The following is a 54,084-nucleotide window of genomic DNA, read 5'->3' on the forward strand; positions in this document are numbered from 1 at the left end:
ACGTGCGATCCCAACTCCTTGGCTCACAGAACGACATGGCTACGATCCGACTTGGACCGTCCACCCGTTCTCCGGCGAGGTCCGCGACGGCGTGGTGTGGGGGCGCGGCGCCGTCGACATGAAGTACATGGACGCGATGGTCCTCTCCGTCGTACGGGCCTGGGCACGCGCGGGCGTCCGGCCGCGCCGCGACATCGTCGTCGCCTTCACCGCCGACGAGGAGGCCAGCGCGGAGGACGGCTCCGGCTTCCTCGCCGACCGGCACGCCGACCTGTTCGAGGGGTGCACCGAGGGCATCAGCGAGTCCGGCGCGTACACCTACCACGCGGGCGGCATGGAGCTGTACCCGATCGCCGCGGGGGAGCGGGGCACCGCCTGGCTGCGGCTGACCGCGAAGGGCCGCGCGGGCCACGGCTCCAAGGTCAACCGGGAGAACGCGGTCAGCCGCCTCGCCGCCGCCGTCGCCCGCATCGGCGACCACCGGTGGCCGCTGCGCATCACCCCGACCGTACGCGCCGCCATCGAGGAACTCGCCGCGCTCCAGGGCGTCGAGACCGGCTTCGACACCCCCGGCTTCGACATCGACGCCCTGCTCGACCGGCTCGGCGACACCCGCTCCCTGGTCGAGGCGACCGTCCGCAACAGCGCCAACCCGACCATGCTGGACGCCGGCTACAAGGTCAACGTGATCCCGGGCCACGCCACCGCCCGGGTCGACGGCCGCGTCGTGCCCGGTGGCGACGAGGAGTTCGCCGCCACCATGGACCGGCTCACCGGTCCCGACGTGGACTGGGACTTCGAGCACCGCGAGGTCGCCCTGCAGGCGCCCGTCGACTCGCCGACCTTCGCGAAGCTGCGCGCCGCCGTCGAGCGGTTCGCGCCCGAGGGCCGCACCGTGCCCTTCTGCATGACCGGTGGCACCGACGCGAAGCAGTTCTCCCGCCTCGGCATCACCGGCTACGGCTACGCGCCCCTCAAGCTGCCCAGGGGCTTCGACTACCAGGCGCTGTTCCACGGCGTGGACGAGCGGGTGCCGGTCTCCGCCCTGCACTTCGGCGTCCGCGTCCTCGACCACTACCTCAAGACCGCGTGAAGGAGCCGACCATGGCCACCGCCCTGCCGTACGGCACCTGGCACTCCCCGATCGACGCCGGGCTCGCCGCCTCCCACGACGGAAGGCCCGAGTACCCGGGCACCGTCGGCGACGAGGTCTGGTGGACCGCGCCGAGGCCCGCAGAGGGCGGCAGGCGCGCCCTGGTGCGGCGCCGCGCCGACGGCACCGAGGAGTCGGTGCTGCCCGCCCCGTGGAACGTGCGCAGCCGCGTCATCGAGTACGGCGGCCTGCCCTGGGCCGGCATGCCCCGCGCCGCCGAAGGGCCGCTCGTGGTCTTCGTCCACTTCGACGACCAGCGCCTCTACGCCTGCGAGCCGGACGCGGGCGGCGCGCCCCGGCCGCTCACACCCGTCTCGCGGACCGGCGGCGGGCTGCGCTTCGCCGACCCGCGCCTCCTGCCGGAGCGCGGCGAGGTGTGGTGCGTCATGGAGGAGTTCACCGGCGAGGCTCCCACCGATGTGCGCCGCGTCCTCGTCGCCGTGCCGCTCGACGGCTCGGCCGCCGACGACAGGGCGGCGCTGACGGAGCTCTCGGACGGCCGCCACCGCTTCGTCACCGGGCCGCAGCTCTCCCCCGACGGGCGGCGGGCCGCGTGGATCGCCTGGGACCACCCCCGGATGCCCTGGGACGGCACCGAGGTGATCCTCGCCGACGTGCCCGGGGACGGCGGCCCCTTCACCGGGGCGGCCGCCGTGCTCGGCGGCCCCGACGAGGCGGTCTCCCAGGTCGCCTGGTCCCCGGACGGCTCCCTGCTGTACGCCTCCGACCCCGGCGGCTGGTGGGAGCTGCGGCGGGTCGCCGCGGCCGACCTCGGCGACGCGCGCGCCCGCTCCACCGCGCTGCTGCCCGCCCGACAGGAGGAGTTCGCCGGGCCGCTGTGGCGCGTCGGCATGCAGTGGTTCCTGCCGCTCGCCGACGGGCGGATCGCCGCCGTCCACGGCACCGGCACCAACACGCTCGGCCTCCTCGACCCGGCGGCGGGCACCCTCACCGACATCGAAGGCCCCTGGACCGAGTGGGCGGCCACGTTGACCGCGCACGGAACGGCCGTCGTCGGGCTCGCCGCGGGCCCGCGCACCTCCTACGAGATCGTGGAGGTCGACACCGCCACCCGGGCGGCCCGCGTCATCGGCTCGGCCCACCGCGACGCCGTCGACCCGGCATATGTCTCCGCGGGCACAGAACGCGTCTTCACAGGACCCGGCGGCCGGGAGATCCACGCCCACGTCCACCCGCCGCACCACCCGGAGTCCACCGGACCGGAGGGCGAGCTGCCGCCGTACGTGATCTGGGTGCACGGCGGGCCCACCAGCCGCACCCCGCTCGTGCTCGACCTGGAGATCGCCTACTTCACCTCGCGCGGCATCGGCGTCGCCGAGGTCAACTACGGCGGCTCCACCGGCTACGGACGCGCCTACCGCAACCGGCTGCGCGAGCAGTGGGGCGTCGTCGACGTGGAGGACTGCGCGGCCGTCGCCCTCGCCCTCGCCGCCGAGGGCAGCGCGGACCGTGCGCGGCTCGCCGTGCGCGGCGGCAGCGCCGGCGGCTGGACGACCGCCGCGTCCCTCACCTCGCCCACCGCGCGCGACGTGTGGGCCTGCGGCGCCATCAGCTACCCGATCCTGGACCTCGCGGGGTGGGCCGCCGACGAGACCCACGACTTCGAGTCCCGCTACCTGGAGTCCCTGATCGGCCCGCACGCCGAGGTGCCCGACCGGTACGCCGAGCGGTCTCCGGTCAACCTGGTGGGGAACATCAGGGCGCCGTTCCTGCTGCTCCAGGGCCTCGACGACGTGATCTGCCCGCCCGCGCAGTGCGACAGGTTCCTCGCCGCGGTCGCGGGCCGCGGCGTGCCGCACGCCTACCTCTCCTTCGAGGGCGAGGGCCACGGCTTCCGCAAGAAGGAGACCCTGGTGCGCTGCCTGGAGTCCGAACTCTCGCTCTACGCGCAGACCTTCGGTTTCGAGCGCACCGACGTCCCGCGGCTGGAGCTCGCGCCGTGACCGGGGGCGCCGTGCCGCTGACCCGGCCCCGGCGGCTGGCACCTGGCGACCGTGTCGCCGTCGTCGCGCCCAGCGGACCGGTGCCGGAGGAGCGGCTGCTCGCCGGGCTCGACGTGCTGCGCGGCTGGGGGCTCGAACCGGTCGCCGCCCCGCACGCGCTGGACCGGCACCCCCGCTTCGGCTACCTCGCGGGCGGGGACGCCGACCGGGCCGCCGACCTGACGGCGGCCTGGTGCGACCCGGACATCGCGGCCGTGTTCTGCGCGCGCGGCGGCTACGGCGCGCAGCGGATGGCCGACCTCCTCGACTGGGACGCCATGCGGACCGCCGAGCCCAAGGCCTTCGTGGGCTTCAGCGACATCACCGCGCTGCACGAGGCGTTCGCCACCCGGCTCGGCGTCGCCACCCTCCACGGGCCGATGACCGCCGCGGGCGTCTTCCTCGACGACAAGGACAGCCAGGAGCACCTGCGGGCCACCCTGTTCGAGCCCGAGACGGTACGGGCGGTCGGCCTGCCCACGGCCCGCGCCCTGGTGCCGGGCCGGGCCGCGGGCACCACCCTCGGCGGCTGCGTCAGCCTCCTCGCTGCGGAACTCGGCACGCCGCACGCCCGCCGCTCGGCGGCGGGCGGGCTGCTGATGATCGAGGACACCGGCGAGGAGCCGTACCGCCTCGACCGCATCCTCACCCAACTGCTGCGCTCCGGCTGGCTCGACGGCGTCGCGGGCGTCGGCCTCGGCTCCTGGCGGGACTGCGGTCCCTACGAGGAGGTGCGCGCCGTGCTCCTCGACCGGTTCGGACCGCTCGGGGTGCCGGTCGTGGAGGAGCTGGGATTCGGGCACGGGCACACCTCGCTCACCGTGCCGTTCGGCGCGCCCGCCGTGCTGGACGCGGAGCGCGCCGCGCTCGTACTCGACGAGCCCGCGCTGGTGTGAGCCCCGCCCCGGCTGCGCACCGCGCGCAGCCGGGGCGCGGGACGCTGTCCGCGCACGTCACAGGGCGTCTACGATGGCGCGATGCCCGACATGAGCACCACCGTGACCAGCGCGCTCGCCCTGGGGGAGCGGACGTTCCTCAGGCCCTACCGGCACGAGGACGCGGACGAGTTCACCGCGGCGGCCCGCGCCAGCAGGGAACTGCACAGGCCCTGGCTGTTCCCGCCGGAGCAGCCCGCCGCCTACAGCGCCTACGTGGGGCGCCTGCTCGCCGGCGCCGACCGGGCCGGCTTCCTCGTCTGCGCCCGCCACGACGGCCGCATCGCCGGGTTCATCAATATCAACAACATCGTCCAGGGTGCCCTGCGCGGCGGCGCCCTCGGCTACGGAGCGTTCGCGCACGCGGCCGGGCGCGGGCTGATGGGCGAGGGACTGCGGCTGGTGATGGGCCAGGCGTTCGGGCCACTCGGGCTGCACCGCCTGGAGGCCGCGGTGCAGCCCGCCAACGCCGCGTCCCTCGCGCTGCTGCGCCGGGCCGGCTTCCGCCGTGAGGGCTTCTCGCCCGACTACCTGTTCATCGACGGCGCCTGGCGCGACCACGAACGCTGGGCGATCACCGCGGAGATGGTGCCCGACGGCGGCTGAACCGACCACCGGGCGTGTGGGGTGTCTCACATTGAGACACGGCACGGGCCCGCGCGGGCGCACACTCCGCCCATGACGTCGCATCTGCACCGCATCCGCCTGCTCGCGGGCACCGGCATCGGCCTGGCGCTCTCGGGCCCCGTGCTGGCCCTGGCCGGGCACGGCGCGGCGGCCCGCGACATCGCGCTCGCGGGCGCGGGCCTGCTTTTGTGGGAGCGCGCCGCGCTCGCGCTCACCCGCTGGTGGACCGCGCGTCCCATCCCCACCGACCTGCCGGCCCCGCCGCAGGGACCCGCCGCGCGCGGGCGCGGCTGACCCGCCGGGTGTGCGGCAGCCGGCCGGCGGGTCAGCCCGCGGACCCCGGGCCGCCGATGCTGATCTGGTAGCCGGTGATCTTCCGGTACATCGTGGCCCGGGAGATGCCGAGGGCCTTGGCCGCCTTCGACTTGTCGCCGCCGTTGTCGAGCAGGGCCTGCACGATCATGTCGCGCTCCGTCTGCTCCCACGCCGTCAGCGGGTGCTGCGCGTGCGAGAGCAGCGAGGGCGGCAGGTCGGTCTCCTCGATCCACGGACCCGAGTGGTGCGCCAGCGCATAGCGCAGACTGCCCTCCAACTGGCGCACGTTGCCCGGCCAGTTCGCCCGCGCCAGGGTCCGCAGCGCCTGCTCGGAGCACTGCACGTCGCTGCCGCCCGCGTGCCGTGCGAGCAGCACGGGCACCAGCGGCGCCACATCGTCGGGCCGCAGTCGCAGCGGCGGCAGTGTCGCCTCCGAGAGGAAGTTGCGCGCCGGGCGCGGATCGGCGTCCGCCGCCGGATCGCGCGGCGCGGACAGCGCCACCACCCAGCCCGGCCGGTCCGCCGCGGCCCGCAGCAGCCCGTCGAGGGCCGCGACCGCGGTGTCGGGGAGCGCGTCGAGGTGGCGCAGCACCACCGTGTCCGCGCCGTCCGTGTCCAGCGCCCGCGCGACCCCGCGCAGCCACGCCGCCGTGCCCCGGCCCGCCTGCGCGCAGTCGTGGACGGTCAGCCGCCGGCCCGTCAGCTGCTGCCGGTGCACCGCGCGCACCAGCGCGAGCTTGCCCGTGCCCTGCTCACCCCGCAGCAGGGTCCAGCGGCCCGCCGCTGCCAGCGTCGTCAGCCGCTGCACCACGGAGCGCCACGCCGGGCTGCGACCCGCCAGCCCCGGCAGCCTCACCTGCGGCGGCGCGGGCGGCGCCGTGGCCTCGGGGGCACGCGCGGGCAGCACCTGGATCTCCACCACGTACCCCGCGTTGCCCCCCGTCCCCGGCGCCTCCACGGGACGCGCCCGCGCCAGCACGCTGCGCCCGTCCTGGAGCTGGAGGTCCGCGGCGCCGCCCCTGGCGAGGCCGGCGGCGCGCTCCCGCAGCAGCCGGTGGTCCGCGGGACCGAGCAGTTCGGAGGCGGCGGCGTCCGCCATGAAGCAGTCGTCCGCGACCGCGACGAGCAGCCGTCCGGGACCGCGCCGCCCGGTCACGAACGCGTCGAGGAGCGCACGCTCCCGGAGCGTCGCCAGGTCGAGCAGCCTGCCCTCGATGTCCGCGGCCGCCTCCTCCACCAGCGCCACCATCAGCGGCGAAGCCGTCGCCCGCCAGCTCGTCAGGTCGACGAGGCCGATGATGCGCCCGCTCGTCGGGTTACGGATCGGGGCCGCCGCGCACGACACCCGCTGCAACCGCTCGGAGAAGTGCTCGGGGCCGAACACGCAGGCCGTCCTGCCGTCCTCGATCGCGGTGCCGATGCCGTTCGTGCCGACGAACTCCTCCGCGTAACTGAACCCGGGCGCCAGCGAGATCGCGTCCAGGTGCCCCGACAGGTCCCGGTTCCCGACCCGCCGCTCCCTGATCCGCGACTTCGCGTCCGTGAGGATCAGCGACATCGGGCTGTCCGCGAGCGTCGCCGCCAGCCGGTCGAGCACCGGCCCCGCCGCCGCGCTCAGCTTGCTGTGCGGGTCGAGGTCCGGATTGTACGGCGTCTCGATACGGTCCGTGTCCACGCCCCACAGCCGCGAACGCTGCCAGGAGTTGAGAATCGGCGGGCGCACCACCCGCGCAGGCACGGGCTCGCCCTCAAGGAACAGCTCACGCGCCGAGCGCCGGCCGGGTTCGTCCCCGGCTCCGCGCCCACCGTCCGCGACCACGCCGTCACGGCCCATCCGCACACCACCTCACCCGTCGAGCCGCGATGCCTCCCGCTCGATCGGGCCGGCCCGCCCGATCACTCACCGCGACCGCGTTATGACCCGAACGGTAAGGAAGGCCGGGCCCCCGCGCCAGGGTCTCGGCACAGCCAGTGTCTCAACATGAGACGCGCGACCGGCGCGCGGCGGCCCACAGTGGTCCGCGACCCGGTCGCCGGAGGCCGCCGCTGATCGTCGCGGGCAGTGCGCCGCCGCGCCGCTCAGCGGCCCGAGCGCCGGGGACATCGAGCTACTCGGAGGAGAGCACGTGAGCCGACAGAGCCTGAGCAAGGCGCACAAGAAGATCACCGAGCTGTCCTGGGAACCGACCTTCGCCACCCCGGCGGACCGGTTCGCCACCGACTACCGCTTCGACAAGGCGCCCAAGAAGGACCCGCTCAAGCAGGTGCTGCGCTCCTACTTCCCGATGGAGGAGGAGAAGGACAACCGCGTGTACGGCGCCATGGACGGCGCCATCCGCGGCAACATGTTCCGCCAGGTGCAGCAGCGCTGGATGGAATGGCAGAAGCTGTTCCTCTCGATCATCCCCTTCCCGGAGATCTCCGCGGCCCGTGCCATGCCGATGGCGATCGGCGCGGTGCCCAACCCGCAGCTGCACAACGGCCTCGCGGTCCAGATGATCGACGAGGTGCGGCACTCGACGATCCAGATGAACCTCAAGCGCCTGTACATGAACCACTACATCGACCCGGCCGGGTTCGACATCTCGGAGAAGGCGTTCGCGAACTGCTACGCGGGCACCATCGGCCGGCAGTTCGGCGAGGGGTTCATCACCGGCGACGCGATCACCGCGGCCAACGTCTACCTGACGCTGGTGGCCGAGACCGCGTTCACCAACACCCTCTTCGTGGCCATGCCTGCGGAGGCCGCGGCCAACGGCGACTACCTGCTGCCCACCGTGTTCCACTCGGTGCAGTCGGACGAGTCGCGGCACATCTCCAACGGCTACTCCATCCTGCTGATGGCGCTCGCCGACGAGGGCAACAGGCAGTTGCTTGAGCGCGACCTGCGCTACGCCTGGTGGAACAACCACTGCGTGGTGGACGCCGCCATCGGCACGTTCATCGAGTACGGGTCCAAGGACCGCCGCAAGGACCGCGACAGCTACGCGGAGATGTGGCGCCGCTGGATCTACGACGACTACTACCGCTCGTACCTCATCCCGCTGGAGAAGTACGGGCTGAAGATCCCGCACGACCTCGTCGAGGCCGCGTGGGACCGCATCTGGAACAAGGGCTACGTCCACAAGGTCGCCCAGTTCTTCGCCACCGGCTGGCCCGTCAACTTCTGGCGGATCGACGGCATGACGGACGACGACTTCGAGTGGTTCGAGTCCAAGTACCCGGGCTGGTACAACGAGTACGGCCGCTGGTGGGAGGCGTACAACCGGCTGCGCCACCCGAAGGGCAACAAGCCCATCGCCTTCGAGGAGGTCGGGTACCAGTACCCGCACCGCTGCTGGACCTGCATGGTGCCGTGCCTCATCCGTGAGGACATGGTGGTCGACAAGGTCGACGGCCAGTGGCGCACCTACTGCTCGGAGACGTGCGCCTGGACCGACACCACGGCGTTCCGCCCCGAGTACGAGGGCCGCGCGACCCCGTCCATGGGCCGCCTCACCGGCAAGCGCGAGTGGGAGACCGTCTACCACGGCCAGGACCTCGCCGACATCGTCAAGGACCTCGGGTACGTGCGCGACGACGGCAAGACGCTCGTCCCGCAGCCGCACCTGGACCTCGACGACCCGAAGAAGCTGTGGACCCTGGACGACGTCCGCGGCAACACCTTCATCAGCCCGAACGTGTCGCTGAACGAGATGAGCGACGAGGAGCGCGAGGCCCACGTGGCCGACTACCGCTCCCGCTCGAACGTCACTCCGGCCCAGGCCTGACCCGCCCCCCCGGGGCTCCCCGCCGCGCACCCGGCGGGGAGCCCCCCTCCTCCCGCGAAAGGCAGGCTTTCCGTGGGTGACAAGCACCGCATCCGGTTCGAGCCGGTCGGGATCGAGATCGAGGCCGACGAAGAGGAGACCGTGCTCGACGCGGCGTTCCGCCAGGGCGTCATGCTGATGCACGGCTGCAAGGAAGGCCAGTGCTCGTCCTGCAAGTCCTTCCTCCTCGACGGCGACCAGCAGATGGAGCGGTACTCGACCTTCGCACTCGCCGACTACGAGAGCGAGGAGGGGTACGTCCTGCTCTGCCGGACGCACGCCTACGGCGATCTCGACGTCGAACTCATCAACTACGACGAGGAGATGCTCCTCTCGGGCATCCCGCCAAGGGATGCCCGCGCCCGGGTCGCCGCCGTCGAGGCGATGACCCACGACATCGTCCGCCTCGAACTCGAACTCTCCGGCGACGACGAACTCCCGTACCGGCCCGGACAGTACATCGACATCCAGGTGCCCGGCACCGAGCACTGGCGGTCCTTCTCCATGGCCGGGCTCCCGCAGGAGGGGCCGGGCGGCCGCCTGGAGTTCCTGATCAAACGCTACCCGGGCGGACTCTTCTCCGGACTGCTCGACGGCGGCATCGCCACCGGGGACCAGCTCACCGTCAAGGGGCCCTACGGCTCCTGCGTCATGCGCGACGCCCCCGACCGGGGCATCGTGCTGCTTGCGGGCGGCGCGGGCATGGCGCCGATCCTCGCCCAGCTGCGGGCCCTCGCCGCCGCGGGCTCCGCCCGCCCGGTCCGCTTCTACTACGGCGCCCGTACCGCCGGCGACCTCTTCGCCCTCGACGAGATCGCCGAACTCGGAAGCAGGCTAGCGGACTTCGCCTTCATCCCCGCGCTGTCCGAGGAGCGGGCGGCGGGGGCATACGAACACGGGCTGATCACCGACGTGGTGGAGGGCCGGGAGGGCGACCTGGCCGGCTTCGACGCCTACCTGTGCGGGCCGCCCGGGATGTGCGACGCGGCGACCGCCGTACTCACCGCGAAGGGCATACCGGAGGAGCGGATCTTCCAGGACAGGTTCACCACGTCCACCGACACCTGAGGAGCAGAGTCGCATGGCAGAGACAGCAACGCGGAGTTTCCCCAAACCGCAGTTCACGGACGCCGAAGCCGGGGCGCTGGTGTTCCCCAGCTCCACCAGCAGGGCCTTCAGCTACTACAAGCCGCAGAAGATGCGGGCCACCATGTACGAGGACGTCACCTTCGACGTCCAGCCCGACCCCGAGCGCCACCTCCTCCAGGGCTGGATCTACGGCTTCGCCGACGGATCGAAGGGCTACCCGCAGGAGTGGACGCAGCTGCGCTCCGGCGACTGGCACGCCTTCCGCGACCCCAACGAGGAGTGGGAGCAGACGATCTACCGCAACAACGCCAACGTGGTGCGGCAGATCCAGCAGAACCTCGAAGGCGCCCGCAAGGCCGACGCCTACGCGCAGTGGACCCCGGCGTGGAGCCGCTTCGTGGAGCGCAACGTCGGCGCCTGGATGCACGCGGAACAGGGCCTCGGCATGCACGTGTTCGTCGCGGTCCAGCGCTCGGGCCCGACCAACATGATCAACAACGCGATGGCCGTGAACGCGGCGCACAAGCTGCGCTTCGCCCAGGACCTCGCGCTGTACAACCTGGACATCGAGGAGCAGCTCGCGCACTTCGACGGCTCCGCGCACCGCGAGGTGTGGCAGACCGAGCCCTCCTGGCAGGGCGTACGGGAGAACGTCGAGCGCATCACCGCCGTACAGGACTGGGCCGAGGCGCTGTTCGCGGCGAACCTGGTCTTCGAGCCGCTCGTCGGCGAGTTGTTCCGCAGCCACCTGGTGATGCAGATCGCCGCCCGCAACGGCGACTTCACCACGCCCACCGTCATGGGCGCGGGCGAGAACGACTACGACCGCGACCTGCGCTACACCCGGGCGCTGTTCTCGATGCTCGTCGAGGACGAGACGCACGGCGCCGCCAACCGGGCCCTGCTCCAGGAGTGGCTGGAGCGCTGGGTGCCGGTCAGCCTTGAGGCCGCCCGCAGGCTCCAGCCGCTGTGGTCCCAGCCCGAGGAGAAGGTCCTGCGCTTCGAGGACAGCCTCGACCGTGCCAAGGAGCGCGAGGTGGCGCTGCTCGCGGGGCTCGGCCTCGGCGCCGACGCCCACATCGCAGCCGGCAGTGAAGGGAGTGCCAAGTGACCGCTGAGGGCAAGCAGTTCGCCGTCGACCGCAGCTCGTCCAACCGCTGCGGAGTGACGCTGATGAACAACCAGAACGGGCATGTCGTCGCGGACGTCATGCGTGGCAAGAAGGGCGTGGTCGTCACCGACTACCCGTCCATGATCCGGGTCGACGGCGACCGCGTCATCGACTTCGACTTCGAGGAGATCTCCGAGGCGCTCGGCACCGAGTTCTCCGTCGAGGACTTCGAGGAGATCATGTCCACCCACTACGGGCGCATGGTCCACCTGGACGACCGCACGATCCTCTTCGCGAACCCCGAGGACGCGGCCGAGTACATCGACTTCGACCTCACCCCCGTCGAGTCCTGACCCCACCCCGGGGGCCCGGCCCCGCACGGCCGGGCCCCCACCCCCGTGACACAGCAACAGCGAAGAAGGAGCCCGCATGTACCACAAGGACGGAGTCGACTACTTCGTGGTCGACGGCCACATCCACTTCTGGGACGCGAGCGAGGAGAACACCGCCAACAAGTACGGGGAGGGGTTCATCCGTTGCTTCTACGACTACCAGCGCAACCTGAGCCCGAAGGAGTGGGTGTGGCCGCTGGAGAAGTTCCGCAAGTACAGCGAACAGGACATCCTGCACGACCTCTTCGAGACCGGCTACGTCGACCGGGCCATCTTCCAGCCCACCTATCTCACCGAGTTCTACACCAAGGGATTCAACACCACCGAGTCCAACGGCGCGCTGGCGCGCAAGCACCCCGACAAGTTCATCGTCAACGGCGCCTTCGACCCGCGTGAGGGAGAGGCCGGCCTCGACCGCCTCGAACAGCTCGCGGAGGAGTGGAACCTGCGCGGCCGGGGCGTGAAGCTGTACACCGCAGAGTGGCGCGGCGACTCCAAGGGCTACAAGCTCAGCGACCCGATGGCGCTCACCTACCTCGCCAAGTGCGAGGAACTCGGCATCCGCAACGTCCACATCCACAAGGGCCCCACGATCTGGCCGCTGAACCGCGACGCGTTCGACGTCGCCGACGTGGACGCCGCGGCGACCGCCTTCCCCGGCCTCAACTTCGTGGTCGAGCACTCCGGGCTGCCGCGCCTTGAGGACTTCTGCTGGATCGCCACCCAGGAGCCCAACGTGTACGCGGGCCTGTCCGTGGTCCTCCCGTTCATCCACTCAAGGCCCCGCTACTTCGCCAAGGTCATCGGCGAGCTGCTGTTCTGGCTGGACGAGGACCGCATCACCTTCGGCAGCGACTACGCGATCTGGAGCCCGAAGTGGCTCATCGAGTCCCTGGTGGACTTCCAGATCCCGGAGGACATGCAGAGCGAGTACGGGCAGCTCACCACCGACTTCAAGCGCAAGGTCCTCGGCCTGACCATGGCGCGCCTCTACGACATCAAGGTGCCGGAGAGCGCGCAGATCAAGGACGCGGGGACGGTGGCCGCATGAGCGCGGTCGCCACCGGCACGCCCCCGGCCACCGAGGAGGCCGCGGTCCGCTCCCGGCAGGTCACCGAGGCGCTCGCCGCCGTGCTCGACCCCGAGCTCGACCGGCCCATCACCGAGCTGGGGTTCGTGCACGGCGTCAGCGTCGACGGCGGCCGGGTGACGGCGAGGCTGCGCCTGCCCACCTACTTCTGCGCGCCCAACTTCGCCTGGCTGATGGTGGACGACGCCCGCAGGGCGCTCGCCGCGCTGGAGTGGGCGGACAGCGCCGAGGTGGTGCTCGAAGACCACTTCGCGTCCGACGAGATCAACGCGGGGGTGGCCTGCGGCACCGGCTTCGACGAGGCGTTCCCCGCGCTCGCCGACGCCGAGCGGCTCGACGGGCTGCGCGAGGTCTTCCTGCGCAAGGGCATGATCGCGAGCCAGGGCCGGATCGGCCGGCGGCTGCTCGCCCACGGCTGGACGCCCCAGCAGCTCGCCGACGCCAAGCTGGGCGACCTGCCCGAACGCGTGGGCCTGCCGCTGCTGCGCCGCCGCAGGGCGCTCGGCCTGCCGTCCTCCACCGGCGCGCCCGCCTTCGTGGACGAGAGCGGCCGCGCGGTCCCGGCCTCCGGCATCGAGCGCCACCTCACCCTCGCGCGGACCACGGAGGTGGGCATCGACGCCAACTCCGAGATGTGCAAGGGCCTGCTGGCCGTCCGCTACGGCGAGGACGCCGTCCTGCCCCGGGAGGGCGCCGCGTGAAGGCCGTACGCACCCACGCCTACGACACGACCCCCGTACTCGAAGAGGTGCCCGACGCCCGGGTGCAGGGCCCGCTGGACGTGGTCGTGCGGATCGGCGGCGCCGGCCTGTGCCGCACCGACCTGCACATCATCGAGGGCCAGTGGGAGCCGAAGACCCATGTGGCGCTGCCGTACACGCAGGGCCACGAGAACGCCGGCTGGGTCGAGGCCGTCGGCAGCGCGGTCAGCCATGTCGCCGTCGGCGACCCGGTGATCCTGCACCCGCTCGTCACCTGCGGGCTGTGCGGGCCGTGCCGCCGCGGCGACGACGTGCACTGCCAGGCGTCGGCGTTCCCCGGCATCGACGCGGACGGCGGCTTCGCTGAGCTGATCCGCACCAACGCGCGCGCCGTCGTCAAGCTGGACGCCTCCCTCGCCCCCGCCGACGTCGCGGCGCTCGCGGACGCCGGGCTCACCGCCTACCACGCGGCGAAGAAGGCGGCCCGCAGGCTCGCCCCCGGCGACAAGGCCGTGGTCATCGGCGCGGGCGGTCTCGGGCACATCGGCATCCAGGCGCTGCGCGCGCTCACCCCGGCCGAGCTGATCGTGGTCGACCGCTCCCCTGAGGCCCTGAAGCTCGCGGGCACCCTCGGCGCGCACCACACCGTCGTCGGCGACGGCAGCCAGGTGGAGCACGTGCTCGACCTGACCGGCGGCCAGGGCGCCGAGGCCGTGCTCGACTTCGTCGGCGAGGGCGGCGCGGTCGAGGACGGGGTCGCGATGCTGCGCAGGGCCGGCGACTACCACGTCATCGGCTACGGCGGGAAGCTCGACGTGCCGACCATCGACATCATCTCCTCGGAGCTGAACTTCGTCGGCAACCTCGTCGGCTCCTACACCGACCTGGTGGAGCTGATGGAGCTGGCGGCGCGCGGCCTCGTCACCCTGCACACCTCCCGCTATCCGCTCGACGCCTTCAGCCAGGCACTGGAGGACCTGGACGCCGGCCGGGTGCGCGGCAGGGCGATCCTCGTGCCCTGACCCGCGCCCGCCCCAGAACAGGTGGCGGCGGCCGTCCGTGGACCCCCGGCCCTCCCGGGCCGGAACCAGGGTCGGCGCATCACGGATCCGCACGGCCGCCGTCACCGCCGTCCCCCCCTCGACCTGCCGTCGGCTCTCCCCGGGCCCACCCCCGACCCACCCCGAACGTGAAAGGACGCCAGCCATGGCGAAGGACCTGCGCTTCAACTCCGAAGCGCGCGCACTGCTGCTCAGCGGAGTGAACGCCCTGGCAGACGCGGTGCGCGTCACCCTCGGCCCGAAGGGGCGCAACGCCGTCCTGGAGAAGCTGACGGGACCGCCCACCATCACCAACGACGGCGTGACGATCGCCCGCGAGATCCAGTTGAAGGACCCGTTCGCCAACCTCGGCGCGCAGCTGGCGAAGGAGGTCGCCACCCGTACCAACGGCGAGGTCGGCGACGGCACCACGACCGCGACCGTGCTGGCCCAGGCCATCGTGCGGGAGGGGCTCGCGGCCGTCGCGGAGGGCGCCAACCCGATCCTCGTCAAGAACGGCATCGAGGCCGCCGTGGCCCGCGCGGTCGCAGGCCTCCAGGAGCAGTCGAGGCCCGTCACGTCGGACGACGAACTCCTGCGCGTGGCGGCCCTGTCCGCCAACAACGACCCCGCGATCGGCGAGGCGATCGCGCAGGCCGTGGCGCGGGTCGGCCGCACCGGCGTCGTCACCGTCGAGGAGTCCTCCGCGTTCGGCCTCTCCGTCGAGTACGTGGAGGGCCTTGAGTTCGACAGCGGCTGGATCTCCCCGTACATGGTGACGGACTCGGCGCGGCAGGAGAGCGTGCTGGAGAGCCCGTACATCCTGCTGTGCGACTCCAAGATCACCGCGGTGCAGGAGCTGATGCCGGTACTCGAACAGGTCATGCGCACCGGCTCGCCGCTCGTGGTCGTCGCGGAGAACGTCGACGGGCCCGCGCTCGGCATGCTCGTCACCAACGCGGCCCACGGCACCTTCCGTTCGCTCGCCGTGCAGGCGCCGGGCTTCGGCTTCCGCCGGATCGCGGAGCTCGAAGACCTCGCGGCGCTCACCGGCGGACGGGTCATCACCGGCACCGCGGGCCGCTCCCTCGACGGGGTCACCCTCGCCGACCTGGGGCGCGCGGAGAAGGTCGTCGCGACCGAGCGGTCCACCACGGTCCTCGGCGGCGGGGGCAGCGAACAGCAGGTGGTGGAGCGGATCGAGAACCTCAAGACCGAGCTGGAGCGTGCGGTCAACGAGCACGACAGGGACAAGCTGAGCGAGCGCATCGCGAAGCTCTCCGGCGGTGTGGCCGTCATCCGTGTCGGCGCGGCCAGCGGCGTGGAGCTCAAGGAGAAGCAGATGCGCCTTGAGGACTCGCTCGCCGCGACCCGCGCGGCGGCCGAGGAGGGGATCGTCGCGGGCGGCGGCGCCGCGCTGCTGCACACCCGTGCGGCCGTCGCCGCCCTCGACGGGCTCACCGGCGACGCCGCCGTCGGACGGGACATCGTCGCCAAGTCGCTCGCGGAGCCGCTGCGCTGGATCGCCATCAACGCGGGCCTCGACGGCGACGACGCGGAGCAGAAGGTCTCCCACCTGCCCCCGGGCTGCGGGCTCGACGCGCTGCGCGGCGACTACGCGGACCTGTTCGTGCGCGGTGTCATCGACCCGCTGAAGGTGACCCGCTGCGCGCTGCTGAGCGCCGCGTCCATCGCCGCCCTGCTGCTGACCACCGAGACGCTGATCGTCGAGGAGGTCGTACTCAACCCGGGCGCCATCCCCTCCTCGGAGATCGGCGACCTCGCCGAGGGCCTGGTGCGGCCCTCCAACATCCCCTGATCCGCGCGTCCACGGGTGCGGGCGGCGCCCCGGCAGCGGCGGCGCCGCCCGCACCCGCCGTGCGGACGGCCGGACCTCCCGGCACTCGCTGTCGGCCGAACCAGCAGGCGGTGCAACGGACCATGGACGGTAAGACCACGGGCGACGCGTCCCGCGTGCCCGCGCACGAGCACACCCGGGGCGCGAGCCCGCCCCCGGCCGCGGCGCGGGAGAGAGCGCAGGGCGGGGGACGGGTGCCGGGGGAGCGCAAGCCCCGGCTGCGGGCCGGGATCTCCTACACCCTGCTCGGCCCCGCGTTCGTCGCCGCGATCGCCTATGTCGACCCCGGCAACTTCGCGACCAACGTGCAGGCGGGAGCGGTCTTCGGGCCGCTGCTGCTGTGGGTGGTCGTCTCGGCGAACATCGTCGCGATGCTGCTCCAGTACCTCTCGGCCAAGCTCGGCCTCGCCACCGGCGCGAGCCTCGCGGAGCTGTGCAGGACCCGCTACCGCCGCCCGGTGGTGCGCGGCCTGTGGGCGCAGGCCGAACTGGTCGTCGTGATGACGGACCTCGCCGAAGTGGTCGGCGGGGCCGTCGCGTTGCACATCCTCTTCGGCCTGCCGCTGCCCGCGGGGGGCGTGGTGATCGGGCTCGCCTCCCTCGTGCTGATGCCGATGAGCGGCGGCGGGAAGCGCCGGTTCGAGGTGGCGATGGCGCTGTGCCTCGCGCTGCTGCTCGGGGCGTTCCTCAGCCAGGTGCTCGGCACCGGCGGTTCCTGGGGCCCGGCGGCCGGCGGCCTCGTCCCGCGCCTCGACGGCGGCGAGAGCCTGCTGCTCGCGGGCGGCATCGTCGGCGCGACCGTGATGCCCCACGTGATCTATCTGCACTCGGCCCTGACCAGCGACCGGTTCAGCCTGGAGCTGGAGAACGGGCGCCACGACGTGCCGGTACGGCGCAGGCTGCTGCGGCATGTACGGGCCGACGTGCTGGTCGCGATGGGGCTCGCCGGGGCGGTCAACGCGGCCCTGCTGATCTCGGCCTCCTCGCTGTTCCACTTCCGCGCCCCCGGCGCGGGTGACTCCCTCGAGGCCGCGCACCACGCGTACGGCGCCCTGGCAGGTCCGTTCGCCGCGTGGGCTTTCGCCCTGGCTCTGCTCGTGTCGGGCCTCGCGGGGACCAGCGTCGGCATGTACGCGGGCCAGGTGGTGATGGGCGGCTTCCTGCGCCGGCGCATCCCGGTGCTGCTGCGCCGCGTGCTGACCGTCGCGCCCGCGCTCGCCGTGCTCAGCAGCGGCATGAGTCCCACGCGCGCCCTGGTGGTGAGCCAGATCGTGCTCTCCTTCGGCATCCCGTTCGCGCTGGTGCCGCTGGTCGCCCTGACCCGCGACCGCGCGGTGATGGGTCCCTGGGTGAACCGCCGCGCGACGACGGTCGCCGCGGTCGCGGTGAGTGTGGTGATCGTCGCGCTCAACGCGAGCCTGCTGGTGAGCCTGGTGTGAGCGGAGCCTGGCGGGGCGCGACCGGCAGTGGACGGCGGGCGGCCGCGCGGTCCCTCCGCCGGCGGTCCGCGCCCGACCGGCAGGCCCGCCCGCGGAAATCGCCTCGCGCCGCACCGGGCGCGCGCCGGAGACTGGCGCCATGGCCGACATGGGGGAGTTGACGGACGCGGTGACGGCGTGGGCGGCGGGCGGCACCGACCGGCCCGCGCGGGAGCTGGCCGCGCGGCTCGCCGTCCGCACGGCCGTCCTGCTCGAAGGTCCGAGCGACGTCGCCGCCGTCCACGCGCTGGCCGGGAGCAGGGGCCGGGACCTGGCGGCGGAGGGAGCCTGCGTGCTGGCGATCGGCGGCGCGATGAGCGTCGCGCGCTACGCCGGCCTCCTGGGACCGCCAGGGCTGGGGCTCCGCCTCGCCGGGCTGTGCGACGAGGCGGAGCGCCCGTACTACGCGCGCGGGTTCGAGCGGGCAGGGGCCGCGCCCGACGGCTTCTTCGTCTGCGCGGCCGACCTGGAGGACGAGCTCATCCGGGTGCTCGGCACGGCCCGCGTGGCGGAGATCGTCGAGGAGGAGGGCGACCTGCGGCCCCTGCGGACCTTCCTGCGCCAGCCCGCGCAGCGGGGGCGCGCGCCGCAGCAGCAGTTCAGGCGCTTCCTCGGCACGACGAGCGGCCGCAAGATCCATTACGGCGGCGTCCTCGTGCGGGCGCTCGGCGAGGGCCGGGCCCCGGCGCCGCTCGACGGGCTGCTGGCCGCGCTGTGACGTCTCCCCTCGGCTGACGTCCCCCCGTCGGCCGGCCAGTGGCCGCCCGCGCCGGGTCGGGGTGTGCCCGGCGGGGGGCCACTGCGGCACGGGCCTGCTGGCCGGCCCCCAGGCGGCGGCCACCCTCGGCGCGGGTGCGCCAGGGCCGGCACGCCTGGCGGCCCGCGGGCGCGCCCGCGGGGCCGGCGGTCCTCCCAGGCCTCGCCCCGGCCGCACGGCGCCATGCCGAGCAGCCCGGACCGTCGGGCGCGGTCGCCAGGGTGTCTCGTCGGCTGCTCCGGTGCCGTACGGGGCCCCTGGGCGCCTCTCGCAGGGGCCGGAACGCGTCGCGGCGTGGCGGATGCAGGGACCGCCGTGCCCGGGGCCGGGGAGCGGTGCCCGGAGTATTGACAATCTATTCATCAAACGGAACTCTGCATGATCGTATGCACAACCGTCCGAGGAACGGAGAAGCGCGTGGCCGACTCCCTGGTCGAGCGGCGTTCCATCGACGTCGTGCCGGACGACGAGCGGCACGGCACCGCGTTCTCGCAGTTCACGCTCTGGCTGGGCGCCAATCTCCAGATCACCACCGTGGTCACCGGCGGCCTCGCCGTCATCTTCGGCGGCGACGTGGTGTGGTCGCTCGTCGGGCTCCTCGCGGGCAACCTCGTCGGCGGCGCGGTGATGGCGCTCCACTCCGCGCAGGGACCCCGCCTCGGACTGCCGCAGATGATCTCCTCCCGCGCCCAGTTCGGCGTGAAGGGCGCGGTGGTGCCGCTGGTGCTCGTCGTCGTGATGTACATCGGTTTCTTCGCGAGCGGCACCGTCCTCGCGGGTCAGGCGGTCGGCAAGCTCACCCACCTCGGCCCGGTGGCGGGGATCGTCGTCTTCGCGCTCGTCACCGCCGCCATGGCGATCGTCGGCTACCGGATCATCCACGCGCTCGGCCGGATCGCCAGCGTCGTGTGCGCGATCGCCTTCGTCTATCTCGGCATCCGGCTGCTCGACCACATCCACCTGGGCGAGGTCCTGCACGACCGGGCCTTTCACCTCCCGATGTTCCTGCTGGCGATGGCGCTCTCCGCGTCCTGGCAGCTGGCGTTCGGACCGTACGTCGCCGACTACTCGCGCTATCTGCCCCGTACGACCAGCGCCAGGGCGACCTTCTGGTGGACGCTCGGCGGCACCGCGCTCGGCTCCCAGTGGTCGATGACGTTCGGCGTGCTGGTGGCCGCCACCGCGGGCGGCGCCTTCGTGGACGACCAGGTCGGCTACGTGGTGGGCCTCGGCGGCACAGGGGTGGTCGCCGCGTTCCTCTACTTCGCCGTCGCGCTCGGCAAGCTGACCATCAACGTGCTCAACACGTACGGCGGTTTCATGTCGATCGTCACCAGCGTCAGCGGCTTCCGCGGGCAGCGGCGGCTCTCGCGGCGCGGCCGGGGCGCGTACATCGTCTGCATCATGGTCGCGGGCACGGCCGTCGCGCTGCTCGGCCGCAACTCGTTCCTCGACTCGTTCGCCGACTTCCTGCTGTTCCTGCTGACGTTCTTCACGCCCTGGTCCGCTATCAACCTCGTGGACTACTACCTGATTTCGCGCGAGCGCTACGACATCCCCGCGCTCACCGACCCGCAGGGGCGCTACGGCGGCTGGCGCGCGACCGCGCTCGTCAGCTACGCGGTCGGCCTCGCCGCCCAGTTCCCCTTCCTGTCCACCAGCTTCTACACCGGTCCAGCCGTGGGGCCGCTGGGCGGCGCCGACATCTCGTGGATCGTCGGACTCGCCGTGCCCGCCGTGCTCTACGGGCTGCTGGCCCGGCGCGAGCGCCGGGCTACGGCTGCTGCGGGGCCCGGTCCACGTACTCGAACACCGCGCCGTCAGGGTGCAGGGCGATGAGGTTGCGGCCGCCCGGCGTCTCGACGGGTCCGACGAGCACCTGGCCGCCGCCCTCCGTGAGGGTGGCCGCCGTGTCCGCGACGTCCTTCACGGCGATGGTCGCCGTCACCTTGCGCAGCACGTCGATCTCCGCGGCGGGACCGCTCATCAGCAGGAAGCAGCCCACCGCGGCGACGGACACGCCACCGCGTTCGGAGCGGAGCGCCGGGGTGCCGGTGAGGCGTTCGTAGAACACCACGGCCCGGTCCAGGTCGTCGACGTAGATGCGCAGCGTGGTCCCGAGGATCTCCATGCTGATCAGATTAGTTGGAGGACCCCGCCCGGGGGACGGGGTGTTCGGTATCCACGCGGCGCGGTTCCGCGGCTGACGCCCCGACGCGTGCGCGGGCCTGCCGCGTCGCAGCCGGGGCGGGGTGCGTCAGGCGCGGCAGCGCAGCTCCACGTTCGGGCAGACGAAGCAGGCGTCCGCTGACGCGCCCCAGGCGCGCCACGCCTCGGCGATGGCCTCAAGCTGCTCGCGGGTGCCCTCGCCGGTCGCCGTCGCGCGCTCCGCGTAGGCGGACGCCACCGTGCGGTCCGCCCACAGGCCGCTCCACCACGCCCGCTCCCCGGGCGTCCCGTAGAACCAGGTGGAGGCGGACGGCGTGATGTCCGTGAAGCCCGCCTCCCGAGCCCAGGACAGCAGCCTGCGGCCGGCGTCCGGCTCGCCGCCGTTGGCGCGCGCCACCCTGCGGTACAGGTCGCGCCAGTCGTCCAGCTCCGGCGGCTGCGGGTACCAGCTGAAGGCGCCGTAGTCCGCGTCCCGCACGGCGACGACGCCCCCGGGCCTGCACACGCGGCGCATCTCGCGCAGCGCCCCCACCGGGTCCCCGACGTGCTGGAGCACCTGGTGGGCGTGGACCACGTCGAACGAGTCGTCGGGGAAGTCCAGGCCGTGGACGTCGGCGACCGCGAAGCGGACGTTGTCCGCCCCGGCCTCCTCGGCCGCGGTCCGCGCCGCCTCCAGCACGCCCTCGGCGGCGTCCACGGCCGTCACCGTGCCGGGTGCCACCAGGGCGGCCAGGTCCGCGGTGATGGTGCCGGGCCCGCACCCCACGTCGAGCAGCGCCTGCCCTGGACGCAGTTCGGGCACGAGGTACGCGGCCGAGTTGGCGGCGGTGCGCCAGCGGTGCGACCTGAGCACCGACTCGTGGTGCCCGTGGGTGTAGACGGCGGTCTCCTTGGCCATGGGGCGACTTCCCTTCTCGCGGGTCGCGTGACGGGATCACCGTAAACCCGGTCCTGGATGGTGAGACAGTACGTACCGGATACTGGACTCGGGTATCGGGCGGCGCGGCTCAGAAGGCGGACGCGGAGAGCACTTGCGGCCGGTACACGGTCAGCGCCTCCACGGCCTTGTCCAGCACCAGTTCCGGCGGGGCGGCGGTGACCTCGCCGTCGTACGCCAGCTGCGTGCCCGGCGCGAGACCTCCTATCCGCACCCGGCGCATCCGCTCGGCCGCGTGCACCGGGGATCTGCTGAGCGGCCCCGCGAGCGCCGCCGCGAGCAGCCGAGCGCCCGGCAGCCGCCCGCCGTGCACGATCCGCACGTCGAGCAGCCCGTCCGCCAGGTCGTGCCGGTGGCCGGGCGTCGGCCCCATCCGCTGGTAGATGTTGTTGCCCGCGAACAGCAGCCACAGCGTCCTGCGCACCCCGTCGAACTCGGCGTCGAGCTGCCGTCCCCTGCGCAGGGTCTCCAGGGCCGCGAGCACCCCCGCGGGCCAGCCGCCGAGCCGCGGCGCCCACCGCTCCCGCACCCGCACCAGGTCCGGGTAGACGCCCAGGCTGAACGTGTTGAGGAAGTAGCCGTGCGCCTGCCCGTCAGGGCCCGGGGTGAAGCGTCCGAGGTCGACCCGTACGGCCTCGCCCTCGGCCAGCGCCCTGCAGGTGTCGTGGACGGACTCGACGCCCAGGTCGTAGGCGAAGTGGTTGAGCGTGCCGCCGGGGAAGACCGCGAGCGGCACCCGGTGCCGCACGGCGGCCTGCGCGGCACGGTTCACCGTTCCGTCGCCGCCGAGCACGCCGAGCGCCGCGCCCCTGCGCGCCGCCCTCTCCAACTCGGCCGGCACGTCCTCGGGCGCACACGTGACGACCTCCGCGCGCGGCAGCGCGTCCGAGACCACCGACGCCAGTTCGGCGGAGCCCGACGCCCGGTTCGCCACGACCACCAGACCCTCGCCGCCCGGCAGCCTCGGCGCCTCGGCGAACGGCCGGCCTGGCGACGGCAGCTGGGAGCGCGTCGGCACGATCCCGCGCACCGCGAGCGCCGCGCCGACACCCAGCGCGGCGCCCGCGAGCACGTCGCTCGGGTAGTGGACGCCGGTGTACACCCGGGAGAACGCCACCGAGGCGGCGACCGGCGCCACCACCGCGCCCCACCCCTTCGACTCCAGCGCCACGCCCGTCGCGAAGGCGGCAGCGGACGCCGCGTGCCCCGAGGGGAACGACGTGGTGACCGGCTGCCGGCTCAGCCTGCGTATCACCGGTACGACGTCGAGGCGCGGCCGCTCGCGCCTGGCCGCGTGCTTGATCACCGTGTTGACCGTGACCGAGGCCAGCGCGAGCGAGGCCATGCCGCGCGCCGCGGCCCGGCGCGAGCGCGCCCCGCGGCCGAGAACCGCGACGGCCGCGGCCGCACCGGCCCAGAGCAGGCCGTGGTCGGCCGCCCGGCTCAGCCGCGGCAGCACGGGCTCCGCCGCAGGCCAGTGCCGGGCGGCGGCGAATCTGAAGACCCGCTTGTCCGCGGAGGTGAGCAGGCCCGCGAGGCCCCGAGTGTCTGCCATGCGCGTCCGCCTACCCCGTGTGCGGGCCGCTAGCCGGTGCGGGTGGCCGGGTGCGGCGCGGGCCCGGCGTGGGTAGCAGGGGAGCGGGGCGGCACCCGGTGGCACTGTTCGAGGAGCAGGCACTATCAAACCTCTATATAAAGGGCATATGACTCCATCTGTCGGGGCGACGGCAGGCGGTGAAGGGCCCGCCGCGCACGGCGGCCACCTCAGGCGAACGGTCGACGAGGACCGCGGCCCCGTCCGCTTCGGCCCGTCGGCGCCCGACCCGGGGCTGCCTGCGCTCGCCGAACTGGTCGAGGCGTGCGGGACCGCCGCCCGCCGCTCCGCCCCCGAGCCGCCGGGCGGCGGGGCCCTGCTGCGTGAGGCGGCCTGCGGCTACTGGTCCCGGCGCGCCCTGCGCGCCGCGCCCGGCCAGGTGGCCGCGGTCGCCCACGGCCGGGCGCCGGCCGCCGCGCACCGCGCGGTCCTGGCCGCGGGCGCTCTCGCAGGGCCGCCGGAGGCGGGCCGTCACCTCTACGCCGACTTCGGCCCGCTGCGCGCGCGGCTCGCCACGGTCGACGTCACCGACTCCATGGGCCTGGAGGAGCACCTGGGCGAGCGCCTCGGTACCCCCGTGTACGGCGGGCACCGCTTCAACGACGAGCTCAGGGCGCTGCGCGTCAGGCTGCCCAGGGCGCCGCGGCTCGGGGTGACCCCGGCACAGCGGCTGGAGTCCGTCATCGCGGGGCCCCCGCTCGGACTGCCGCACGTGGCGCGGGCGCTGAGCGCCTCCGCCGCCGCGCCGAGCATCGCACGCCGACCCGCGCGGCACGGCGCGGGGGAGTCCCGCACCGCCGGCGGCTCCGGCGGCTCCGGCATCACCGGGAGCGCCCGCGCCACGGGCACCACCGGCATCACCGGCATCACCGGCATCACGGACGGTACTGGCACCACCGGCAGCTCCGGCATCACCGCGAGCGCCCGCACCACGGGCATCACTGGCATCACCGGCATCACGGACGGTACTGGCGCCACTGGCGGCTCCGGCATCACCGGGAGCGCTCGCACCACCGGCATCACCGGCATCACGGACGGTACTGGCAGCTCCGGCAGCTCCGGCAGCTCCGGCAGCACGGAGGGGACGGAAGCGCAGTGAGGGAATCGATCCAGCAGAGCGGACAGGACCAGGGCCCCCTCGGCCGGGCGGCGGCGACCGCCGTGCGCAGGCCCGCGCCGCGCCCGGTCGGCGAACGGCGCAGCCACTGGCCCAGATCGTTCGCCGACCGGCTCACCGCCCCGCTGCCGGGCGTCCTGGAGTTCGCGCGCTTCGTCAGGGACGGCGCGGTCAGGCCGGGCCCCGAAGGGCTGCGCGACATCCCCCGGCTGCCCTTCGCCCCGGGCCCGCTGCCGCCCGCGGGGCCGGGCGACCTCTCCGTCACCTGGGCCGGGCACGCCAGCTGGATCGTGCGGATAGCCGGGCTCACCGTCCTGACCGACCCGGTGTGGTCGCGGCGCATCCTCGGCACCCCCGCCCGCGTCACCCCGGTCGGCGTCCGCTGGGCGGACCTGCCGCCGGTGGACGCGGTCGTCATCAGCCACAACCACTACGACCACCTCGACGCCCCCACCCTCAGGCGGCTGCCCCGCCGCACCCCGCTGTTCGTGCCCGCGGGCCTCGCCCGCTGGTGCAGGCGCCGCGGCTTCACCCGGGTCACCGAACTCGACTGGTGGGAGGGCGCGGAGCTGCCCGGCGCCGGCGGCAGGACCGTACGGTTCGACTTCGTGCCCGCGCACCACTGGTCCAAGCGCTCCCTCACCGACACCTGCCGCAGCCTCTGGGGCGGCTGGGTGATCAGCGACTCGCACGGCCGCACGGTCCACTTCGCGGGGGACTCCGGTTACGGGGACTGGTTCACCCAGATCGGCCGCCGCCACCCCGGCATCGACCTGGCGCTCCTGCCGATCGGCGCCTACGAGCCCCGCTGGTGGCTGCGCGCCGAGCACATGGACCCGGAAGAGGCCGTCCTCGCCTGTGCGGACCTGGGCGCCGCCCGGATGGCGCCCATGCACTGGGCCACCTTCGTGCTCTCCTGCGAGCCCGTGCTCGAACCCCTCACCCGGGTGCGGGCCGCCTGGGAGCGTACGGGCCGCCCCCGCGACGAACTCTGGGACCTGCCGGTCGGCGCCTCCCGGGTGCTCGCGGCGGCCTGACCGCCCCCGGCGCGCCCCCGCGGGCCCTTCCCGCCCGCGCGTAGAACCGCCCGCCGCCGGGGCCGCCGTCAGGTGTGCTGGCCCTGCCCGCCCCGCCGGCCGGCGTCCCCCGCCCGCCCGCCTGCGCGTATCCGGCGCCACACGGCGGGGGTGCCCGCGACCAGGACCGTCAGACCCACCGCCGTCACCACACCCTGCCAGGGCCGCGGGAACAGCGAGCCGCCCAGCATCCCGATCAGCTGGTACGTCGCAGCCCAGGTCAGGCACGCCCACACGTCACCGCGCGCGAACGACCGCAACGGCCACCGCGCGAGTAGGCACGCCAGCATCACCGGCACCCGGCCCGCAGGGACCAGGCGGGAGAGCACCAGCACGGCCACCCCGTGGTCGGCCAACTTCTCCTGCGCCTGCGCGAGCCGTTCGGGCGGCGCGTGCTCACGCAGCTTCGCGAGCCATCGCGAACCGTTCCGCGAGTCCACGCCGCGCCGCCCGAGCCAGTACAGCCCCAGGTCGCCGAGGAACGCGGCGGCCGACGCCAGCAGGAACGTGTACAGCATCGACAGCGGGTCCGACTGGTGCAGTGCCACCACCGCGGCCGAGCTGACCACCGCGCCGGTCGGCACCACGGGCACCAGCGAGCCCAGCACCACCAGCAGGAACATCGACGGGTAGCCCACGGCCTGCTGGGCCGACTCGCCGGGCAGCCGGGGCTGCGCCGCGAGCAGCTGCGTGAGCAGGTGGCCGCCCGTCAGCACGGCGCCACCCGCGCCCTGACGCTCTCGCCGTGGCGCAGCAGGTGCACCGCGACGTCCGGCGCGAGCCGCTCCGCCTGCCGTACGAACTCCGTGCCCGGCGTGTGGAACTCGTGCGGCCGTACCCCGTCGAAGCCGATCGGCCAGTACGTGCCGAAGTGCACCGGCACCGCGCAGGCGGGCGCCAGCAGGGCCGCGGCCCGCGCGGCCCGCTCCGGGTCCAGGTGCTCGGGCCCCAGGTTGGGACCCCAGCCACCCACCGGAAGCAGGGCCGCGTCCACCGGCCCGACCGCGTCCGCCATGCCGTCGAACAGGCCGGTATCGCCCGCGAAGTACGTACGCGAGGCACCGCTGATCACATAGCCGAGCGCGGGAGAGAGGCGCGGCCCCACCGGCAGCCGCCGCCCGTCGTGCCGAGCGGGCACCACGCGCACCCGCACCGGGCCGACCTCGACCTCGTCGCCTGGCACCACCTCGCGCACCCGGAGACCCCGCGCGCTGCGGCGCGCGTCGAGCCGCCGCAGCGCGGGCACGGAGCGGGCCGCGCCGCGCGGCACCAGCAGCAGCGTGCCGGGCGCGAGCCGGGTGAGCGACCCCACATGCAGGTGGTCGGAGTGCAGATGGGAGATGAGGACGGCGTCCGCGACCGCGGCGTCGGCGGTCGGCAGCGCGCCCTTCCTGCGCCGCAGGTGCGCGAACCGGCGCACGAACAGGGGGTCGGTCAGCAGCCGCACCCCCGAGTCCTCGACCGTGCAGGTGGCATGGCCCCACCAGGTGATGACGGCTCCCACGGGCGACCTCGGCTTCCTCGACCCCGGGTGCGGGCCCGGCTGGACATGATCCTCAGCCTACGGGGGCGGCCCACGCGCCGGTGACGCTGCCGCCCCCGCACCGGAACCAGTGCCTCCGCCCGGCGGGCGGGCGCGGGGGTCGCGCGACCGCCCCCGGCGTGCCCCGTTGCGCGCCCGTAGGGGCCCGCGCACCACTTCCCACCGGCCCACGGGGGCGCGGTAGGGTCGCCCGCACGACGGACGGTTCGGGACAGCCGGGGGCTGACATGGCTGAGGCCGGTGCGCGGGTGGCGGCGATCGCCAGTCTGACCCCCCTCGCTGAACTGGAGCGCGAGCCCTTCCTCGTGGACACCCGCAGCCAGCACGCGATGTGCGCGCGCTGGGCCGCCGAGCGCGGCTTCACCGTCACCAGGCAGCTCCTGCTGTACGGGGTGCGTCCCGACCACCCCGGCCTGTGGGTGGACATCGAGGCCGGCGTGGTCGACCTGTTCGTCGCGCCCAACGAGCGCGTACTCGCCCGCGCCTTCACCTCGGCGGACGCCTTCGCCGCCGAGTGCGCCCGCAGACGCGTGCCGCTGGAGACCGCGCGGCTCGACGAGCCGTCGTACAGCGCGGGCATGAAGGCCGGCGTCCACCGCAGGCTCTCCATGCCGACCGCCGGCTACGACGGCCGCTGACGCCCCGGCAGCCCGCGCACGGCCGCCGCACGGTGCTCCCCGGGCGCACCCCGGCAGCGCGCCCGCCCTCGTGCGCGCCCCCGAGCGCGCCCGCCCGCCCGCGCCCCCACCGCCCGGCCTGCGCCGTGACCCGCTGTGCCACCCTGGGGCCGTACCCGCGGGAGCAGAGCCGCGGGCCGGGACGGAGGGGAACGGGCCGTGGCACAGCGCGGGCGGTGGCGTACGACGGGCAGGGCGCTGCTGCGCGTGCTCACCGTGTGGGCCGCGTCCACGCTCACCATGCTCGTACTCGCCGCCCTGCTGCCGGGCTTCCACCTCCAGGCGGCCGGCGGTGACAGCGCCACCGACACCGCCCTGACCGCCGCGTGGGGCGCGGGAGCCTTCGGCCTGCTGAGCGCGCTCGTGTGGCCGCTGCTCGTCCGCGCCCTGCTGCTGGTGCCCGCGCTCCTGCTCGGCCTCCTCGTCTTCTTCCTCAACGGCTCGCTGCTGCTCGTCGCGCTCCGGCTGATCCCCGACGGCCGCGGCGACGCGGGGCCCGAGACCGCCGTGGTGGTCGCCGCCGTGATGTCGGCCGTCGCCTCCGCGACCTCCACCGCGCTCGCCGCGGGCGACGAGGGCGCCTACCCGCGCAGGCTCTCCCGCGCCGCGGGCCGCAGGCGCCGCAGGAACGGCGAGGACGAGGCCGCGGGCGGCCCGCCCGGCACGGTCTTCGTCCAGCTCGACGGCGTGGGCCACCGCGTGCTCACCGAGGCGCTCGACGCCGGACTGCTGCCGCACATCGCGCAGCGCCTCGGCCCCGACGGCACCCACCGCCTCACCCACTGGCGCACCGACTGGTCCAGCCAGACGGGCGCGAGCCAGCTCGCCATCCTGCACGGCACCAACGAGGACGTGCCGGCCTTCCGCTGGTACGAGAAGGACACAGGACGCACCATCGTCAGCAACCGCCCCGCGAGCGCCGCGGAACTCCAGCGCCGTGCCGTCGAGCGGACCGGCGACGGCGGGCTGCTCACCTTCGACGGCGCGAGCCGGGGCAACCTGTTCAGCGGCGGCGCGGAACAACTCGCCCTCGTCCTCTCGATGGCCGCAAGGCGCGGCCGCTCCAACCGCTCGCGCGCCGGGTACTTCGCGTACTTCCGCGACCCCGCGAACGCGGTGCGCACCGCCGTCTCCTTCGCCTTCGAGGTCGTCAGGGAGGTCGGCGAGTCCACCCGCGCCAGGCTGCGCCACGAGCGGCCCCGGGTCGGCCGCGGCGGCCTCTACCCGCTGATCCGCGCGTTCGCCACGGTCGTCGAGCGGGACGTCGTGGTCGCCGCCGTGATGGCCGACGTCCTCGCGGGACGGTCCGCCGTGTACGCCGACTTCGTCGCCTACGACGAGGTCGCCCACCACTCGGGCCCGCGCAGCGGCGACGCGCTGCGCGTCCTCGCCAGGCTCGACCGGTGCGTCGGCGCGATCGCGCGCGCCACCGCGTACGCGCCCCGCGCCTACCACCTCGTCCTCCTCTCCGACCACGGGCAGAGCCCGGGGGAGACCTTCGAGGCGGCGTACGGCCTGACGCTGCGCGACCTCGTCAGGGCGGGCTGCGGCCTGCCGGTCTCCCGCAGGGCCGAGCGCACCCGCAGCGGCGCCGAGGCACGCTACGCGGCCCGGCACGCGGTACGCGCCGCCCTGCACCGGCCCGTCCACGAGGGCACCACGGAGGAGGGCGCCGCGAGCGGCCCGCAGCCCGTGGTCCTCGCCTCCGGCAACCTCGGCCTCGTCTCCTTCCCCGACGTGCCGGGCAGGATGAGCCGCGAGCAGATCGACGCGCGCCACCCCGCCCTGCTGCGCACCCTCGCCCACCACCCCGGGATCGGCTTCCTGCTGGTGCGCAGCGAGCGCCACGGCTCGCTGGTGCTCGGCCGCGCAGGTGCCGAGGTGCCGCTCGCCGAACTCACCGACGGCGAGGGGCCGCTGGCCGGGTTCGGGCCGGGCGCCGCCGCCGCGATCCGGCGCACCGACGCCTTCCCGCACGTCGCGGACATCATGGTCAACTCGATGTACGACCCGGGCACCGGCCGGGTGCACGCCTTCGAGGAGCAGATCGGCTCGCACGGCGGGCTCGGCGGCGAGCAGTCCCACGCCTTCCTGATGGCGCCGCGCGCACTGTCCGAGGCCGCCGCAGGGCGCCCCGCCGACGAGGACGGCGCGGAACTGGCCGGCGCCGAGCAGGTGCACCGGGTGCTCAGGCGCTGGCTGCGCGAGTGCGCGGGCCCGCAGGTGCCGCTCTCCGTCGTCGGCGCGCGCCGGCCGTCCGGGGCCGCCGCGGCGGCCGAGAGCGCCGCCGTCGCGCCGGTCGCCGCGGACGGCGGCGAGGACGGGGCGCGCACGGCGTGACGCGCGGGACATCCGCCAGAGGAGAGAACGGCGGCCCCGCGGGGAAGGAAACAGCCGGGAGAGGGCGTGGGCACGGCGGCCCACGCCCTCTCCCGTGCGCGGCCCCCGGCACACCCCTGTTCCGTACGGTCACCCGTCCAACGGGGTCACCGGCACAGCCTTCCGCGTTTCGCAGTCGGGCGAGCGGTTGAGGGACCATCCGCGTTTCCGCGCCAAGACCAGCGGGCGTCCCGTCCCGTCCCATCCCATCCCACTCGTTCGTCATTCAGGAGCCGTTCCTCATGCGCGACGACCGCAGTCCGGTCGAAGGGCGCCTGACGCGCGTCCTTCGCGAGCGCATCAGGCTCGCCGTATACCCGAGTCGACACCGCTGGCCGTCGAGATGTGGGCCGCCCCCGGCGAACCCGTTCCCGTCCAGGAAGGAGCGCGGCGCCCACCGTGCCGATCGCCCCCGGCACCCCGTGGGGCGCGCCCTGGGGCACCACGTGGTGCACGGTCAGCGGCACGGCGCCCGCCGCGTGGGCGGGCCGCACCGTGGAGGCCGTGCTCGGCCCCGGCTTCACCAAGGCCACCCCCGGCTTCCAGTGCGAGGGCCTCGTCCACCTGCGGGACGGCACCCCCGTCAAGGGCCTGAACCCGCGCAACTCCCCGGTGCGCGTGGGCAGTCCGGTCAGCGGCGGCGAGGAGGTGCGCCCGCATGTGGAGGCCGCGTCCAACCTCGACCTCCAGGACGGCGGCCACCCCTTCGAGCCCACACGCCTCGGCGACACGCTGACCGCGGGCGAGCGCCCCTCCCGTACGTCCCCGGCCGGATGGACCTGGCTGTCTTCGAATGTTCTGGAAGGCCAACCGGGTCTACAACCCCGCACGGCAGCTGTCCGACCACCGGCGCGGCAGGGGAGCGCGCGGCTGTCGAGGGCACGGGGCCCGGGGAGCGCCCGCCCGCGCCAGGCCCTCAGGCGGGCGGCCGGGCGTCGAGCGCCGTGCGGCGCGGATCGTCGTCGGCGGCCTGCCATGCCACCAGGCGCAGGAACTCCCGCTCATTGCCCGCGAGACCGGCCGCGCCCAGCGCCTCGTCGGCCTCCGCGAGGGGAACCGCGAGCAGCGGCCCGGCCTGCGGCGTGTCCGGTGCGTCGCGGAGCACGGCCCGGACAGCGGCCAGCAGCCGCAGATAGGCGCGCGCCGCGGTCCGCTCCCCGGCCGACGCCGCGGCCAGCGCCGTCCCTCCCGCGGTGCTCTCCGTCATCCCGGGCCCCCTGGTGTCGTGACGTGAGGTTCTGTCAGATGTCCAAGTCTTCACCACGGGACTGACAGCGCCCCCGGGCGGCGACGGACCGGCGGAGACAGGGCGGCCGCGACAGGCCCCGGCCACGCGGGGCGACCGCGGCAGGCCCGGCCGCGAGACTGAGCGCGGCAGACGGGCCGCGAGAGCGACCGCGACAGAGCAGCGGCGACAGCGGGGCGGCGACAGGGGGGCGACGACAGAGCGGCGGCGTCAGCGGGGCGCGACGACACGGCGCAGACCCGGACACCCGGACGGGGCGTCACTCCTCCACGAGCATCCCGGCGCGCAGCCGGGTCAGGATGCGGTTCAACAGCCGGGAGACATGCATCTGCGAGACACCGAGTTCGGCGCCGATCTGCGACTGCGTCATCTCGGAACCGAAGCGCATCCGCACGATGTTCCGCTCCCGCTCGTCGAGCTGGTCCAGCAGCGGCGCCAGGGCGTGCAGGTTCTCGACCTTCTCCATGTCCGGGTCGTCCTCGCCGATCACGTCGGCGAAGGTGCGGGCGGAGCCTCCGGAGTCGCCCTCCCCGCTGGCCGGCATGTCCAGCGAGCCTGCCGTGTAGCCGTTGGTCGCGACGAGACCCTCCACGACCTCCTCCTCCGGCAGGTCGAGCAGCTCGGCCAGCTCCTTGACCGTGGGCTCCCGGTCGAGCCGCGTGCCCAGCAGCTCCTTGGCCCTGGCGAGCTCGACCCGGAGCTCCTGGAGCCGGCGCGGCACGTGCACGGCCCAGCTCGTGTCGCGGAAGAACCGTTTGATCTCGCCGACGATGTAGGGGACCGCGAAGGAGGTGAACTCGACCTCGCGGGACAGCTCGAACCGGTCGATCGCCTTGATCAGGCCGATCGTGCCCACCTGGAGGACGTCCTCCATCTCGCCACCGCCGCGGTTGCGGAAGCGGTTGGCGGCGAACCGCACCAGGGTCTGGTTCATCTCGATCAGGGTGTTGCGTGCGTACTGGTATGCGGGGGTGCCCTCTTCGAGGACCTGGAGCCGGTCGAAGAAGATCCTCGACAGCTCCCGTGCGTCCCGCGGTGCGACCTTCGTCGGATCGGCGATCACCGGCAGCCCTGCCGTGGTCGTCGCCGCCTCACCGGACGCCAGGGGAGTGCTGGTGGCCATGTACATCACCTCTCAGCGGCGGATCTCGTCCACCGGCCCGCCTGCCCGTCTCCCGGCGGGTCATTCGCCCACGGCGGAATCCTTTGGTCCGGGCCGGAAGTCACGCCTTCCCGGGGGCCGTTCCCGGCCGTCCGCACCGCGCGGGCGCCCCGGGCGCAAGTCACGCCTCGCCGGGGCCGCCCGCCCCCGCGGGGGCGGGGGAGTCAGCGCTCGTGGACCGCGGTGAGCCTGCCGCGGGCGAGGACCGGCCCCTCGACGGCGGCCAGCAGGGCCCTGGGTCGCAGCCGGTCCACCGGCGCCGCGCCGGGGGCGGCCTCCACCGGGGAAGGGAGGGCGAACAGCTGGAAGGTGTAGCGGTGCGGCCCGTGCCCCTTGATGGGGGCGGGGCCGTGATAGCCGCGCCCGATGGTGGAACGCAGCACCCGCACCCCGGCGCCCGGGGCGCGGCCGGACAGCGCGCCGGCCTCCAGCTGCCCGGCGGCCGGGTCGATCAGGGCCGTGCAGTGCACCGCGGGCTTCGGCGTGGGGACATCGATGTCCTCGACGACCAGCAGCAGTTGCGCCGTACCGGACGGCGGCGCGGACCAGGCCAGGTGGGGCGAGAGATCCTCGCCGCCGGCGCTCCTTGCGCGGTGTTCGAGCGGGAAGGGACCGCCCTCGGTGAGATGCCTGCTGCTGAGGACCAGTTCGTCGGGCCCCTGGAGGCGGGGCAGTAGCCACGCCGTGTGGGCCTCGCCCGCCCTGCGGTTCTTCAGAAGTCGGCCGAGCAGGGGCATCGTGTCGCCTCGATCGTGTCGGTGGGCCCGTGCGGTGCGCGGGCGTCAGATGTTTTCGGCCAGCCGCTCAAGCAGCGGCGCGGCCGCCGCGAGCCGCGCCAGCTCAGCAGGGGTGAACGTGCCACGCTCCAGGGCGCGTGCCACCAGCTCGGCCCGTTCGTCGCGCTTGTCCCTGAGCGCCCGCAGGCCGGCGTCGGTCAGCGAGAGCACCGCCCGCCTGCCGTCCGCCGGATCGCGGCGGCGTGCGACCAGGCCACGGGAGCGCAGTCCGGCGAGCGTCGCGCCCATGGCCTGGGCGGTGATCTGCGCCTCCCGCGCCAGCGTGGAGGAGGTGGTGGGGCCGAGGCGGTCCAGGTGCGCCAGAGCGGTCCGCTCCGGCATCGTCAGCCCCCCTCCGACCGGCACCCGGCGCACCCGCCGCACCAGCAGGCTGACGCTCGCGAGCAGGGCGGAGGCGACCGTGTCGACGGCGCGGTCATCGTCCATCTGCTAAGGCTACCTTATCAACCTGCCTTAGGGGATCCTGGTGCCGTCTCACGGCCTTCCGTACCGCGGTCCTGGCCGTCCCGTTCAGCGGTTCATGGCGGTCGCCAGCAGGCCGAGCGCGTCGCGCGGCCCCGCGGGGCCGGACAGCACCTCGGGCAGCGGCGCGGCCCTGCCGCTGAGGCTGTCGAGCGACTCGGGGGCGGAGGGCGCGTGCGGCACCTCGCGGATCACCTCAGGCCCGGCGCCAAGACCCGCCCGCTCGGACAGCCGCAGCGGGCGCTCCCCGACCTCCACGCGCCGACGCTCCCTTCCCCTTCCGCCCCCGCCGGGCCGTTCCGCCGAGTGCGGCGGGTCTCGCGCGCGGTGGTCCCTTGGCGGCGGGAGCGCTCCGGCGGCGGCGTCCTCGGGGCAGGCACCCCGCGGCGACCAGTGAGAACGCGCTTTCTGTGCCCCCTCCTGCGCTCCTTCCGCACACCCGTGGACCAGGCCGAGGTGACGGCCTCCGCCGGGATGTGGCCGCAGGAGGCATTGACGCACGGCGATCCGCTGGATTACATGATCCCGCCGGTCCCGGTGGTGACCGGAGACGCCCCGGACCTCTGCGAAAGGGCTTTCATGACATGGCGACCCAGACCGGCCGGCCGCGCGGTGTACGGGAAGGCCCGGGAGGGCGCCCGCCCATGAACCGGACACCAGCCGAGGAGCGCGCCCGCTTCGAGCGCACCGCGGACGACCTGCTGCTCGCCGTGCGCCCGTACGCCACGGCGCACCACGCGCTCGTCGACCTGCCCGGCACAGCGAGCGCGAGCGGCCCCTGGAGCGACGGACTCGAAGGCTTCGCGCGGACGTTCCTGCTCGCCGGGTTCCGGCTGCGGGGCGCGGACGGCGCCGACCCGCACGGCCTCGCCGAGTGGTACGCGGCCGGGCTCGCCGCGGGCACCGACCCGTCGAGCCCCGAGCGGTGGCCCGTCTTCGCCGAGTGCAACCAGGCCAAGGTGGAGGCCGCGTCGATCGCGCTCGCCCTGCACGAGAGCCGGCCGTGGATCTGGGACCGGCTCACGGACGGGGTCAGGCAGCGCGTCCTGGACTGGCTCGCGCTCATGGCCGGCACCGACATGCCGGGCAACAACTGGGTGTGGTTCCAGGGCGTCACCGAGGCGTTCGCCCGCACCGCGGGCGGCAGTTGGCGCCAGGAGGACCTGGACCGCGCCATCGCCCTCACCGACGGCTGGTACGCGGGCGACGGCTGGTACTCCGACGGCCTCACCGGCGGCGAACGCCGCAACTTCGACCACTACAACGGCTGGGCCCTGCACCTCTACCCGCTGTGGTTCTGCCGCATCCTCGGCGACGCGGCGCCCGCCGGGCTGCCCGACCGCTACCGCGCGCGGCTGCGCCGCTTCCTCGACGACCAGCGCCTGCTCGTCGGCGCCAACGGCTCACCCCTCATCCAGGGCCGCTCCCTGACCTACCGGTACGCGGCGCTCGCGCCGGTGTGGACCGGTGCCGTCTTCGACGCCACCCCGCTCGCCCCCGGCGAGACCCGCGCCCTCGCGAGCCGCGTCCTCGACCACTTCACCGCGCACGGCGCCACCGACGAGCGCGGGCTGCTCACCCTCGGCTGGCACCGGCCCTTCCGCGGCGTCCTCCAGGCGTACTCGGGCCCCGCCTCGCCCTACTGGGCGAGCAAGGGCCTCATCGGTCTCGCGCTCCCGCCGGGCCACCCCGTGTGGACCGCGGAAGCCGTCCCGCTCGCCGTCGAGCGCGAGGACACGGTGCGGACCCTGAAGGGCCCCGGCTGGCTGCTCTCCACGACCGCGTCGGACGGCGTCGTACGCGTCGTCAACCACGGCGCCGACCACGCCGACCCGGCGGGGCCGCACACCGACGACCCCTGCTACGCGCGCTTCGCCTACTCCACCCACGCGGCACCCGAGACGCCCGCAGACCCCACGGCGGGGCCGATCGGGCCGACACCCGGACCCGTGGACAACGCGGTCACCCTCCTCGACGCGGCGGGCCGCGCCTCCCACCGCCGCCCCCTCGTACGGATCAGCGCGGACGGCGCCACGGCCGTCTCCCGCAGCCGCGCCCACTGGCCCGCGGACGACACCTGGGACCCCTTCGCCCGCCAGCCGGGCGACCACGCCGAAGGCCCGTGGATCACCGTGGGCTCCGCGCTGCGCGGCTCGGTCGAGGTACGGGCGGTACGCGTCGACCCGGTACCGGAGGGTCCGCCCGCCGCCGGGGGCGGCCGGGCGGCAGAAGCCGCCTCCGTCTGGCCGCTGCGTGTCGGCGGCTGGGCCCTCGCCGTCGACCCGGCGGCGGGGGCGGCAGCCGCGGGCTCCGCGGAAGCGGGCACCGCGCGCGTCGCGGGCGGCGACGGGCTCGTCTCGCTGGTCACCGGCGCGGCCGGGCTGCCCCACGCGCACCTCGCAGAGGGCCGCGAGAGCAACGCGCTCGGACCCGTCTCCGCCACGCCCGTCGTCGGCACCGCAGGACCCGTCGCCTACGGCACCCTCTACGCGGCCCTCGTCCACCTCGGCGGCGGCGACCCCGGGGCCCTGCCCTCCGTCACCGCCCGGGCGGAGGGCACCGACCTGGTCGCCGAGGTCGCCTGGCCCTGCGGCGCCCGCGACACCGTCCGCCTGCCCGACCCGTCGGGTGCCGGGGGCCGTCCGCCCCGGGAGGACGCGCAGCGTGCATGACGACCGCGCGACGACCGAGGCCCGGGTGCGGGCGCTCCTCGACCGCGTCGTGCGCCCCCGCCCTCTACAGCGCCGCCGCCCCGCTCGCCCTTGAGGGCTGGCACGTCGAGGGCGAGCCCATGCCGGTAGCCGACGCCCTCACCGCCGCCTACGAGCCCTTCCCGCTCGGCGGCACGTGGGGAGCGCCCTGGAGCACGACCTGGCTCAGGGCCACGGGCGGGATCCCCGCCGCGTGGACGGGCCGCCGCGTCGAGGCCGTCTTCGACCTCGGCTTCGACCTGACGGGGACCGGGCGGCCAGGCCGAGGGCCTCGTCCACGACGCGTCAGGGTCCCCGCTCCAGGGCCTGCACCTTTACAGCCGCAGCGCGCCGCTCACCGCGGACGCCGCAGGCGGCGAGCCCGTGCGCCTCCTCGTGGAACTCGCCGCGAACCCGCCCATCGTCGGCAGCGCCGGCGTCGGCACCCACTACGGCTCGCCAAGGAGAGCGGGCACCACCCGCCTCTACCGGCTGCGGCAGGCCGAGATCGCCGTGCGCGACGAGGACGCCTGGCACCTGATCCACGACATCGAAGTGCTCGACGAGCTGATGCGCCGGCTTCCCGAAGGCTCCTCGCGCCGCCAGGGGGTCCTGCACGCCCTGCGCCGCGCCGCAGCCGCCGGCGTCCCCGCCGACGTCCCGGGCAGCGCGGCCGCCGCCCGCGACCGGCTCGCCGGCGTGCTGGCCAGGCCCGCCCACGCCTCCGCGCACACCGTCGCCGCGGTCGGCCACGCCCACATCGACTCCGCCTGGCTGTGGCCCGTGCGCGAGACCGTCCGCAAGTGCGCCCGCACCTTCACCAACATGACGGCCCTCGCCCGTGAGTACCCCGAACTCCTCTTCGCCTGCTCGTCCGCCCAGCAGCACGCGTGGATCAAGGAGCAGCACCCGGAGATCCTCGCCCGGATCCGGGAGGCCGTCGCGGCGGGCAACTGGGTCCCGGTGGGCGGCATGTGGGCCGGGGCGGACGGCAATCTCCAGGGCGGCGAAGCGCTCGCCCGGCAACTCGTCCACGGGCGGCGCTTCTTCGCGCAGGAGTTCGGGGTCGAACAGGACGGGGTGCGGCTGCCCGGCTCGTTCGGCTACACCGCCGCCTACCCGCAGCTCGCCAGGCTGGCCGGGGCGCGGTGGTTCCTCACCCGGAAGCTCTCCTGGAACGAGACGAACCGGCTGCCCCACCACACCTTCGCCTGGGAGGGCATCGACGGCACCAGGATCTTCACGCACTTCCCGCCCGTCGACACCTACAACGCCGAGCTGACCGCCGGTGAACTCGCCCACGCCGAGGAGAACTTCCAGGACAAGGGCGCCGCGACGCGCTCCCTCGTCCCGTTCGGCCACGGCGACGGCGGCGGCGGGCCCACCCGCTCCATGCTGGAGAAGGCCCGCAGGCTGCGCGACCTGGAGGGCTCCCCGAGGGTGGAGATCGTCCGCCCGGCCGAGTTCTTCGCCGCCGCCTGCGCCGAGTACGAGCGGCAACCGGTGCGGCGCGGCGAGTTCTCCCCGGAGAACCGCCGCGGCACGTACACGAGCCAGGCCCGCGCCAAGCGCGGCAACCGCCGCAGCGAGGCCCTGCTGCGCGAAGGCCGAACTGTGGGCCGCCACCGCCGCGGTGCGCACCGGCGCGCCCTACCCCCACGAGCGCGTCGCGTCCCTCTGGCGGCGGGTCCTGCTCAACCAGTTCCACGACATCCTGCCCGGCTCCTCCATCGCCCGGGTGCACCGGCAGGCCGAGCAGGAGTACGAGGAGGTGCGCGCCGGACTCGAAGCGGTGATCGCCGACGCCGCGGCCCGGCTCGGCGGCCCGCCCGGACTGCTCAACTCCGGCCCGTACGCGCGCCGCCACACCTTCGGCTACGCCCTGCTCGCGGGCGCGGGCTTCGAGGAGGCGATCGCCGGCGGCTACGCGCTGAACCTGCCGCTGCGGCTCGCGGGCGCCACCGCGGGGCCGCTGGTCGCGCTGGACCGCCCGGACGCGGTGGCGGAGTCGGTGAAGCTCGCCGACGACCGCGGCGGCGACGTGGTCGTCAGGCTCTACGAGGCATGCGGCGGCGCCGTGCGGACCCGGCTGACAGCGGGCTTCCCGCTCGCCGGGGTCTTCGACTGCGACCTGCTGGAGCACCCCGAGCGCGAACTCGCCGTGTGCGCGGACGCGCTCTCGGCCGCCCTGCGGCTGCGGCCGTTCCGGATCCGCACCCTCAGGCTGCGCCCCGCGGCGCCGGCCGGCTGAGCACGCCGCGCGGGTCAGCGCGCGGCGTGGCCCGCGCCCGCGCTCTCGACCCTGCGGGCCAGTTCGAGGTCCTTCTCGGTGACGGCGCCCCCCGCGTCGTGGGTGCGCACGCTCAGCGACACGGTGTCGTAGCCGAGGGTGAGCCGCGAGTGGTGGTTGAGCTCCTCCTGCAGCTGCGCGATGTGGACGACCATCGCGGTGGCCGCGAAGTGCGAGCCGAACCGGTAGGTCCTGGTGATGCCGTCCTCGGTGAGGGACCAGCCCGGCAGCTCCCGCAGCCGCTCCCGCACGGTGTCCTGCCCGAGTGCCTGCGCGGCCATGGCGCTCTCCCTCCGTCCGCGGGTCAGTACACCTGGCCCACTCCACCCTACGCGCGGTGCGCGGGCGGGCCCGGTGGACGGCCGGGTCCCCCGCCGCGGATTCGGTTCAGTTGACCTCTGCGGGGTGGCTGCCCAGGCGCCTGCCCTCGTCGAGCGCGGCGAACGCCGACAGGTCGTCGTCGTCCAGCTCGAAGCCGAAGACGTCGATGTTCTCCCGGATGCGGGACGGCGTCACCGACTTGGGGATCACCACGTTGCCCAGCTGGAGGTGCCAGCGCAGGACGACCTGTGCGGGGGTCCTGCCGTGCTTGTGGGCGATCGCGGCCACGGTCGGCACTTCGAGGAGGCCCTTGCCCTGGCCGAGCGGCGACCACGCCTCGGTGACGATGCCCCGGCTCGCGTGCACCGCGCGCGAGCCGGCCTGCTGGAGCTGCGGGTGCAGCTCGATCTGGTTGACGGCGGGCACCACGGACGTCTCGGCGGCGAGCACGTCGAGGTGCTCGGGCAGGAAGTTGGAGACGCCGATGGCGCGGGCGCGGCCGTCGGCGAGGATCTTCTCCAGCGCCCGGTAGGTCTCGGCGTACAGCCCCTTGGCGGGCACCGGCCAGTGGATCAGGTACAGGTCCACGTAGTCGAGGCCGAGCCGGCCGAGCGAGGCGTCGACGGCCCGCAGAGTCGCGTCGTACCCCTGGTCGCCGTTCCAGAGCTTGGTGGTGACGAACAGTTCGTCACGGGCGACGCCCGAGGCGGCGATGGCCTTGCCCGTGCCCTCTTCGTTGCCGTAGACCGCGGCCGTGTCGATGCTGCGGTAGCCCGCCTCGATCGCCGTGGCGACCGCCGTGGCCGCCTCGTCGTCGGGGACCTGCCAGACGCCGAAGCCGAGCTGCGGCATCCCGATGCCGTTGTTGAGAGTGAGGGAGGGGACCTTGCTGCTCACGCGGTGTCGATCCTTTTCGTTCGTACGGTGGCCCTCCGGCCTCCTGAGCGGCCGGCGGCCTGACGGGTGCATACCCGCCCCGACCGGGAACGATCGCCGCCCTGGGGGCATTCCCGCCGACTCCGGGTGTGGCCGGCGTCTCAGCGGTAGAGGGCCTCGACCTCCGCCGTGTACGCCGTCTCGATGGCCTTGCGCTTCAGCTTGAGCGACGGGGTGAGCAGCCCGTGCTCCTCGCTGAAGGGGTGCGCGAGTATCCGGAAGGTGCGGATCGATTCCGCCTGCGAGACGGCCGTGTTGGCGGCGACCACGGCCCGCCTGATCTCGGTCTCCAGGTCGGCGTCGCGCACCAGGTCCTTCGGACCGAGCAGCTGCTTGCCCTGCACGGACAGCCAGTGCTCGACCGCCTCGTGGTCCAGGGTGACCAGCGCGGCCACGTACGGCCTGTCGTTGCCGACCACGATGCACTGGCCGACCAGCGGGTGGGCGCGCACCCGCTCCTCCAGGGCGTTCGGCTGGACGCTCTTGCCGCCCGAGGTGACCAGGATCTCCTTCTTGCGGCCCGTGATGGTCAGATAGCCGTCGTCGTCGAGGGAACCGAGGTCGCCCGTGGCGAGCCAGCCGTCGTGCAGCACGGCGTCGGTGTTCTTCTGGTCGCCGAGGTACCCCTCGAAGACGTTGTGCCCTTTCAGCCACACCTCGCCGTCGTGCGCGATGTGCACGGTGGTGCCGGGGATCGGCAGGCCGACGGTGCCGTAGCGGGTGCGCTCGGGCGGGTTGGCGGTGGCGGCGGCGCAGGACTCCGTCAGGCCGTAGCCCTCGTAGATGGTCACGCCCGCGCCGGCGAAGAACAGGCCGAGCCTGCGGTCCATCCCCGAGCCGCCCGACATGGCGTGCCGCACCCGGCCGCCCATCGCGGCGCGCACCTTGCCGTAGACGGCCTTGTCGAAGAACTGGTGCTGGAGCCGGAGCGCGGGCGAGGGCCCGGGACCCGTGCCGAAGGCGCGGTCCTCCATCGCCTCCGCGTACCGCACCGCCACGTCGACGGCCTTGTCGAACGGGCCGGTCTTCCCCTCGCGCTCCGCCTTGCGCCGCGCCGCCCCGTAGACCTTCTCGAAGATGTACGGCACCGCGAGGATGAACGAGGGCCGGAACGCGGCGAGATCGGGCAGCAGGGCGGAGGCCCGCAGCTCCGGCTGGTGTCCGAGCTTCACACCGCCGCGCACCGCCGCCACCTCCACCATGCGGCCGAAGACATGGCTGAGCGGCAGGAACAGCAGGGTGGACGCCTGGTCGCCCGGCCTGGAGCGGAAGACGCGCTCGAAGCGGCGCACGACCGTGTCGGTCTCGAAGATGAAGTTGGCGTGCGTGAGCACGCATCCCTTCGGGCGGCCCGTGGTGCCCGAGGTGTAGATGACGGACGCGCACTGGTCGGGGGTCACCGCTCTGCGGTGGCGCTCCACGACGTCGTCGCCGAGGTGCGCGCCCGCCGTACGCAGGTGGTCCATCGCGCCCGCGTCCAACTGCCACAGCTGCTTCAGCTCGGGCAGCCGGTCGATGACCGAGCCCACCGTCATCGCGTGGTCCTCGTGCTCCACGAGGCACGCCTTCGCGCCGGAGTCGTAGAGCATCCACAGCACCTGCTCGGCCGAGGAGGTGGGGTACATCGGCACCGGCCGGGCGCCGATGGTCCACAGCGCGAAGTCGAGGATCGTCCACTCGTAGCGGGTGCGGCACATGATGCCCACCCGGTCCCCGAAGCGTATGCCGTCCGCTATCAGCCCCTTGGCCACGGCGACCACCTCGTCGCGGAACTGCGCCGAGGTGATGTCGTGCCAGACGCCCGCCTCGTCCTTGCGTCCCAGCGCCACGTGGTGCGGATTGTCGCGGGCATGATCAAATACGGGGTCGGCGAGGCCCCCGGACGAGGCGGCCGCCACGAGGGGTGGGACGGTGAACTCGCGCAATGACTTGCTCCTTGTCGCGCTCCGCACAGCGCCGCGACGCTACCCCACCCCTGGTGGCGGAAAATGATCCGTCCAACGGCCGGAATGGTTGACTCCGCCGCAAGTGGGCGGCCGAAAACCCCCATTCCGGCCAGGCTCGGACAGACTTCTGACCGAAGGGTAAGTGCCGCGCGGGAGAATCTCCACCGAATCCGTACGCGTCGATTACGGTGCCGTGGCGGCCGATTCGGGCTCCCGAACGGCCGGCGCCGCACCCCGCCGACCGGGTCGTACCCAGATCAGCACCGCCGCACCCGCGAGCACCGCGAGCGCCCCCGCGGCCATCATCGCGGTGTCGAGACCCGACGCGAACGCGGAGCGCAGCGCCTCCCGCGGCACCGTGCCGCGCAGCCCGGCGGCGCCGCCGCCCGCGAGCGCGCGTGCCGCGCCGTCAGGGTCGGCCGCCGAGCCGTGCAGCGACGACGCGATCCTGGAGGTGACGACCGTGCCGAACACCGCGATGCCCAGCGCGTACCCGAGCTGCCTGAACGTGTTGAGCGCGCCGCCCGCCATGCCCGCCTCGCGCTGCGGCACCGACGCGAGCGCCGCCCCGGACAGCGCGGGGGAGACCAGCCCCACCCCGACGCCCGCCACCACGAGTCCCGCCGTCAGCGCCGGCCACGACGAGTCCGCCCCCAGCACCGCCTGCGCGAACTCGCCCGCGCCCACCAGCACCGTCCCGATGCCGACCGGATAGCGCGCGGGCACCCCGTGCAGCAGCCGCCCGCTGACCGCGGACACCAGGAACGACGCAGCCGCGAGCGGCAGCAGCGCGAGACCGCCGGTGATCGGGCTCATCCCGAGCAGCGTCTGCAGCCACACCGAGATGTACGCGAGGATCGTGAACGCCGACGCGCTGAAGACCAGCGCCGTCGCCATCACCGTCACGAACGACGCACGGCGGAACAGCGCCAGGTCCATCAGCGGCTGCGCCACCCGCCGCTCCACCAGGACGAACGCCGCAAGACCGAGCACCGCGACCGCCGCCGAGACACCGGTGGGAGCCGACAGCCAGCCGTCGCCGCCCGCCCGCACCGCCCCGTACGTCACCGCGCCCGCGAACAGCGCGAAGCACGCCGTGCCCACCCAGTCCACGCGCCGCCCGGGATCGCGCCGCACCTCGCGCACCACGCGCAGCGTCAGCCAGACCGCGGCCACGCTCACCGGCAGGTTGATGAAGAAGATCCACCGCCAGCCGAGCCCCTGCGTCAGCACCCCGCCCAGCACGGGACCCGCCGCGGCGGCCGCGCCGTTGACCGCGCCCCACACGCCGAGCGCCACCGATCTGTCCCTGCCCTGGTACGCGGTGGCCAGCAGCGACAGGGTCGTCGCGAACATCGCGGCGGCGCCCAGCCCCTGCACCGCGCGCAGCGCGATCAGCTCGGGCGCGTTCGTCGCCAGCCCGCATCCCAGCGACGCCAGCGCGAACACCACCGTGCCCGCCGCGTATATCCGCCGGCCGCCCAGCACGTCGGCCGCCGCGCCCGCGGCGAGCAGCAGCGCCGCGAGCACCAGGGCATACACATCCATCACCCACTGGAGGTCGCTCAGCGACGCCCCGAGGCCGCCGGCCATCGCCGGCAGCGCCACCACGACGATCGACACGTCGACCAGCAGCATGAACGTGCCGAGACAGACCGCGATGAGCGGTCCCCACTTCCCCATGTCCGTACTCCGTACTCTCTCGCTCCACGGGCCGTCCCCGATGCCCGTACGATCGGACGAGGCGGGCGGTGCGCGGCGGCCACGGGCGCCACGGCGCCGGAATCCGACACGCGAGGGGGCACGGTGGCGGAAAGCCACACTTTCGACGCGCTGGACCTCCAGCTGCTCCAGGCGCTCCAGCTCGACGGCCGCGCCTCCTACAGCAGGATCGGCGCGGTGCTCGGCGTCTCCGACCAGACCGTCGCCCGCCGCCTGCGGCACCTCGGCTCCGCCCTGGATCTGCGGGTCGTCGGCGTCCGGGACGGCGAGCCGCTCGGCCGGGACAGCTGGACGCTCCGCCTCAGGATCAAGCCCGACGCCGCCGACGCGGTCGCCCGCGCCCTCGCACGGCGCCCCGACACCAGCTGGATCGGCCTCGCCTCCGGCGGGACGGAGATCATCTGCTCGACCGCCTTCTCCCGCGCCGGGGACCACGAGGAGCTGATCCTCGGCAAGCTGCCCCGCACCCCGAGCATCACCGACATCCGCGCCCACCAGATCCTGCACCGGTTCTTCGGCGGCCCGACCGGCTGGTTCGCCGCCGCCGACGCCCTCACCCCCGAGCAGGCCGCGGCGCTCACCCCGAGGACGCCCGCGGGCCGGGACGGCGCACGGACCGCTCCGGGTCCGGCCGACGAGGCCTTGCTGCGGGTCCTCGAACGCGACGGCAGGGCACCCGTCGCCGAACTCGCCAAGGCCTCGGGCCTCTCCGAGTCCGCCGCGCGCCGCAGGCTCGACCAGCTGCTGCGCTCCGGCAGCCTCTACATCGACGTGGAGTACTCCACCGCCGCCCTCGGCTACACCACCAGGGCCCTGCTGTGGGTGACCGCAGAGCCGCGCGCCCTCGACGCCGTGGGCCGGGCCCTCGCCGCGCGCCCCGAGGCCGCCGCCGTCTTCGCCACGAGCGGCCAGAGCAATGTGATGGCCGTCCTCGTCTGCCGGGACGTCGGCGAGGTCTACCGCTTCCTGACCGGGGTCGTGGGCGGCCTCGACGGCGTCCGGCACGTCGAGGTCTCGCCTGTGCTGCGCAACGTCAAGCAGCTCACGTACGACGACGCGGGGCAGCGCCGGGGGCGTCCGCGCACCGGCCGCGCGGGCGAGCGGGGCTGAGCACGCCGGAAGCGGCCGTTACGCGGGCCCGCGGGCGGTCCTCCGGCGGGGCCTGGCACCGGAGGCGGGCCCGAGGGCGGCAGGTCAGGAGGCGTCCGCGGCCCGGTGCAGCCGGTCGCCGCCCGCCAGGATCGCCTTCGCCAGCGCGTCCGCCGCGTCACGGGCGGCCGAGGGCCGCGCGTCCCGCGGACGCAGCAGGACGAAGTCGACGCCGCCCAGGTCGGGCAGGCCCGCCCGGGCGGACACCGGCACGAGCCCCGGCGGCACCAGCCCCCGGGTGTGCGCCATCACCCCGAGCCCGGCTCGGGCCGCCGCGATCAGGCCGCTCAGGCTCGAACTCGTGCACGCGACTTGCCAGGGTCTGCCCGCGCGCTCCAGCGCCTCAAGGGCCCGCGCCCGGGTGATGCCGGGCGGCGGGAAGAGGATCAGCGGCACCGGGCGGTCGGGGGCGAGCCGCAGCCGCGGCGCGCCGATCCAGCTCAGCGTCGAACTCCAGACCAGGTCACCGTGGGTCTCCCCGCCGCGGCGCTTGGCGAGCACCAGGTCGAGCCGGCCCGTGGCCAGCCGCTCGTGCAGGATCCCGGAGAGCTCCACCGTCAGCTCCAGATCGACCTCGGGGTTGTCGGAGCGGAACGCCTGGAGGATCTCCGGCAGCCGCGTCAGCACGAAGTCCTCGGAGACCCCCACGCGCAGCCTGCCGCGCAGCCGGGTCCCGGTGAAGAACGCCGCCGCCCGCTCGTGGGCCGCGAGTATCGTCCCCGCGAAGCCGAGCATCGCCTCGCCGTCCTCGGTCAGCTCCACGCGGTGCGTGTCCCGGGTGAACAGCGGGCGGCCCGTCGCCTCCTCCAGGCGCCGCACGTGCTGGCTCACCGTGGACTGCCGCAGCCCCAGGCGGCGGGCCGCCTGGGTGAAACTCAGTGTCTGCGCCACGGTCAGGAACGTGCGCAGCTGTGCGGGGTCGTACACAACGACCAGATTAGACGCCGTACGGGACGCTCATCACGTTTCGTGATCGCAGTCAGAGCCGTGCACCGGATTCCCGATCATGGGGGTCCGGCGGATCATGGGGAGGCGCGAACTGTACCGAGAGTGGAGCACATGAACCGCCGCACCTGGAAGATGCCGTCCTGGCTGCCCATCGACCCCTACATCCTGGCGCTCGTCGGGACGGTGGCCCTGGCGGCCGTCCTTCCCGCCTCGGGACCCGCGGCCCCGGTGGCGAACGGCTTCTCCGCCGGGGCGGTGGCGCTGCTGTTCTTCCTGTACGGGGCGCGGCTCTCGACGCGGGAGGCGCTCGACGGCTTCCGGAACTGGCGGCTGCACCTGACCGTGCTGGCCTGCACCTTCGTCGTCTTCCCGCTGCTCGGGCTCGGCGCGCGCGTCTTCGTGCCGTTCCTGCTGACGCCTCAGCTCTACCACGGGCTGCTGTTCCTGTGCCTGGTGCCCTCGACCATCCAGTCGTCCATCGCCTTCACGTCCATCGCGCGCGGCAACGTCCCCGCGGCGATCGTCGCGGGCTCCTTCTCCAGCCTCGCCGGCATCGTGATCACGCCGCTGCTGGCCGCGGGCCTGCTCGGCGGCGAGGGCGTCGGCTTCTCCGCGGACTCGCTGATCCAGATCCTGCTCCAACTGCTCGCGCCGTTCCTCGCGGGCCAGCTGCTGCGGCGGTGGACCGGCGGGTTCATGGCCCGCCACAAGACGATCCTCAAGGTCGTCGACCGCGGGTCGATCCTGCTCGTCGTCTACACCGCCTTCAGCGAGGGCGTGGTCGCCGGCATCTGGCACCAGGTGACCGTCGTGCGCCTGCTCGAACTGCTGGTGGTGGAGGCGCTGATGCTCGCCGTGATGCTGCTGCTCACCTGGCAGGGCGCCCGCCGCCTCGGCTTCGGGCGGAACGACCGCGTCGCGATCCAGTTCGCCGGCTCCAAGAAGAGCCTCACCTCTGGCCTGCCCATGGCGTCCGTGCTGTTCGGCCCGCAGGCGTCGCTCGCCGTGCTGCCGCTGATGCTCTTCCACCAGATGCAGCTGATGGTGTGCGCCGTGATCGCCAAGCGCCGCTCCCGCGACCCCGAGGCGCGCGACCCCGAGCAGCGGACCCTGCTCGTCGGCGGCTCCGCCCCCGCCGCCGAGGCCGAGGCCTCCCGCGCCGCGGGGGCGTGAGCTTGCCTCGGGCCGCGGCGCGGGTCTCCCCGCCGTCCCCGCGGGCGCAGGGCCAGCGGGGACCAGAGGGGCCGGAACACAGGGGAACGGACCATGGCCCGGCCGGCGCAGGGGGCGCTCCCCGCCGGCCGGGCCTCGTCCCGTGACGCGAGGCGCGTCACACCCCGGTGTGCAGGGCGATCCGCTCATCGCCCGCGTACACGTTCATGGAGGATCCGCGCAGGAATCCCACCAGCGTGAGGCCCGTCTCGGCCGCCAGGTCGACGGCGAGCGACGACGGCGCGGAGACCGCGGCAAGCACCGGGATGCCCGCCATCACGGCCTTCTGCGCCAGCTCGAACGACGCGCGCCCCGACACCAGCAGGATCGCCCGCGACAGCGGCAGCAGATCCTGGCGCAGGGCGCGCCCCACGAGCTTGTCGACGGCGTTGTGCCGGCCGACGTCCTCGCGGATGTCGAGCAGCTCGCCGGACTCCGAGAACAGGGCCGCGGCGTGCAGGCCCCCGGTCCTGTCGAAGACCTGCTGCGCCGCGCGCAACCGGTCGGGGAGGTCGGCGAGCAGCTCCGGCTCGACACGGACCGGGGGAGTGTCGGCGATCTCGAAACGGGCCGTCGTGCGCACGGCGTCCAGGCTGGCCTTGCCGCACAGCCCGCAGGAGGACGTGGTGTAGACGTTGCGCTCCAGCGTGATGTCGGGGACGTGCACCCCGGGCGCAAGCCGCACGTCGACCACGTTGTACGTGTTCTGGCCGTCGTCCTTCGCGCCCGCGCAGTACACGATCGACTGCACGTCCGCACCCGACGCCAGCACACCCTCGCTGACCAGGAATCCCGCGGCGAGCGCGAAGTCGTCGCCGGGCGTGCGCATCGTGATGGCGAGCGGCTTGCCGTTCAGCCGGATCTCCAGTGGCTCCTCGGCCACCAGGGTGTCCGGCCGCGTGCTGACCGCGCCGTCCCGGATGCGAATCGTCCGCCGTCGTTCGGTGACCCGTCCCATGTGATCAGTCCTACTCGTATCTCTCCCGCGCCGCCAGGGTTCTGGCGGCGCTGCCGCACGCGACGGGCCCGGCCGCCCCGCCCGGACGGTGTGGCGCCGCACCCCCTCCCACAGTAGGCGCGGACGGCGCCGTGCTCCCGCCGTCCCGCGGGTAGGCGCGGACGGCGGGCGCTCCCCGCCGCCTCGCGGTCTTCTCCTCCGGCGCCTGCGGTCCGCCCCGTTGCCCACGGCATCCGGCGGGCGGGCGGTGCACGGCGCCCGGGCGCAGGCCCGTGGACCGGGAGGTGTGACGCCTGGCGCGTGCACGGTGGCTCCGCCGGCCGCCGGGCCGGCGGAGATCCGGGGTCAGGCGGCAGCGCCGAGTGCCGTGCCGCGGGCCAGCAGGTCGGAGATGGCGGCGACGGTGCGCAGCGTCGGCACCGGCACGCCGGTCATCCCGGCGAGCTCCACCACCGCGGAGAGCAGTACGTCGAGTTCGAGCGGCTTGCCCTTCTCCAGGTCCTGGAGCGTGGAGGTGCGGTGGTCGCCGACGCGCTCCGCCCCGGCGAGCCGCCGCTCCACGGAGATGTCGGGGCGGCAGCCGAGCGATCCGGCCACCGCCAGGGTCTCGGTCATCATCAGCTCGATGACGCCGCGGGTCGAGCGGTGTCTGCACATCTCGCGCATGGTCGCCCGGGTCAGGGCGCTGATGGGGTTGAAGGAGATGTTGCCGAGGAGCTTGATCCAGATGTCGTCGCGCAGCTCGCGCTCGACCGGGCACTTGAGCCCGCCCGTCCGCATCGCCTCGGCGAGGTCGAGGCACCGCCGCGACAGCGTGCGGTCGGGCTCGCCGATCGAGAACCGGGTCCCTTCGAGGTGCCGTACGACGCCGGGCGCGGCGAGCTCAGTCGCCGCGAAGACGACGCACCCGACGGCGCGCTCCTGCGGCAGCACGGCGCTGACCGAGCCGCCGGGGTCGACGCTCTCGATCCGCCGTCCTTCGTACGGTCCGCCGTGGCCGTGGAAGTACCACCACGGGATACCGTTCTGCGCGGCCACCACCGCGGTCGACTCCTTGAGCAGCGGCTCCACCAACGGTCCGCACGCCGCGTAGGAGTTCGCCTTGAGCCCGAGGAACACGTAGTCCGCGGGGCCCACTTGGGCGGGGTCGTCGGTGGCATGTACGTGCGCGGTGAAGTCCCCGCGCGGACTGAGTACCCGTACTCCGTGCTGCCTCATGGCCGCGAGGTGCGGTCCACGGGCGATCAGATGGACGTCGGCGCCCGCTCTGCCGAGCGCGGCTCCGACGTAGGCGCCGATGGCTCCGGCGCCCACAACAGCGACTTTCACGTGGGGCTCTCCATTTCGGTGAGGGAGACCGAGAGAAGCGTCACACTCCGAGTCCTGTCGACTTACTTGTCGACGATATACTGTCTACAGTATGGGTCTGGTGGCGACAACCCTCGCGACGGCACCCACACGGTCCTCCTGCGTTTGTTTGCGAGCCGTTGACCCGGAACCGTCTCCGTATCGTCATGGACACGCCCTGGGAAAGATCTTCCCAATCGCCGTTCCGCTTCTTAGAGTTCGCTGCCATGACTCCACCAATCGCACCGGCGGGCTGGAGCCGATGGCTGGTGCCGCCCGCGGCTCTCGCGGTGCACCTCTCCATCGGTCAGGCCTATTCCTGGAGCGTGTTCAAGCCGCCACTCGAATCCGCGCTGGGCCTCTCCGGGACGCAGAGCGCGCTCCCCTTCCAACTCGGCATCGTCATGCTGGGGTTGTCCGCGGCCTTCGGCGGCACCCTGGTGGAGCGCAGAGGGCCGCGGTGGGCGATGACCGTCGCCCTGGTCTGCTTCTCCTCCGGCTTCCTGCTCTCCGCCCTCGGCGCGGAGACCCGGCAGTTCTGGCTGATCGTTTTCGGCTACGGTTTCGTCGGCGGCATCGGGCTCGGTATCGGCTACATCTCACCGGTCTCGACGCTCATCAAGTGGTTCCCCGACCGACCCGGCACGGCCACCGGCATCGCCATCATGGGCTTCGGCGGCGGCGCGCTGATCGCGTCCCCCTGGTCGCAGGCGATGCTCGACCACTTCGGCAGCGACAGCGGCGGCATCGCGCTCGCCTTCCTCGTGCACGGCCTGGTCTACGCGCTGTTCATGTCGCTCGGCGTCTTCCTCATCCGGCTGCCGCGGCCGCGGCCCGGCGCGCGGACCCTGCCGGGCGCGGAGTCGGGCGCCGTCCTGCTGATCGGCTCCGTCCAGGTCTCCGCCAGGTCGGCCCTGCGCACCCCGCAGTTCTGGTGCCTGTGGATCGTGCTGTGCATGAACGTGACCGCGGGCATCGGCATCCTGGAGCGCGCCGCGCCGATGATCACCGACTTCTTCGCCAACACCTCCGCCGCGGTCTCCGCGTCGGCGGCCGCGGGGTTCGTCGCGCTGCTCTCCGCCGCCAACATGGCGGGCCGTATCGGCTGGTCGTCGCTCTCCGACGTGATCGGCCGCAAGAACATCTACCGGGTGTACCTGCTCGTCGGCATCGCCATGTACGTGGTGATCTTCCTCGCGGGGGACACGGCCAAGCCGCTGTTCGTCATCTGCGCGATGGTCATCCTCTCCTTCTACGGAGGCGGTTTCGCCACGCTCCCCGCGTACTTGAAGGACCTCTTCGGCACCTACCAGGTCGGCGCGATCCACGGCAGGCTGCTGACGGCCTGGTCCGTCGCGGGCGTGCTGGGGCCGCTGATCGTGAACCGGGTCGCCGACGCGCAGACCGACGCGGGCAAGTCGGGGTCGCAGCTGTACGGGGTCTCCTTCGTCATCATGATCTGCCTGCTCGCCGTCGGACTCATCGCCAACGAGTTCGTCAGGCCCGTGCACCCGCGCCACCACCTCGACACCCGGAAGGGGGAGCCCGATGGACACGCAGCGGCAGAGCCCGGAGTCTGAGAGCGGCCCGCGGCGCACCGGTCTGATCGCCCTCTCCTGGGTCTGGGTCGGAGCGCCGCTCGCCTACGGGGTCTACGAACTCGTGCTGAAAGCCAAACAGCTGTTCACGGGTTGATCCCCGGCGTGCCCAGCATGATGCGGTCCCTCCAAGCGGCGCGGAGGAATCCTGTCGGTTCACCTGTCTCGTTACTGGTGAGTCGCTGACGAGACTGGAAGATCCAGCCTCGACAGCTAAGGGGGTCCCGCGTGAACGGCACGCGCATCGCCGCGCTCGGGCACTATCAGCCCGCCAAGGTGCTCACCAACGACGACCTTGCGGGCCTGGTCGACACCAGCGACGCATGGATCACCAGCCGGGTCGGCATCAAGAACCGGCACGTCGCGGGCCCCGACGAACCCGTGGACGAACTGGCCGCGCACGCCGGCGCCAAGGCGCTCGCCGCGGCCGGCCTCGTCCCGGCCGACATCGACCTGGTGCTGGTCGCCACCTCCACCTCGGTGGACAAGTCGCCGAACATGGCGGCGCGGGTGGCGGCCCGCCTCTCCATGGCCTCGCCCGCCGTGCTCGACGTCAACGTCGTGTGCGCGGGCTTCACCCACGCGCTCGCCCTCGCCGACCACACCGTGCGGGCGGGCGCCGCCTCCCGCGCCCTCGTCATCGGCGCCGACGAGATGACGGCGGTCGCGGACTGGACCGACCGCTCCACCTGCGTCCTGATGGGCGACGGCGCGGGCGCCGCCGTCGTCGAGGCCGTCGGCGCGGGCGAGCAGCCGGGCATCGGGCCCGTGCTGTGGGGCTCCGTGCCGGAGATGAGCACGGCCGTGCGGATCGAGGGCGTGCCCTCCCGGTTCGCGCAGGACGGCCAGTCCGTCTACCGCTGGGCCGTCACCGACCTGCCGCCCATCGCGCGGCGGGTCTGCGAGCGCGCCGGCGTCACGCCGGAGGAACTCGGCGCCGTCGTGCTGCACCAGGCGAACCTGCGGATCATCGAGCCCGTCGCCCGGAAGATCGGCGCCGTCAACGCGGTCGTCGCCCGGGACGTCGTGGAGTCGGGCAACACCTCGGCCGCCTCGATCCCGATGGCGCTGTCCAAGCTGGTCGCCAGGGGTGAGGTCGCCTCGGGCGCCCCCGCCCTCCTCTTCGGCTTCGGCGGCAACCTCTCGTACGCGGGCCAGGTGATCCGCGTCCCCTGACCTCCGGGGGTCGGTAGACTGTAGACGATAGCCAATCGGTCACGGTCGGCCGGAGAGGGAGATCCCATGTTGTCCGCAGGACTGCCGCACGGCACGGTACCGAAGCTGGAGCGCCCCGGGCCGCTGCGCGAGCGCGTCTACGAGGCGCTGCTCGAACTGATCACCACCCGCGGGCTGCGTCCGGGACAGCACCTCGTCGAGAGCGAACTCGCCGGCCACCTCGGGGTGTCGCGGCAGCCGGTGCGCGAGGCGCTCCAGCGGCTGAACACCGAGGGCTGGGTGGACCTGCGGCCCGCACAGGGCGCCTTCGTCCACGAGCCGACCGAGGAGGAGGCTGACCAACTGCTCTCCGTGCGCACCCTGCTGGAGGCGGAGGCCGCGCGGCTCGCCGCGGCGCTCTCCGATCCCGCGGGCATCGCCGACCTGGAGGAGCTGTGCGCCCGGGGCGAGCGCGCCGTGGACGACGACGACGTCGACCTCGCCGTGGCGACCAACGCCGCGTTCCACGCCCGGGTCATGGCGATGGCCAGCAACGTCGTCCTCGCGGAACTCGCGGCGCAGGTCGACCGCAGGGTGCGCTGGTACTACACGCCCGTCGCCCGGCAGCGCGGCAGGCAGTCCTGGATCGAGCACCGTGAGCTGATCGCCGCGATCACCGCGCACGACGAGGCCGCCGCCGTCGCCGTGATGCGCGCCCACACCGAGCACACCAGGTCGACGTACCACCACCGCGACCACAACTGACGCGCTCCGCCGGCCTCGCCGCGCCGGGCCCCCGCCCCCTTCACCCCTCTCTGTGTGCGTCTGCCACCCCTCTCTTTGTCTTCACTGTGGAGAAAGTTGCTGCTGATTTGGTCGCAACTTCTTCCCCCTGCGCGCAACCGCTGCTACGTTCCACTCGAAAGCACCGGAAGTGACGGGCAAGACAGCCGACATGGCGGGGAGGGGCGCGTGAGACGTATGACGGCACGACCCGCGAACGCCCATCAGGCGCGACTGCTCCGGCTGTTGCGGGACGGTGGGCCCAACTCACGCGCGCAGCTGGGGGACCAGGTCGACCTCTCCCGCTCCAAGCTGGCGGTCGAGGTCGACCGGCTGCTGGAGACCGGGCTCGTGGTCGCCGACGGACTCGCCGCCTCCCGTGGCGGCCGGCGCTCCCACAACATCCGGCTCACGCCGGGGCTGCGCTTCCTCGGGGTCGACATCGGCGCCACGTCCGTCGACGTGGCCGTCACCAACCCCGAACTGGAGGTGCTCGGCCACCTCAACCACCCCATGGACGTGCGGGAGGGGCCCGTCGCCGTCTTCGAGCAGGTGCTCGCGATGGCGGCGAAGCTCAGGGACTCCGGCCTCGCCGACGGCTTCGACGGCGCCGGCATCGGCGTCCCCGGGCCCGTCCGCTTCCCCGAGGGCGTGCCGGTCGCGCCGCCGATCATGCCGGGCTGGGACGGCTTCCCCGTCCGCGAGGCCCTCAGCCAGGAACTCGGCTGCCCCGTCATGGTCGACAACGACGTGAACCTGATGGCCATGGGGGAGCAGCACGCGGGCGTCGCCCGCTCCGTCGACGACTTCCTCTGCGTCAAGATCGGCACCGGCATCGGCTGCGGGATCGTCGTCGGCGGTGAGGTCTACCGCGGTACGACGGGCAGCGCGGGCGACATCGGCCACATCCAGGTGGAGCCCGAGGGGCGGCCCTGCGCCTGCGGCAACAAGGGCTGCCTGGAAGCCCACTTCAGCGGCGCGGCGCTGGCGCGCGACGCGGAGGAGGCGGCTCGCGCGGGCGCCTCGCCCGAACTGGCCGCGCGCCTCGCGGAGTCGAACACGCTGACCGCGGTCGACGTGGCCGCGGCGGCCGCCGCGGGCGACGCCACCGCGCTCGACCTGATCCGCGAGGGCGGCAACCGGGTCGGCCAGGTGATCGCGGGACTCGTCAGCTTCTTCAACCCCGGCCTCGTCGTCATCGGCGGCGGTGTCACCGGCCTCGGCCACACCCTGCTCGCCGCCGTCCGCACCCAGGTCTACCGCCAGTCGCTGCCGCTGGCCACCGGTAATCTGCCCATCGTGCTGGGCGAGTTGGGTCAGAACGCGGGGGTCACGGGGGCGGCCAGGCTGATCAGCGACCACCTGTTCTCCCCGGCGTGACCCGGGCGCCGCCCGCGCGGCCCCGGCACACCACGGCACCACCGCACCGCCGGCCCCGTTCCGGCATCGCAGGCAAGAGCGCACCTCCGGCACACCGACACCCCGGCAGCACCCGCCCGTTGAGCCACCGCC

At 73.9% G+C, this 54,084-nt stretch carries 45 protein-coding genes and 2 pseudogenes; 29 read left to right on the top strand and 18 right to left on the bottom strand.

The window, feature by feature from the left end:
• The first annotated feature begins 1,104 nt into the window (after positions 1–1,104).
• The 4 genes from ABEA77_RS04895 (at position 1,105) to ABEA77_RS04910 (ending at position 5,012) form a co-directional block, all read left to right on the top strand.
• Positions 1,105–3,117: a prolyl oligopeptidase family serine peptidase gene (locus ABEA77_RS04895; RefSeq protein ID WP_345641680.1), complete on the top strand. Its 2,013-nt coding sequence runs from the start codon at positions 1,105–1,107 to the stop codon at positions 3,115–3,117.
• Positions 3,114–4,052 (top strand): S66 peptidase family protein, encoded by a 939-nt coding sequence (locus ABEA77_RS04900; protein ID WP_345641683.1) that lies wholly within the window; start codon positions 3,114–3,116, stop codon positions 4,050–4,052. Before ABEA77_RS04895 ends, ABEA77_RS04900 begins: the two co-directional genes overlap by 4 nt.
• A gap of 90 nt (positions 4,053–4,142) precedes the next feature.
• Positions 4,143–4,697, top strand: coding sequence for a GNAT family N-acetyltransferase (locus ABEA77_RS04905; protein WP_345642159.1), 555 nt, complete (start codon positions 4,143–4,145; stop codon positions 4,695–4,697).
• Between the two features lie 72 nt (positions 4,698–4,769).
• Complete coding sequence (locus ABEA77_RS04910) at positions 4,770–5,012, top strand: hypothetical protein (RefSeq protein WP_345641686.1); 243 nt, start codon at positions 4,770–4,772, stop codon at positions 5,010–5,012.
• A gap of 31 nt (positions 5,013–5,043) precedes the next feature.
• Here the strand turns inward: ABEA77_RS04910 and ABEA77_RS04915 are convergent, their stop codons facing one another.
• Complete coding sequence (locus tag ABEA77_RS04915; RefSeq protein ID WP_345641688.1) at positions 5,044–6,867, bottom strand: sigma-54-dependent Fis family transcriptional regulator; 1,824 nt, start codon at positions 6,865–6,867, stop codon at positions 5,044–5,046.
• A 292-nt stretch (positions 6,868–7,159) separates the two neighbouring features.
• On the opposite strand from ABEA77_RS04915, the gene ABEA77_RS04920 reads away from it, so the two are divergent.
• From ABEA77_RS04920 to ABEA77_RS04970, 11 genes are all read left to right on the top strand, one after another.
• Entirely contained in the window at positions 7,160–8,803 is a 1,644-nt protein-coding gene (locus ABEA77_RS04920) for a ferritin family protein (protein WP_345641690.1), read from the top strand.
• A 72-nt stretch (positions 8,804–8,875) separates the two neighbouring features.
• Positions 8,876–9,910: an FAD-binding oxidoreductase gene (locus tag ABEA77_RS04925; RefSeq protein ID WP_345641692.1), complete on the top strand. Its 1,035-nt coding sequence runs from the start codon at positions 8,876–8,878 to the stop codon at positions 9,908–9,910.
• A 13-nt stretch (positions 9,911–9,923) separates the two neighbouring features.
• Positions 9,924–11,042 (top strand): aromatic/alkene monooxygenase hydroxylase subunit beta, encoded by a 1,119-nt coding sequence (locus ABEA77_RS04930; RefSeq protein WP_345641695.1) that lies wholly within the window; start codon positions 9,924–9,926, stop codon positions 11,040–11,042.
• Complete coding sequence (mimD, locus tag ABEA77_RS04935) at positions 11,039–11,395, top strand: propane 2-monooxygenase effector subunit MimD (protein WP_345641698.1); 357 nt, start codon at positions 11,039–11,041, stop codon at positions 11,393–11,395. Before ABEA77_RS04930 ends, mimD begins: the two co-directional genes overlap by 4 nt.
• Before the next feature lie 76 nt (positions 11,396–11,471).
• A complete protein-coding gene (locus ABEA77_RS04940) occupies positions 11,472–12,485 on the top strand; it encodes an amidohydrolase family protein (RefSeq protein ID WP_345641700.1) in 1,014 nt (337 codons plus the stop codon).
• Positions 12,482–13,225: an iron-sulfur cluster assembly protein gene (locus tag ABEA77_RS04945; RefSeq protein WP_345641702.1), complete on the top strand. Its 744-nt coding sequence runs from the start codon at positions 12,482–12,484 to the stop codon at positions 13,223–13,225. The genes ABEA77_RS04940 and ABEA77_RS04945 overlap by 4 nt, the downstream gene beginning before the upstream one ends.
• Positions 13,222–14,247, top strand: a complete 1,026-nt coding sequence (locus tag ABEA77_RS04950) for an NAD(P)-dependent alcohol dehydrogenase (protein ID WP_345641705.1) — start codon at positions 13,222–13,224, stop codon at positions 14,245–14,247. The genes ABEA77_RS04945 and ABEA77_RS04950 overlap by 4 nt, the downstream gene beginning before the upstream one ends.
• A 184-nt stretch (positions 14,248–14,431) precedes the next feature.
• Positions 14,432–16,084, top strand: coding sequence for a chaperonin GroEL (gene groL, locus ABEA77_RS04955; RefSeq protein ID WP_345641708.1), 1,653 nt, complete (start codon positions 14,432–14,434; stop codon positions 16,082–16,084).
• A gap of 122 nt (positions 16,085–16,206) precedes the next feature.
• Positions 16,207–17,562: an Nramp family divalent metal transporter gene (locus tag ABEA77_RS04960; protein ID WP_345641710.1), complete on the top strand. Its 1,356-nt coding sequence runs from the start codon at positions 16,207–16,209 to the stop codon at positions 17,560–17,562.
• Positions 17,563–17,701: 139 nt separating this feature from the next.
• Entirely contained in the window at positions 17,702–18,319 is a 618-nt protein-coding gene (locus ABEA77_RS04965) for a TOPRIM nucleotidyl transferase/hydrolase domain-containing protein (RefSeq protein WP_345641712.1), read from the top strand.
• A 417-nt stretch (positions 18,320–18,736) separates the two neighbouring features.
• A complete protein-coding gene (locus ABEA77_RS04970) occupies positions 18,737–20,197 on the top strand; it encodes a purine-cytosine permease family protein (protein ID WP_345641715.1) in 1,461 nt (486 codons plus the stop codon).
• On the opposite strand, the gene ABEA77_RS04975 is transcribed toward ABEA77_RS04970, so the two are convergent.
• From ABEA77_RS04975 to ABEA77_RS04985, 3 genes are all read right to left on the bottom strand, one after another.
• The gene (locus tag ABEA77_RS04975) at positions 20,133–20,489 is read right to left on the bottom strand and encodes a VOC family protein (protein WP_345641718.1); all 357 of its coding nucleotides are present in this window, start codon (positions 20,487–20,489) and stop codon (positions 20,133–20,135) included. The genes ABEA77_RS04970 and ABEA77_RS04975 overlap by 65 nt on opposite strands.
• A 126-nt stretch (positions 20,490–20,615) precedes the next feature.
• On the bottom strand, positions 20,616–21,425 hold the full coding sequence (locus tag ABEA77_RS04980) for a methyltransferase domain-containing protein (RefSeq protein WP_345641720.1): 810 nt from the start codon (positions 21,423–21,425) through the stop codon (positions 20,616–20,618).
• A gap of 109 nt (positions 21,426–21,534) precedes the next feature.
• On the bottom strand, positions 21,535–23,019 hold the full coding sequence (locus tag ABEA77_RS04985) for a bifunctional phosphatase PAP2/diacylglycerol kinase family protein (protein ID WP_345641722.1): 1,485 nt from the start codon (positions 23,017–23,019) through the stop codon (positions 21,535–21,537).
• Positions 23,020–23,167: 148 nt separating this feature from the next.
• On the opposite strand from ABEA77_RS04985, the gene ABEA77_RS33915 reads away from it, so the two are divergent.
• A complete protein-coding gene (locus tag ABEA77_RS33915; RefSeq protein WP_425588196.1) occupies positions 23,168–24,157 on the top strand; it encodes a hypothetical protein in 990 nt (329 codons plus the stop codon).
• 8 nt (positions 24,158–24,165) lie between these two features.
• Positions 24,166–25,212 carry an MBL fold metallo-hydrolase gene (locus ABEA77_RS04995; protein WP_425588204.1) on the top strand — a complete coding sequence of 349 codons (1,047 nt, stop codon included), beginning with the start codon at positions 24,166–24,168 and terminating at the stop codon, positions 25,210–25,212.
• A gap of 68 nt (positions 25,213–25,280) precedes the next feature.
• Here the strand turns inward: ABEA77_RS04995 and ABEA77_RS05000 are convergent, their stop codons facing one another.
• A complete protein-coding gene (locus ABEA77_RS05000) occupies positions 25,281–25,874 on the bottom strand; it encodes a DedA family protein (protein WP_345642164.1) in 594 nt (197 codons plus the stop codon).
• A gap of 86 nt (positions 25,875–25,960) precedes the next feature.
• Entirely contained in the window at positions 25,961–26,755 is a 795-nt protein-coding gene (locus ABEA77_RS05005) for an MBL fold metallo-hydrolase (protein WP_345641724.1), read from the bottom strand.
• A 266-nt stretch (positions 26,756–27,021) separates the two neighbouring features.
• Between ABEA77_RS05005 and ABEA77_RS05010 the strand changes: the two genes are divergently transcribed.
• From ABEA77_RS05010 to ABEA77_RS05020, 3 genes and pseudogenes are all read left to right on the top strand, one after another.
• Positions 27,022–27,432, top strand: a complete 411-nt coding sequence (locus ABEA77_RS05010) for a hypothetical protein (RefSeq protein ID WP_345641728.1) — start codon at positions 27,022–27,024, stop codon at positions 27,430–27,432.
• Positions 27,433–27,711: 279 nt separating this feature from the next.
• Entirely contained in the window at positions 27,712–29,811 is a 2,100-nt protein-coding gene (locus ABEA77_RS05015; protein WP_425588205.1) for a phage holin family protein, read from the top strand.
• Between the two features lie 281 nt (positions 29,812–30,092).
• A pseudogene (locus ABEA77_RS05020) lies at positions 30,093–30,644 on the top strand (alpha-mannosidase); the annotation flags it as partial.
• A gap of 122 nt (positions 30,645–30,766) precedes the next feature.
• Here ABEA77_RS05020 and ABEA77_RS05025 read toward each other — a convergent pair.
• The 5 genes from ABEA77_RS05025 to ABEA77_RS05045 form a co-directional block, all read right to left on the bottom strand.
• Positions 30,767–31,057 (bottom strand): hypothetical protein, encoded by a 291-nt coding sequence (locus ABEA77_RS05025; protein ID WP_345641734.1) that lies wholly within the window; start codon positions 31,055–31,057, stop codon positions 30,767–30,769.
• Between the two features lie 298 nt (positions 31,058–31,355).
• Positions 31,356–32,219, bottom strand: a complete 864-nt coding sequence (locus ABEA77_RS05030) for an RNA polymerase sigma factor SigF (RefSeq protein WP_345641737.1) — start codon at positions 32,217–32,219, stop codon at positions 31,356–31,358.
• Positions 32,220–32,422: 203 nt separating this feature from the next.
• Positions 32,423–32,995 (bottom strand): YbhB/YbcL family Raf kinase inhibitor-like protein, encoded by a 573-nt coding sequence (locus ABEA77_RS05035; protein WP_345641739.1) that lies wholly within the window; start codon positions 32,993–32,995, stop codon positions 32,423–32,425.
• A 45-nt stretch (positions 32,996–33,040) separates the two neighbouring features.
• Positions 33,041–33,481, bottom strand: a complete 441-nt coding sequence (locus tag ABEA77_RS05040) for a MarR family winged helix-turn-helix transcriptional regulator (protein WP_345641741.1) — start codon at positions 33,479–33,481, stop codon at positions 33,041–33,043.
• 84 nt (positions 33,482–33,565) lie between these two features.
• Entirely contained in the window at positions 33,566–33,775 is a 210-nt protein-coding gene (locus ABEA77_RS05045) for a hypothetical protein (RefSeq protein ID WP_345641743.1), read from the bottom strand.
• A 386-nt stretch (positions 33,776–34,161) separates the two neighbouring features.
• Here ABEA77_RS05045 and ABEA77_RS05050 point away from each other — a divergent pair, with 386 nt between their 5' ends.
• Both ABEA77_RS05050 and ABEA77_RS05055 read left to right on the top strand, forming a co-directional pair.
• On the top strand, positions 34,162–36,189 hold the full coding sequence (locus tag ABEA77_RS05050) for a DUF2264 domain-containing protein (RefSeq protein WP_345641746.1): 2,028 nt from the start codon (positions 34,162–34,164) through the stop codon (positions 36,187–36,189).
• Positions 36,182–38,458 (top strand): annotated as a pseudogene (locus ABEA77_RS05055) (alpha-mannosidase). The gene ABEA77_RS05050 and the pseudogene ABEA77_RS05055 overlap by 8 nt, the downstream one beginning before the upstream one ends.
• Positions 38,459–38,472: 14 nt before the next feature.
• Here ABEA77_RS05055 and ABEA77_RS05060 read toward each other — a convergent pair.
• From ABEA77_RS05060 to ABEA77_RS05075, 4 genes are all read right to left on the bottom strand, one after another.
• Positions 38,473–38,778 carry a 4a-hydroxytetrahydrobiopterin dehydratase gene (locus tag ABEA77_RS05060; RefSeq protein WP_345641748.1) on the bottom strand — a complete coding sequence of 102 codons (306 nt, stop codon included), beginning with the start codon at positions 38,776–38,778 and terminating at the stop codon, positions 38,473–38,475.
• A 106-nt stretch (positions 38,779–38,884) separates the two neighbouring features.
• Complete coding sequence (locus ABEA77_RS05065) at positions 38,885–39,670, bottom strand: aldo/keto reductase (RefSeq protein ID WP_345642166.1); 786 nt, start codon at positions 39,668–39,670, stop codon at positions 38,885–38,887.
• Positions 39,671–39,855: 185 nt separating this feature from the next.
• Positions 39,856–41,679 (bottom strand): AMP-dependent synthetase/ligase, encoded by a 1,824-nt coding sequence (locus ABEA77_RS05070; RefSeq protein ID WP_345641751.1) that lies wholly within the window; start codon positions 41,677–41,679, stop codon positions 39,856–39,858.
• A gap of 204 nt (positions 41,680–41,883) precedes the next feature.
• Positions 41,884–43,383 carry an MFS transporter gene (locus ABEA77_RS05075; protein ID WP_345641753.1) on the bottom strand — a complete coding sequence of 500 codons (1,500 nt, stop codon included), beginning with the start codon at positions 43,381–43,383 and terminating at the stop codon, positions 41,884–41,886.
• A 123-nt stretch (positions 43,384–43,506) separates the two neighbouring features.
• Here ABEA77_RS05075 and ABEA77_RS05080 point away from each other — a divergent pair, with 123 nt between their 5' ends.
• Positions 43,507–44,532, top strand: coding sequence for an AsnC family transcriptional regulator (locus tag ABEA77_RS05080; protein WP_345641755.1), 1,026 nt, complete (start codon positions 43,507–43,509; stop codon positions 44,530–44,532).
• Positions 44,533–44,616: 84 nt separating this feature from the next.
• Here the strand turns inward: ABEA77_RS05080 and ABEA77_RS05085 are convergent, their stop codons facing one another.
• The gene (locus ABEA77_RS05085) at positions 44,617–45,498 is read right to left on the bottom strand and encodes a LysR substrate-binding domain-containing protein (RefSeq protein ID WP_425588197.1); all 882 of its coding nucleotides are present in this window, start codon (positions 45,496–45,498) and stop codon (positions 44,617–44,619) included.
• 132 nt (positions 45,499–45,630) lie between these two features.
• On the opposite strand from ABEA77_RS05085, the gene ABEA77_RS05090 reads away from it, so the two are divergent.
• Positions 45,631–46,692, top strand: a complete 1,062-nt coding sequence (locus ABEA77_RS05090) for a bile acid:sodium symporter family protein (RefSeq protein WP_345641758.1) — start codon at positions 45,631–45,633, stop codon at positions 46,690–46,692.
• A gap of 157 nt (positions 46,693–46,849) precedes the next feature.
• On the opposite strand, the gene fdhD is transcribed toward ABEA77_RS05090, so the two are convergent.
• Positions 46,850–47,689, bottom strand: coding sequence for a formate dehydrogenase accessory sulfurtransferase FdhD (gene fdhD, locus ABEA77_RS05095; protein WP_345641760.1), 840 nt, complete (start codon positions 47,687–47,689; stop codon positions 46,850–46,852).
• 345 nt (positions 47,690–48,034) lie between these two features.
• A complete protein-coding gene (locus ABEA77_RS05100; RefSeq protein ID WP_345641762.1) occupies positions 48,035–49,018 on the bottom strand; it encodes a 2-dehydropantoate 2-reductase in 984 nt (327 codons plus the stop codon).
• A 245-nt stretch (positions 49,019–49,263) separates the two neighbouring features.
• On the opposite strand from ABEA77_RS05100, the gene ABEA77_RS05105 reads away from it, so the two are divergent.
• The 5 genes from ABEA77_RS05105 to ABEA77_RS05125 all read left to right on the top strand — a co-directional run bounded on the left by ABEA77_RS05105 (position 49,264) and on the right by ABEA77_RS05125 (position 53,952).
• On the top strand, positions 49,264–50,616 hold the full coding sequence (locus ABEA77_RS05105) for an OFA family MFS transporter (RefSeq protein ID WP_345641765.1): 1,353 nt from the start codon (positions 49,264–49,266) through the stop codon (positions 50,614–50,616).
• Entirely contained in the window at positions 50,585–50,731 is a 147-nt protein-coding gene (locus tag ABEA77_RS05110) for an MFS transporter small subunit (RefSeq protein ID WP_345641768.1), read from the top strand. Before ABEA77_RS05105 ends, ABEA77_RS05110 begins: the two co-directional genes overlap by 32 nt.
• A 131-nt stretch (positions 50,732–50,862) precedes the next feature.
• Positions 50,863–51,810, top strand: a complete 948-nt coding sequence (locus ABEA77_RS05115) for a beta-ketoacyl-ACP synthase III (protein WP_345641770.1) — start codon at positions 50,863–50,865, stop codon at positions 51,808–51,810.
• 66 nt (positions 51,811–51,876) lie between these two features.
• Positions 51,877–52,554 carry a GntR family transcriptional regulator gene (locus tag ABEA77_RS05120; RefSeq protein ID WP_345641773.1) on the top strand — a complete coding sequence of 226 codons (678 nt, stop codon included), beginning with the start codon at positions 51,877–51,879 and terminating at the stop codon, positions 52,552–52,554.
• Positions 52,555–52,770: 216 nt separating this feature from the next.
• Entirely contained in the window at positions 52,771–53,952 is a 1,182-nt protein-coding gene (locus ABEA77_RS05125) for an ROK family transcriptional regulator (protein ID WP_345641776.1), read from the top strand.
• The last annotated feature ends 132 nt before the right edge of the window (positions 53,953–54,084 follow it).

Source organism: Streptomyces tremellae, from assembly GCF_039540215.1.
Classification (GTDB): Bacteria; Actinomycetota; Actinomycetes; order Streptomycetales; family Streptomycetaceae; genus Streptomyces; species Streptomyces tremellae.

What these genes read in the sequence shown, in the direction of transcription:
- ABEA77_RS04980 (WP_345641720.1), bottom strand. Translation starts at nt 21,425, where the DNA reads ATGGCCAAGGAGACCGCCGTCTACACCCACGGGCACCACGAGTCGGTG.
- ABEA77_RS05110 (WP_345641768.1), top strand. Translation starts at nt 50,585, where the DNA reads ATGGACACGCAGCGGCAGAGCCCGGAGTCTGAGAGCGGCCCGCGGCGC.
- ABEA77_RS04965 (WP_345641712.1), top strand. Translation starts at nt 17,702, where the DNA reads ATGGCCGACATGGGGGAGTTGACGGACGCGGTGACGGCGTGGGCGGCG.
- ABEA77_RS04910 (WP_345641686.1), top strand. Translation starts at nt 4,770, where the DNA reads ATGACGTCGCATCTGCACCGCATCCGCCTGCTCGCGGGCACCGGCATC.
- ABEA77_RS04985 (WP_345641722.1), bottom strand. Translation starts at nt 23,019, where the DNA reads ATGGCAGACACTCGGGGCCTCGCGGGCCTGCTCACCTCCGCGGACAAG.
- ABEA77_RS05120 (WP_345641773.1), top strand. Translation starts at nt 51,877, where the DNA reads ATGTTGTCCGCAGGACTGCCGCACGGCACGGTACCGAAGCTGGAGCGC.
- ABEA77_RS05075 (WP_345641753.1), bottom strand. Translation starts at nt 43,383, where the DNA reads ATGGGGAAGTGGGGACCGCTCATCGCGGTCTGTCTCGGCACGTTCATG.
- ABEA77_RS33915 (WP_425588196.1), top strand. Translation starts at nt 23,168, where the DNA reads ATGACTCCATCTGTCGGGGCGACGGCAGGCGGTGAAGGGCCCGCCGCG.
- ABEA77_RS04915 (WP_345641688.1), bottom strand. Translation starts at nt 6,867, where the DNA reads ATGGGCCGTGACGGCGTGGTCGCGGACGGTGGGCGCGGAGCCGGGGAC.
- ABEA77_RS04960 (WP_345641710.1), top strand. Translation starts at nt 16,207, where the DNA reads ATGGACGGTAAGACCACGGGCGACGCGTCCCGCGTGCCCGCGCACGAG.
- ABEA77_RS05090 (WP_345641758.1), top strand. Translation starts at nt 45,631, where the DNA reads ATGAACCGCCGCACCTGGAAGATGCCGTCCTGGCTGCCCATCGACCCC.
- ABEA77_RS05010 (WP_345641728.1), top strand. Translation starts at nt 27,022, where the DNA reads ATGGCTGAGGCCGGTGCGCGGGTGGCGGCGATCGCCAGTCTGACCCCC.
- ABEA77_RS04905 (WP_345642159.1), top strand. Translation starts at nt 4,143, where the DNA reads ATGAGCACCACCGTGACCAGCGCGCTCGCCCTGGGGGAGCGGACGTTC.
- ABEA77_RS05035 (WP_345641739.1), bottom strand. Translation starts at nt 32,995, where the DNA reads ATGCCCCTGCTCGGCCGACTTCTGAAGAACCGCAGGGCGGGCGAGGCC.
- ABEA77_RS04940 (WP_345641700.1), top strand. Translation starts at nt 11,472, where the DNA reads ATGTACCACAAGGACGGAGTCGACTACTTCGTGGTCGACGGCCACATC.
- ABEA77_RS04975 (WP_345641718.1), bottom strand. Translation starts at nt 20,489, where the DNA reads ATGGAGATCCTCGGGACCACGCTGCGCATCTACGTCGACGACCTGGAC.
- ABEA77_RS05040 (WP_345641741.1), bottom strand. Translation starts at nt 33,481, where the DNA reads ATGGACGATGACCGCGCCGTCGACACGGTCGCCTCCGCCCTGCTCGCG.
- ABEA77_RS04930 (WP_345641695.1), top strand. Translation starts at nt 9,924, where the DNA reads ATGGCAGAGACAGCAACGCGGAGTTTCCCCAAACCGCAGTTCACGGAC.
- ABEA77_RS04945 (WP_345641702.1), top strand. Translation starts at nt 12,482, where the DNA reads ATGAGCGCGGTCGCCACCGGCACGCCCCCGGCCACCGAGGAGGCCGCG.
- ABEA77_RS04970 (WP_345641715.1), top strand. Translation starts at nt 18,737, where the DNA reads ATGATCGTATGCACAACCGTCCGAGGAACGGAGAAGCGCGTGGCCGAC.
- ABEA77_RS05125 (WP_345641776.1), top strand. Translation starts at nt 52,771, where the DNA reads ATGACGGCACGACCCGCGAACGCCCATCAGGCGCGACTGCTCCGGCTG.
- groL (WP_345641708.1), top strand. Translation starts at nt 14,432, where the DNA reads ATGGCGAAGGACCTGCGCTTCAACTCCGAAGCGCGCGCACTGCTGCTC.
- ABEA77_RS05025 (WP_345641734.1), bottom strand. Translation starts at nt 31,057, where the DNA reads ATGACGGAGAGCACCGCGGGAGGGACGGCGCTGGCCGCGGCGTCGGCC.
- fdhD (WP_345641760.1), bottom strand. Translation starts at nt 47,689, where the DNA reads ATGGGACGGGTCACCGAACGACGGCGGACGATTCGCATCCGGGACGGC.
- ABEA77_RS05000 (WP_345642164.1), bottom strand. Translation starts at nt 25,874, where the DNA reads ATGTTCCTGCTGGTGGTGCTGGGCTCGCTGGTGCCCGTGGTGCCGACC.
- ABEA77_RS05030 (WP_345641737.1), bottom strand. Translation starts at nt 32,219, where the DNA reads ATGGCCACCAGCACTCCCCTGGCGTCCGGTGAGGCGGCGACGACCACG.
- ABEA77_RS05105 (WP_345641765.1), top strand. Translation starts at nt 49,264, where the DNA reads ATGACTCCACCAATCGCACCGGCGGGCTGGAGCCGATGGCTGGTGCCG.
- ABEA77_RS04895 (WP_345641680.1), top strand. Translation starts at nt 1,105, where the DNA reads ATGGCCACCGCCCTGCCGTACGGCACCTGGCACTCCCCGATCGACGCC.
- ABEA77_RS05065 (WP_345642166.1), bottom strand. Translation starts at nt 39,670, where the DNA reads ATGCCGCAGCTCGGCTTCGGCGTCTGGCAGGTCCCCGACGACGAGGCG.
- ABEA77_RS05050 (WP_345641746.1), top strand. Translation starts at nt 34,162, where the DNA reads ATGAACCGGACACCAGCCGAGGAGCGCGCCCGCTTCGAGCGCACCGCG.
- ABEA77_RS05015 (WP_425588205.1), top strand. Translation starts at nt 27,712, where the DNA reads ATGCTCGTACTCGCCGCCCTGCTGCCGGGCTTCCACCTCCAGGCGGCC.
- ABEA77_RS05060 (WP_345641748.1), bottom strand. Translation starts at nt 38,778, where the DNA reads ATGGCCGCGCAGGCACTCGGGCAGGACACCGTGCGGGAGCGGCTGCGG.